This is a genomic window from Rhizobium sp. GCM10022189 (assembly GCF_042656325.1).
Classification (GTDB): Bacteria; Pseudomonadota; Alphaproteobacteria; order Rhizobiales; family Rhizobiaceae; genus Rhizobium.
The window spans coordinates 275,436-332,058 of the sequence record NZ_JBHSOR010000046.1 but is presented as its reverse complement, the minus strand read 5'-3'; the positions used below and the strand labels follow the sequence as shown (position 1 = coordinate 332,058).

Sequence of the window (56,623 nt, the reverse complement as noted above, 5' to 3'; positions counted from 1 at the left end):
CCGAATATCCGCAGATGATCGCGCGGCGCCGGCGGCGCGCCATGCACCGCCAGATTGGCGTTTACAGTGACGATTGCCCCGTCGTCCAGACGGCGCAGCACGACCGAAGCCACATCTTCTGCAACGATATCGTCATTGCTGCGTTCGAGCCGTGCGGCCACCACCTCCAGTTCGCCAAGCAGATAACGCAGCGTATCGAGATGATGGATCATCACCTCCATGACGAGCAGGCGCTGCTGCCTGCGAAAAAACGGCTGGCGGACGAGCGCCGGCCTGTTGCCCTCGGCATCGGCAATCATGCCGCTCGAGAAGAATTCGAACTGGACCTGCCTGATATCGCCGGCAATACCCTCCTCCAGCCAGGCCTTCAGCCGGCGGTAATAGGCGCGAAACCGCCAGTTCTCGTGCACCATCAGGCGGATCGCTTCCGGCAGCTCCGCAACGAGCGCCGCCGCCTGATCGTAGTCCGGTGCCAGCGGCTTCTGGCAGAGAATATCGAGACCCCTTTGCGCCGCCAGCCGGACCAGCTCGACGTGAACCTCACGCGGCGCGCAGATATCGACCGCATCGAGCGCTTCTTCCGCCAGCATCGCTTCTGCGCTCGCATAAGTCCTGGCAATGCCGAAGGCCCTGCTTCTGGCCGCGCGCGCCTGCGCGGCCGGATCGGCGATCGCCACGACCTCGGCGCGCGCCGACTGCTTCATCCAGGCAGGCAGGTGATATTCGCTGACCCAGCCGGCGCCGATAATTCCCACCCGCCTTCGTTTGATCTCTGCCATGACTGCTCCCGTCTCATTTTATCGATAATTTAAACGTCGCCAGTAGAAATGCCAATGCGTTTCAGCGACCAAAAAACGAAGATATGTCGAATTATCTTAGATTTTCTGCTGTTCACCCCTTCAAGTGCAGCGATAGGCAAGAGTGTCGACACATCTTCTTTATTGACAATCTTGCATATCCCACTAGGCTTGAGCTCAATTTAAGGGATAAGGGAGGAACAATGTCGAGCGGTCTTCGTCGCAAGCTGACGAGTTACGGCGATCAGGGTTTTTCCCTTTTCCTCAGAAAGGCCTTCATCAAGGCGATGGGCTATTCGGATGACGCCCTCGATCGGCCGATCGTGGGCATTGCCAATACCTATAGCGATTTCAATCCGTGCCACGGCAATGTTCCGCAGCTGATCGAAGCCGCCAAGCGCGGCGTCATGCTGGCCGGCGCCATGCCGATGGTCTTCCCGACCATGTCCATTCACGAGAGCTTTGCCTCGCCGACCTCGATGTACCTGCGCAATCTGATGGCGATGGAGACCGAGGAGATGATCCGCGCCCAGCCGATGGATGCCGTGATCCTGATCGGCGGCTGCGACAAGACATTGCCGGCACAGATCATGGCGGCGGCCAGCAGCGAGATCCCGGCGATCTTCCTGCCGACCGGGCCGATGGCCGTCGGCCATCACAAGGGCGAACGGCTGGGCGCCTGCACCGATTGCCGCCGTTTCTGGGGCCGCTTCCGCGCCGGCGAAATCGACGAGGCGGAAATTACCGACGTCAACAACAAGCTCGCAAGCTCGGTCGGCACCTGTACTGTCATGGGCACAGCCAGCACCATGGCCAACCTGACCGAGGTGATGGGGCTCTGCCTGCCGCGGGCAGGATCGGCACCTGCTGCCGAATCCGAGCGGGTGCGGCTTGCCGAAGAGACCGGCCGCGTCGCCGCCGGGCTCGCCGCCAAGGAAGATGCGCCGACCGTGCGCGATATCCTCACACCCGCCGCCATCCGCAACGGCCTCGTCGCGCTGCAGGCAATGGGCGGCTCGACCAATGCCGTCGTCCATCTTGCCGCCATTACCGGGCGGCTCGGCCTTCGCCTCGACATGGCCGAGCTCGACAGGCTCGGCAAGATCATCCCGCTGCTTGTCGATCTGCAGCCCTCCGGCCAGCACTATATGGAGCAGTTCCATGAGGCCGGCGGCGTGCAGGCGCTCCTGAAGGCGGTGCGCCACGAGATCGACGGCAGTCAGCGGACGATCTACGGCAAGACGATCGGCGAGGTGATCGACGCGGCTCCCGATGAGCCCGGCCAGACCATCATCCGCACCGTGGAAAAGCCGCTGAAGCCGATCGGCACAATTGCCGTCCTCCACGGCAATCTGGCGCCGCGCGGCGCCGTCATCAAGCAATCGGCGGCATCGAAGGATCTGCTGCAGCATGAAGGGCGAGCGGTGGTCTTCGATTCTGTCGAGGACATGGCCCTGCGGATCGATCGCGACGACCTCGACGTCAGCCCGGACGACGTTCTCGTGCTGCGCAATGCCGGCCCCAGGGGCGCGCCGGGCATGCCGGAAGCCGGCTATCTGCCGATCCCGCGCAAGCTTGCACGGCAGGGCGTGAAGGACATGGTGCGCATCTCTGATGCCCGCATGAGCGGCACCGCCTTCGGGACGATCGTGCTGCATATCGCCCCGGAAGCAGCGGCGGGCGGACCGCTGGCGATCGTCAGAACCGGAGACCGAATTCGCCTCGACGTCCGGGAAAGACGCATAGACCTTGCCATCGACCCGGCCGAATTCGACCGGCGTGTGGCCGAGCTTGGAAAAGTACCGGCCGCCGAGCCGGCACGCGGTTATGCCAAGCTCTATCATACGCGTGTGCTGCAGGCCGACGAAGGCGTCGATTTCGATTTCCTCCAGCATGAGGAGTTGGAAGGGAAATGAGCCTCGCGGACAATGAAGCGCCACTCTGCCTGCCGCGCCTGCCGCTGGCGCGTCTTCCCGCAAAGCCGCTGCCACAGGGCACGATCGATACGCATTTCCATGTCTTCCGGTCGGGCGCGCCGCTCAACACGCCCCGCAGCTATACGCCCCGGATCGCGACGACCGCTGACTGGATTGCCTTCGCCGACAGGCTCGGCATCGCCAGGGGCATCCTCGTGCAGCCGAGCGTCTACGGCCTTGACAACCGGGTTCTGATCGAGGCCCTGGCCGCCTTCCCGGAGCGCCTGCGCGGTATCGTCGTCATCGAACCCGAAACAGGCTCCGACGAGATCGCCCGGCTGGATCTGCTCGGCGTGCGCGGCGTTCGCATCAACACCCGCAACAAGGGCGGCTTGCCGCTGGCGGCCGCCGAGAGGCTTGCGGCAGCGATCCGCGATTTCGGCTGGTCGCTGCAGCTTCAGGTCAGCCCGGACCAGATCGACGATCTTGCCGGACGGCTGCCGTCTCTCGGCATCCGCTTCGTGATCGATCATCTGGGTTTCATACCGCTCGCCGACGGCGCATGGCGCCAGCACCTTCCGGCGCTGCAGCGGCTCGCCGATCATCCCGGCGGCTATATCAAGCTGACGGCTCCCTATCGGCTGACGCGTGAGCCCGGCTATGCCGGCTTTGCCGAAGTGGTGCGCGCGCTTGCGGCCAGCCATCCGGAAAAACTGCTCTGGGGCAGCGACTGGCCGCATACCGAGCTCTGGAACGACATGCCCGACGATGCCGACCTGATCGACGGCATGCAGGAGGCGATCGGCGAGGCCGCGCTTGCCCGCAGGATTTTTATCGAAAATGCCGAAACGCTGTTCTTCGGCCGCTGAGCGCGAAGGCGGCCGAAAAGATTGGCCAGCAATACCGGCAAAAGTAGCGAGATCATTGAATGCCACCTGTTTTGACGCTATATAGTGTCAATGATAGCGGCATGGAGATGGATCATGGGCCTGGCACAATATGCAGATGACGGGCTGTTCGCCCCCCGCAAGATCGCCGATGCCTTCCGCACGACCAGCGAGGAGATTGCCCGCACCGCCGGTCTCGGCAAGGATGCGATCCAGCGCAAGGACCGACTGCGCTCGGACAAGACGCAGCGGCGGCTGCGCGAGATGATCGAGGTCGTCAATAAGGTCGAACCCCGCTTCGGATCGGCGCTGATGGCCTATGCCTGGTATCGTTCCGAACCCCTGTCGGGCTTTTCCGGCCAGACGGCGATGCAGCTCGTTCGCGACGGGCGGGCGGAGGAAGTGCTCGACTATATCGATGCGATCGATGCCGGCGTCCACGCCTGATCCCGGCCGATGCGCTACGAAGGAAAGCTCTATCGCGCGCTGAACCCGATCTATGCCCGCCAGCCGCTCTCCGGCCGCGGCGCGGAGCTTTATGGCGGTCGCTTCAATCCCAAGGGAATGCCGGCGCTCTATACGTCGCTCTCGGTACTGACGGCGCTCAGGGAGGCCAATCAGGTCGGCAGCCTGCAGCCGACGACACTCGTCTCCTACGAGGCCGATATCGAACGCGTCTTCGACACGAGGGACGAGAGCGCCCTCCAGGCGCTCGGCATCGATGCCGCGGCACTTGCCTCACCAGGCTGGCGCGATGAAATGAGGGTCAAGGGCGAAGCGAGGACGCAGGCTTTTGCCCGACACCTCGCATCCGAAGGCTATCACGGGCTGCTGGTCAGGAGTTTCGCGCCCGCAGCGAGAGCCGAAGATATCAATCTTGTCCTGTGGCGGTGGGGCGACAAGGCGCCCTGCCGGCTGACCTTGATCGACGACGAGGGTAGACTGTCCTGACCGTGCAAGCCATCAGCGCCGGCCATCATTGCCGGCGCTGATAGTCTTTCGCATCTCAGGCGGCGCGTACCTTGTTCGGCCGTGCCCATTCCGGCAGCCAGTCGCCATGGCTGGCGAGCAGTTCGTCGACCAGCGACCAGATCTGGTCGAGATCGAGTTCGGCGGCCGTATGCGGGTCCATCATCGCGGCATGATAGATATGTTCGGGATTTTCCGTCATCAGTGCCTGGACCGTCAGTTCCTGGACATTGATGTTGGTGCGGATCAGCGCCGTCAGCTGCGGCGGCAGATCACCGATGAAGGTCGGCTGGATGCCGGAGGCATCGACGAGGCAAGGCACTTCTGCGGCGCAATTGGCCGGCAGTGAAGTGATGCAGCCATTGTTGCGCACATTGCCGTAGATGACCGAGGGTTCGCCGGTCCAGACCGAATTGATGATCGAGGACGCATATTCCTTCGACGGCTTGACTTCGATCGTGTCGGCAGACCGATAGGTCTCCGCCTGCCCCTTCCAGCGGGCGATCTGTTCGATGCAGCGCTTCGGATATTCATCGAGCGGAATGCCGAACTTCTCGATCAGGTCCTCGCGGCCTTCCTTGATGAAGTATGGCGTGTATTCGGCGAAATGCTCCGAGCTTTCGGTAACGAAATAGCCGAGACGCGTCAGCATCTCGTAGCGTACCTTGTTCGGGCAGCGCGGATTCCAGCCGGGCTTCGGCGCGCGGCCCTCGCGGTAGGCGCGCACCAGATCGGGATAAAGGTTCTTGTAGGAACCGTCCGGCTGGCGATGCTCGAACTTCAGGTAGAAGGCCATGTGGTTGATACCGGCCGAGCGGTAGCGGATCTCGTCATAGGGAATGTCGAGATCGTGGGCGAGTTCCATCGCCGTGCCCTGCACGGAATGGCAGAGGCCGACCTGTTTGATATCAGGGTATTTCTCGGCAATCGCCCAGGTATTGATCGCCATCGGGTTGACGTATTGCAGCATGATGGCGTTCGGGCAGACGGCGCGCATATCCTCGCAGATCTTCCAGAGATGCGGCACGGTTCTGAGGCCGCGCATGATGCCGCCGACGCCGAGCGTGTCGGCAATGGTCTGGCGCAGGCCGTATTTCTTCGGCACTTCGAAATCGGTGACAGTGCAGGGCTCGTAGCCGCCGATCTGGAAGGCGACGACGACGAAATCGGCGCCCGAGAGCGCCTTGCGCTGATCGGAATAGGTCTCCGCCTTCGCCTTCACGCCAAGCGTGGAAATCAGCTTGTTGACGACGATGGCGCTTTCTTCCAGCCGCTGCGGATTGATGTCCATGAGCGCGATCGTGGCCCCCGACAGCGCCGGACGCTGCAGGATATCGCCGACGATATTCTTCATGAAAACGGTGGAGCCAGCTCCGATGAACGCTATTCTGGGATTTGCCATATGAACCTCCGGCATTCTGAAATCAGGCTACCTCGAAAGCGGCTTTGACGAGCCGTTCGGTGTAGGGTGTCTTGGGATTGGAAAGGACTTCGTTGACAGGTCCCTCTTCCATGATCTTGCCGTGCTGCATGACGATGACACGGTGGCAGAGGGCACGCACGACTTTCAGGTCGTGCGAGATGAAAAGGTAGCTCAGACCCCGCTCGTCCTGCAGCTTGCGCAACAGCTCGATGATCTGCGCCTGGACGGAGAGATCGAGCGCCGAGGTCGGCTCGTCGAGCAGGATGAATTCCGGCTCCAGCGCAATCGCCCGGGCAATGGCGATGCGCTGGCGCTGGCCGCCGGAAAATTCATGCGGGAAGCGTGAGAGGATATTGCCGGGCATGCCGGCGGCGACCAGGGCCTCGCGCACGCGGTCGAGACGTTCTGCCCTGCTGGCGCCGAGCTTGTTGACGATGAGCCCTTCCTCGATGATCTGGCCGATCGTCATGCGCGGATTGAGCGAGGCGAAGGGATCCTGGAAGACGACCTGCATACGCGAGCGCAGAGACCGCATTTCCGCCCGCGACTTGCCGTGGATCGGCTGCCGGTCGAAATAGATCTCGCCATTGTCCGTATCGCTGAGCCTCAGCAGCGCCTGGCCGAAGGTGGTCTTGCCCGAACCGGATTCGCCGACGAGGCCGAGCGTCTCGTGCCGCCTCAGCGTCAGATTGAGGCTGTCGACGGCGACCAGCTCGCGCAGCTCCGGCTTGAAGAAACCGCCGTGGCGCATCATGAAGGAAACGCGCACACCGCGCGCATCGAGAATGATATCCGATCCCTCGGGCAGCGGATTGGCCTGGCCGCGCGGCTCGGATGCGAGCAGATGCTTGGTGTAGGGGTGCTGCGGATTGGCGAAAAGCTGTTCGGTCACATTGTGCTCGCGCATCTCGCCATGCTGCATCACGTAAACATAGTCGGAGAATTTGCGCACCACCGTCAGGTCATGGGTGATGAGGATCACCGCCATCCGCAATTCCTTCTGCAGGTTGCGGATGAGATTGAGGATCTGTGCCTGGACGGTGACGTCGAGCGCCGTCGTCGGTTCGTCGGCGATCAGCACATCGGGATCGTTGGCGAGCGCCATGGCGATCATGACGCGCTGGCGCTGGCCGCCGGAAAGCTGATGCGGGTATTGGCGCAACCGCGCCTCGGGATCGGGGATCTGCACCTGATTCAGCAGTTCCAGTGCCCGTGCCTCGGCCTGCCTGCGGCTCATCTTGCGATGAACCCGGATCGCCTCGACGATCTGGCTGCCGATCGTGTAGATCGGGTTCAGCGAGCTCATCGGCTCCTGGAAGATCATCGAGATGCGGTCGCCGCGCAGCCTGCGGCGGGCTTTCTCGGAAAATTTCAGGATATTGGCGCCATCATATTCGACGCTCGAGCGCGGCGAGATGACCGCGCGCTTGGAAAGCAGGCCCATGACGGTGCGCGCCGTCACGGATTTTCCGGAGCCGGACTCCCCGACAATGGCGATCGTTTCGCCGCGATAGAGCTGGAAGGAAATGTCCTTCACGGCTTCGACGGTGCCGTGCTCGACCTTGAAGTTCACGCCGATATTGCGCGCATCGATAACAGGGCTTTCCGTGCGGCCATCGTGATCGTGACGGACGGGCGGGGCGAAGGAACTGACGAGAGCGAGAGCCATCTTCATCACCTCAATAGGGATCGACCGCATCGCGCAGACCGTCGCCCAACGCATTGAAGGCGAAGACGGTGATCAGCACGAAGGCGACGGGAGCGAGAATCCAGGGGTAGGTTCCGATGACGGAATAGTTGGCCGTATCCTGCAGCATCAGCCCCCAGGAAATCAGCGGCGGCTTTACGGCAAAACCCAGGAAGCCAAGGAAGGATTCGAGCAGCACAACGCTTGGAATATGGATGGTGACGGCTACGATCACATGGCTCATCACATTCGGAAAGATGTGCTGGAAGATGATGCGCCGGTCGGTGGCACCGACCGCCATTGCCGCCCGCACATATTCGATACGCGCCAGCGCCAGCGTCTTGCCGCGCACCTCGCGCGACATCTGCGCCCAGCCGAGCGCGGACATGACGAAGATCACGAAGGCGAGGAAGACATTGGTCGGCGCCGTGATCGGGATCAGCGAGGTCAGCGCGAGATAGAGCGGCAGCTGCGGGAAGGCGAGCACCAGTTCGACGAAACGCTGCACCCAGATATCGAAAGTGCCGCCGTAATAGCCTGAGACCATGCCGACCATGGTGCCGACGACGGTGACGATGAAGACCACCGTCAGCGCGATCATCAAGGAGATGCGCGAGCCGATGATGGCACGCGAGAGCACATCACGGCCAAACTTGTCGGTGCCGAGGAAATGCACCGGCTGACCATCGGCCGAACCGAAGAAATGGCGATTGGCGGGGATGAGGCCGAGCAGATTGTAATCGGCACCCTTGACGAAGAAGCCGAGCAGGCGCGGATTGTCATAATCCAGGCCGACGATCGGCTGGAAGGTGACGGGATCAAGCTCTTCGGAATCGGCCAGCGCATAGACGCGCGGCCAGACGAGATTGCCTTCCTTGTCGTGGATGCTGACGAGCTGCGGCGGCGCGAAGCCGACATCGGTCGCCTTCGGGTCCATCGGCGCGAAGAAATCGGCAAAAAGCGCCATAATGATCAGGAGGCCGACGAGGATCAGGCCGATCATGCCGGTCCAGGAGCGCCGCAAACGGCGCCAGACCAGCGCCATGTAGCTCTCATTGCCGTGGCCGGCGTTCTTGACCGTTTCCTCATGCGGCGGTGGCGGCGTGGAAGAGTCGAAGGCAAACATATCAGGCTCCTCCATATTGACGGACCCGCGGATCGAGCATGGCAAGCAGCATGTCGGCGATGATATTGCCGACGATCAGCGTCGCCGAGAGCACCAGCATGAAGGTCGCGGTGACATAGACATCGCCGATCGCCATGGAGCCGACGATGGCCGGACCGACGGTCGGCAGGGTGAAGATGATTGCGGTCTCGATCTCGCCCGTCAGCATGTAGGGAAGCACGACACCCTGATACATGACGAGCGGATGCAGCGCGTTCGGCACGGCATGGCGCATGACGACCGCCCCGCCCGAAAGGCCCTTGGCGCGCGCCGTCTCGACATATTGAGCGTTCAGCGTATCCAGCAGATTGCCGCGCATCACCCGCATGTTATAGGCGAGCCCGCCGAAGGTGGCGATCGCGACCACCGGCCAGACATGGCTGACGAGATCCATGAATTTCGCCCAGGACCACGGCGCCCCGCCATATTGCGGCGAGAAGAAACTGCCGATCTCCGTGACGTTGAACTGGAAGACGAGCAGATAGACGATGATCAGCGCCATGAGGAAGCGCGGCACCGTCATGCCCAGAAACGAGATGCCGGATAGGAGGCTGTCGATCCAGCTATACTGGCGGGTGGCCGCCCAGATGCCGAAGGTAATGCCGAGAATGGATGCGAAGATGTGGCAGACCAGCGCCAGAGCCAGCGTGCGCGGCAGGCGCTCGCCGACCACATCGGCCACCGGCTTGTTGTAATACATGCTGTAGCCGAAATCGCCTTCGGTCACGATGCCCTTGACCCAGTTGACGTACTGGACAACGAGCGGCTTATCGAGGCCATGCTCGACACGGTAGGCCTCAGCCTGCGCATCGGCCTGGGCAAAGGAGGCTCCGCCCTGATTGATCAGCTGTGAACGGATATAGTCTGCATAATCTCCGGGCGGTGCCTGGATGATGGCAAAGGTTACTACGCTCAGGATGAAGAGGACGGGGATCGCCGAGGCGATGCGCATGAGCAGGAATCGTAGCATCGGACGGTTCGCTTCTCCTTGCCGTCAGCCGCTCGTCTCCAGCGCGGCCGGCTTGTTGGTTCTGACCGGCCGCGCGCATCACGCGCGGCCGGAATTTCTTCTTTCGGGAGGGAGCTAGTTAATCGGACCCTTGTCGCCGGGCTTGCCGGGCAACTGACCGGGGAAGAGTTCGTACTTGCCCTGCTTGTCTGCGGCCACCCACAGGCGTTCGCGGATGACGGAGTCTTCGGCCCAGTTGAACATCATGATCGGCGTGCCCTCAGGGATGTTCGAGAAGCGCTTGTTGATGATCAGCGCACCCGGATATTCCGTCAGGCCGACGGTGTCGACATGCTCCGTCGCCGTCTTCTGGTACTGTTTCATCAGCGCTACACGTTCGTCATTGTCCTGGCTGGCACGGAACTTGTTGACGATGTCGGCAAGTTCCTTCTCGTAGGGCATGAGATCGAGCTGGTCATCCTTGCCGGCGCGGTGATGCCAGCTGGTGCGCGGGCCGACCGCGGCAAGCTGCTCGGTATTCTGCACCACGGAGGCAAGTTCGGACGCATTGCGCTGGATCAGCCAGTCGAACTGGCCGGCATAATGCGCATTATCGCGCTTCGGACCGTCGAGGGCATTGATGATGACCTTGAGCCCAAGCTTTTCCATCTGGCCGACGACGCCTTCAGCCAGGCTCTTGTCGGTGGCGTAGCCGTTGTTGACGAGAAGCACGATCTCGACATCCTTGCCGCCTTCGGTTCCGGCCGGGAAGTTCACGAAGCCGTCGCCATCCGTATCCTTCAGGCCCACCTTGGCAAGCAGCGCCTTGGCACCCTTGAGATCGAAGGGATAATAGACGGTCGAGTTGCGATCGTAGAAGCTGGTGCCCGAAGACAGGCCGCCGGCATAGATCGCCGTGAACGGACCCTTGACGAGGGAATCGCCGATCGCCTTGCGGTCGATCGCCATGGTCACGGCCTTGCGGAAGTCCTCGTTGCGGTTGAGTTCGCGGATCGCCTGGCCGCGGGCGTCGGGATCACCCCAGCCGTTGGCCGAGAGGTTCATGCGCAGGTTATAGCCGATGAGACGCGGGCCGAAGGCAAGACGCGCCGGAGCGGTCTTTTCGGCGGCACGCTTCAGCGAGGCGACGAAATTTTCCGGCTGCTCGAGATTCGAGAAGTCGGCGGAGCCGGCAACGGCCTGCACGTCGCGGTCGGCCCAGGTCGAGAGCTTGTACTGCAGCTCGTTGAGGTAAGGCAGCTGGTTGCCCTTCTCGTCGACCTTCCAGTAATAGGGATTGCGGCGCATGACGATGATATCGTCAGGCCGGTATTCGACCGGCACCCAGGCGCCCATGACCGGCATGTTCATGAATTCCGGCGGGAAGGCGTTCTTGAACTGGTCGTAGGTGTTCTTCGAATATTTCGGATGCTGCGGCTTCAAAATATGCGAGGGACCCGGGCAGAAGTTCGGGTAGGCCATCGTATAGAGGTATTGCTTCGGGAAGGCTTCCTTGAAGGTCCATTCGACGGTGTAGTCGTCAATCTTCGTGAGCGTCGTGCCTTCACCGAAAGCTTCCGGCGATGCGCCGCCGCCAAGCGGCGACACGTTCGGATCGATAACCTCGTCTTCCCAATAGAACATGACGTCGTCGGCATTGAACGGCGCGCCGTCGGACCATTTGGCCCCTTCGATCAGATGCATGGTGAGCTTGTGGCCGTCCTGCGACCACTCCCAGCCCTTGGCGAGGTTCGGCAGCGGCTCGGTATCCTTGGCTTCCACCTGGAAGAGCGGCGCAGTGCGCGTCAGGCATTCGGAGAGGCCGATATCGATGCCGCCCCAGCCCTGCGTCTGGCCGGCGCCGTAATTCCAGCCTTCCGGCCGGCCGCCGATGACATGGCGCATCACGTCACCATAGACGCCGGTGCCGTCAGGCATGTTGCCGGTCTTGAAGACCAGCGGCTCCTTCGGCAGGCGATCCTTGACCGGCGGCAGCTTGCCGCTGTCGACGAAATTCTTCGTCACCCAGTCCGGCTCGTGATATTCCGGCAGCGCCTTGAACTCCAGGATGGAGTCGCGCGACACATATTTGATCTTGCCTTCCGCCGGGAATGCCGGCGGGGCCGGCGGCACCGTCGGCTCGGATGCGTGGGCATTCAGGGCCGCGACTGAAACGCCAAGCGCCAATCCCGCCAGGATGCCGATTTTACGGAAATTCGTCATCGTCTCTCCCTCTTGTTCCGGAGCGCTCGCACGCGTCTCCGCTTCTCCTCAAACATGATGACGGAAGCTCGAGTGCGACGGCCTTCCTCCCGAAGACCGCCGCAGCCTCCTTCACCTGATCTAGACGGCCTGCTTCAGCGCCGCCTTTTCGACGCGAAGCTCCTCAATGGAGCGGACATGGCGGCGTGCTGCCCCTTCCCACTCCCTCGTCTTCACCTTGGCGTTCGCCAGCCGCTCCTTCGCGGCCGGGACCGCATGCGCATATTGCGGCAGCCAGCGGGCCTGGGCGACGACCATCTCATCGACCATCTGCCACACCTCTTCCGGCGTCGAGACGGCTCCGACAAGCGGATCGTGCAACACGGCGAGCTTCAGGAGATCGATATCACCCGCGATAGCGGCATGAACCGACATGCGCTGGACATTGATCGACGAAATGCAGGTTGCCGCGCAGGCTTCCGGGATGGTGATGCCGGAGACCATGTTGATGCCGAAGCGATCGACGAAGCCGGGCGACTCGATGATCGCGTCCGACGGCAGGTTGGTGATGACGCCGGTATTCTTGACGTTGAAGTGACCGCGATAGACACGACCGGTCTCGAGCGCCTCAAGGATATGGCTTGCGTGTTCGTTGGAGCGCTTGGCCGGATCGATCGGCTTTTCGGCAGAGGCAAGGAATTGTGGGAATTCCGTTTCGAACCAGTTGCGGGTCTCGGTCGAGTGGCGCAGATAACCGCCGGTCTCGCCGTGGATCCAGTCGGACATATCGATCCAGCGGGTAATTTCCTCCGGCCGTTTGCGGTACCAGGGCAGGTATTCCGAGAGATGGCCGTTGCTTTCGGTCGAATAGACGCCGAAGCGCTTCAGGACGTCGATGCGCAGCTTCTCCTGCTGCGAATAGACCGGATGCGCCTCGAAGGCGGCAACCAGCTCGTCCTTGCCGATCTTGCGGCCGTTCAGGCGCAGATCGACGAACCAGGTCTGGTGGTTGATGCCGGAGCAGACATAGTCGAGTTCGCTCTGCGACCTGGCGCCGAGCACTTCGGCGATCTGTTCTGCACCGTGCTGGACGCCATGGCAGAGGCCGACCGTATCGACCTTGCCATATTCGATGGCGGCCCAGGTGTTCATCGCCATCGGGTTGGCATAGTTCAGGAACTTGGCCCCCGGTGCCGCCACCTCGCGGATATCCTTGCAGAAATCGAGGATGACCGGAATGTTGCGCTGGCCGTAGAGAATGCCGCCAGCGCAGATCGTATCGCCGACGCACTGGTCGATGCCGTATTTCAGGGGAATCCGGATATCGTCGGCATAGGCTTCCAGCCCACCGACGCGCACGCAGCTGATGACGTAGCGTGCGCCTTCGAGCGCCTTGCGCCGGTCCGTCGTTGCCGTCACCCTGGTCGGCAGCCTGTTTGCCTCGACGATCTTGTCGAGAATGGCCTTGATCATCTGAAGGTTATGTTCGCTGAGGTCGGTCAGCGCGAATTCGATATCCTTGAATTCCGGCACGCAGAGAATGTCCGTGAACAGCTTCTTGGTGAAGCCGACGCTGCCTGCCCCGATAATAGCGATTTTGAAACTCATATCCTTCACCTCGATCCGATCAAATGCTAGGGAGAAAGACAGCAAAGGAGGGCCGGGCGCCATGCTTGCGCATGTCGTCCAAAAATACCGGAAATGGTGCCTGTATTCCTCCCGGCCGTTCTTTCGACCGCGATCTCTTCCTCTTGTGAGAGGGGATTATGCGCATATTCGGCAGAGCGGCCAGAGAAGGATTATGCTTTCGAGGGTAATTTTGTGCTGCAGGATTTGATCGCCAACGGCCAGTCGATGAGGACGGTTTCGCTGCCGCGCGGCCGCCAGCGCCTGCACGCCATGCCGACAAGCGCCGGCTATGAGGTGCGCGAAGACGAAACCTATGACTGGGACGGCCGGAAGCGCGGCCAGACACCGTTCACGGTGCTGCAGCACACGATCAGCGGCACCGGCCGCTTGCGCTACCAGAACCGCAACTACAAGCTCCAGAGCGGCGATACGATGATGGTGCTCGTACCGCATAACCACCGCTACTGGCTGGAAAAGGGCGAGCGCTGGGAATATTTCTGGATCTCGATGAACGGCGAGGAGACGCTGCGCATCCACAAGATGGTGCTGGCGCTCGCCGGTCCGGTTCTGAAACTGCAGCAGTCGACCATCGATCATCTGGCCGATTGCAGCCTGCGCCTTGTCAAGGGCGCAAACACCCCCGGCTCGGCCTCGGCAATCGCCTATGAAGCCGCCATGGCGCTCTACGACGACATTTTCGGCTCACCCGCCTTCATGGCCGAGCAGAGCGCCATGCAGCCGGTGATCGACCATATCAACGCCAATCTGGAAAAACCGCTGCCGGTCAGCGAGCTTGCGGCGATCGTCGGCCTCAGCCGCGCCCATTTCTCCCGCAGCTTCGCCGAAAGCGAAGGCGTGCCGCCGGCCGAATATGTGCTGCAGCAACGCCTGCAGCGCGCCGCCAAGCTCCTGACCAAGGCGGATTTCCTGCCGGTCAAGGAAGTCTCGATCATGTGCGGCTTCGAGGATGCCAATTATTTCGCCAAGGTTTTTCGGCGGGTTTACGGCATCACGCCGACGGAGTTCCGGACGACGGGCATGTATGCGAGCATCGGCCGTAGCCGGTAGGAAATAAGTCCTGGCGAATTGGCTGGTCACTAACTTTCGTCAAGAAAATTAAACGACCTTAAATCCTTCGATGGAACTTTGAAATTTGCCGTTAAGCTCCACAACAACCCATAGTTTTGTATTCATCGGAGCACCAAGCCGCGGCCTGGCATATACCATCAAGAACTCATCCGTTATTGTTGTCTGATCAACGATATCTACATTGATTTCTGAAATTTTATTATTTCCGTTTTTATCACTCGATATGTATACATCTATCTTTTTCTTGCTAAAGCCGTGACCTACGATCTTAAAGCTCTTATTGGCGAAAAGCGGAGCCTCCACAGGGTCCGGGTCCAAAATAAGAATTTCAACGTCAGCTGCAGCTTTACCGTCGGACATGTTGGCCTCCCCAGTCTGGTCCTATGGGTCAATCACTATCGCCTGATCTGCGAGGTAAGAATCCGCCTGATCTCGACATCACGCCCCCGGAACGTGAAAAGGAGCCGCCCGAACGAGACATTCCACCGCTTGCTCTGGGATCAGCCGAGAGTTCAGCCGAGAGTAAAATTTGCTCAAAAGTTCCTGTTTCGGCATCGAGTCTCATCGAGAGGTCGGATTTGTCATAGATCCAGACCCTCATCTCCCGGGCAAGAGCTCCAATTTGGGAACCGAGGCCCGTTCGTGCACTTGAGCCCGGAGAACGAGACAAGGCGTCGTACCTGAGAGAACTCGGAGGGGGGCCATCGGGATCCGCGCCGGAGCCGTGAACGACGAAGATTGCTGGACGCGCCAGCTCTACGAAAACTCCCTCGAAAGAGAAGGCATAGATTCGCGCGAGCGTGGCCTCATCCGAACCTAGCTGACGCCGTAGAAACCTGTTCCTTCCCGTCCTGGGTATATCGAGGGACCCGTAGACGCTGCCTCTGATAATCAGATCGCTGAGTTCGCGCCCGAACAAGTATACAGCTGATACTCCGAGTAATGTTTCTTCGTCTGCCACGTCTGCCTCCATCTACTGATTATTGACCAATGCCTGATCTCGACAGCAAAACCTGCTCGCGATAGCTCATCCTCGGAAATTCCAGATAATCTATCGGCAGCAAGATCCGCCCGGAGTGAACATGGCTGCGGTGCTCGCCGCCTTTGAGGTGCCTGCCGGCATGCAATTCACCGATCGCCCTCTGACCGAAATTTCTGGCAATGATCCTGGCGAACCGGCCGCCGCTTTCCTCCCGATCGATTGCCAGCATCGCTTCGGCGACGTCGCCATAATCTAGAAAGTCGGGCGCGAGAGCCCAGAGGGTTTCTGCCAGATAGGTGCCGGCGATATCTCGTGCCTCAAGCAGCGCCTCGACGAATCCATCGGAGTTGCGGTCAAAAGCGCGGTCGAAAGCATCTTGCACGGACGCTTCGACAGAGGCATCGAACTCGGCAATATCCGCCAGATCTTCAACCGCCCGCGAAATCAGGCCGCGCGCCACCAGGCTCTCGTGGAAGATATCGACGATAATGTCGAACAGCGCGCCGGTAAGCGGTTGCGAGAGTTCGTGCTCGTCCTTCCAGCCATGAGCGAACTCTTCCATCGTCCTCTTGTTGTTTGCCGAGCGAATCTGGCGATGCGGCGAAAATTCCGAAAAGCGCGACAGGCGATTGGCGCGGTGAAGGTTGCCGCCTGTCTCCTCAAGAACATTGTCGATCACCGAGGGAAAATGCATGGCAGCGATCAGCGACACGCAGTCCGAAAATGCCTCCTGGAAGCCGAGATATTCCGGATATTCGGTTCCCGGCTCCGGCACGCCCAGGACGCTGAAGATGATCGCGTGCCCCACTTCATGGGCCACGACATCGAAATCCAGGCTGAAGGGAAGGATGCGCCCGTCCTTCTCGAACTGGCTGCCGACTTCGAGAAAACCATAGCCGTACTGGGCATTGTTCCACTGCGGCAGGATGGAGATTTCCAGACGGTCGTAATGATCGCGAAAATGCCAGGTGAGCGGCTGGCCGAGATAGCGCTCCCAGACATCCAGCGTGAACCGCACGCAGCCGAACACATGCGCGGCTTCGAAGCCGGGCGTGGAAGGCTGCAGATAGTCGAAATTGCCCCACGCGTCAGGAGCGGCCGGCTCGATAATCCTTCCCGTCCAGGGCGGCAGATACATATAGGGGGTTCCGAGAGGGCCGCGGTTCACACCGTAAGGATTGATCTTGCCGACCGGCTCCACGACGAACATGCGATCGTCGGCCGGACCAGCTTTCACGCTGCCCCGCGGCGACGACACTTCGACAATCTCGGGGCTTGACCGAGCATCTTCAAACGGAGGCTGCACAAAAAGTCTGAACCGGGTGCCCATCCGCTTCCCCCTCAATAGACTTTTCTGAATGCCAGTTTAAGTTGATCCTCGACGCTCGCGACATATTTAGCAAGTACTGAAATAGTACTAGTGGGCTGCCGCCGGCATGCGGGCGCTATTCGGACAGTTCAAGCAGTCTCGAATAGCGGGGATGATCGCGGATGGGATCGAGGTCGGAATCGTTCTTGAACCATAACCGCATCTCGATGCCGACTTGGGGCATCCAGACCTCGAGCAGGTCTATCGCCCGGTCGATTTCGCCGAGCAATGCATAGGTGCAGGCGGCATTGTACTGAATGTTGATGTCGTTGGGATCGGTCGCGAGCGCACGCGCCAACCAGTCCAGCGCCATGTCGCGGATACCGAGAAAAGCCAGCGCCGTCGCGCCGAGACATGCGACATTGGCATTTTCCGGATGCAGGTGCAGCTCTTCCTCCGCCTTTTTCAAGGCAATCCGAGCGTAGCTCCTGGCCTTGTCGATTTGCCCCAGCGAACGAAAGACGTTCACAAGCATGATCGGCGCACCATAATCGGCAGGCTTGATCTCCATCGCGCGCTGGAAATATGTCGCCGCCAGTTCGAACTGACCGTCGGTGACGCAGAATTCCGCATAGTATCTATTGGCCTCGTGGCAATTGGCATCGAGCGACAACGCCTGCACGAATGCTGAAACCGCCTCGGCGCGATTGCCGGCCACCGCCAGCGCAAACCCCTTGGCGGCATGGGCCTCGGCCAGATTGGCGTCGATAACAAGCGCCCTCGCCGCGTTGGCGAGAATATCCTCCACCGGAATTTCCGAGCCGAACTGGGACCGCAGGCGCGCGTCGCAAACCGCAATACCGGCATAGGCGCGGGCATAGTCCGGATCCAGTTCGATGGCCCTTGCGAAACTCTGCCTGGCCATCAGGTGGTTTGAGCGGGAGGCGATATGATAATATTCACGCCCCCTGAGGAAGTGCGTGTAGGCATCGACATTGCCTGTCGGCGCCTGCTCTATTGCCTTCTTTTCCTCCGGGAGCAGCTTGACCTTGAGTTGCTCGACGATCGCCTTCACGATCTCGTCCTGCATTTCGAAGATATCGGTGAGGTCGCGGTCGTAACGCGCGGCCCAGACATGGCCGTCGCTGGCCGCTTCGATCAATTCCGCATTGATCCTGACGTGATTGTCCACCTTGCGCACGCTGCCTTCCACGATATAGGCGACGCCGAGTTCGGCGGCGATGCGCTGCAGGTTCTCGCTGCGGCCCTTCCACGCGAAGACGGTGTTGCGGCTCAGCACGAACAGGCCCGAAACATTCGACAGATCGGTGATCAGGTCTTCGGTAATGCCGTCGCTGAAAAAATCCTGCTCGGGATCGTTGCTGATATTGGCGAATGGCAGGATGGCGACCGAAGGCTTGTTGACGGGTGCCTTTGTGTGACTACCCGTGACAGGCGGAGCCTCCTCTTTGGGGGCGACATTGCCCCAATCGGCAAAATAGACGTGAACCGGACGGGCAATGTTCTTGACGGTCACGGCGCCCTGGTCGGCGAAATCCAGATCGAGCTTGTTTGCAACTTCGTGGCGCACGGCTGCCGAACAGGCAATACCACCGGGCGCAGCAAGGGCCTGCAGCCGGACCGCGACATTGATGCCATCCCCGTGAAAATCATCCGCATCAAAGACGATGTCGCCCAGATTCAAGCCTATTCGGAACGCAAAATGCCTGTCCGCCGGGATTCCGGCATTGCGCTCCATCATGCCGCGCTGGATTTCGACCGCACAACGGGCAGCACTCAGCACGCTCCCGAACTCGACGAGAAAACCGTCGCCCATGACCTTGATTATATGTCCGCCATGGGTCGCAACAGCAGGATCGAAGAGCTCGCGTCGATGCTGGCGAAGGGCATTGAGCGTATCTTCCTCGTTCGCCTCCAGGAGACGGCTGTAGCCCACCACATCGGCGGCAAGAATAGCCGCCAAACGACGTTCAACAAGCTCTGCGCACATGCCCGTCTCCCCAACGCGCTGGTGGCAATACTTCTCAATTCTAGCAGCAAGAAAGTAATGTTGCCGAACGATCGGTTGACTTACAACAAAAATCTCCCTCTGCCGCCAAGGCGGCACCCGCCATCTTGCGGATTGCATCGTCTGGCTGAAAATTTTTCTTTGGGTACGCCTCACCCCAACATCTGCATCGAGCCCAGCCCCAGATTATCGTTCAGCAACGCGATCCCCATGCCGATCGCCACGATGGCGAGGCCGATCAGGAATAGGCGCCTGAGCGGTCGTATTTTTCAGCGATCAGGGAATCCCGCGCCGGCAGGTCTGCGAATACCTTCACCTGGAGGGTGATGCCGACGGTCAGAAACAGCATCGGCGCAATGTCGATGGCGCTCCAGTCATTGGGGTGGGAGACCCAGCGACCGATGACGTTCAGCGAGAAACCGAGAATGATCCCCGCCGCCGTCAGTGAGCCGTTGCGGAACGTTGCGTCGATCTTCTCCTCTGGATCGGGCTGCGGCATCTCGCTTCCCGGACGACGTTTCCATAAAGAAAGTCAGAAGCGACCGAGATCGGCAAGTCTTCTGCATTCCGGGCAAGCGCGGCATGAAACCAGGCACGGCGACGATCTAGGAGGGCGGCACCTCGGCCCACTGCGAAAATGTCGCCGCCTGGCCGAAGTCCTGTCCTTCCGCGTTCCGCAGCTGCCAGACTATGCCGTCTTCCATCCAGAATCGGCTCCCCGATTTCGTGACCCGGACGCCGCGATAGCCCGCCATGAAACCGTTTCGTGCCACCGCGTCGAGCAGAGCCTGACGCTCCGACCGCTCGCCGGGGCCGGCGGACAATCGGGATTGCAGCTTTACGAACTCGCTCCAGCTATAGCCGAAACGCCTCTGCGCGGCACAATTGGCATAGACGAAGACGGGATCGGCAGCCGTGTTGTGTGCAAGCACGACAAACGGGGCATCGCCATAGAGCCATTCAGGCCCCCGGTCCCTCGGCAGAAGGTCTCTGCCGACAAGACGCCGGAAGCTGCCGGTGAGAAGTTTGAAGAATTCGGGATCGTTCGGGTTCAACTGGCCGTTCAACTGCATCTCATGTCCTTCTTCGGCGCGCCACTCCGCGGGCCTTGTTCCCATCTAGTCGGGGGATATGGCACCGGTGCGGCAAAGAAGCTTTCCTGCTGAAACGGGAGGCAAGGGCGGGCAGCCCGATTGCGCCCGTTGCGACAATCGGGCTGCCGTCGTCCGTCAGAAATAGATCGACATGACCAGATCCTGGTCGAAATCGCCGAACCCCTTGCCGAAGAGGTTCATGCCGCCGGGATTGTCGGCGTTTTCGTCGATGCCGATACGGAAGCGGATCGAGTGATGGTCGGCGATACCGAGCGAGGCGATGGTCTGGGTCGAAACCATGGCGCCGTCGATCCACGTGCCGGTCTCGTCGATCGTCCAGGTCTTGAGCTTGCCGTATTGCGAGCCCGAGAGCTTCCACCAGGACGGCGAATACATGCCGCGGCGATCGCCGTAATCGCCGGGCGAGGTCCAGTGGCCCGCCTTGATGCCGTTGACCCATATCGAAATGTCGGAAGGCCAGTTGGCATTCGTGGCCGGCGTCTCGGAGCTCAGCTCGGCGGTGAATTCGACCTTGCGGATTTTCTTGCCCGTCACCTTGGCATTGTTCGGGAATTTGTACTCGACGTAACCGCGGGTAAACCAGAGCAATGCCGCCTGCATGCGCTGCGGATCGAGAAAGACCTCCTGCACGTCCAGCATGCCGATGACGTTGTTGACCGAACAGAGGCCGCAGGGTGCTTCCACGTCGAACTCGGTGAAGAGGCCGATCGGCATGCTGACGGTCACGACGTCCTCGCTAGCCTTGGTGCCGTTGGTATCGAAGCGGATGAGGATTTCGTCGTAGATGCTGGAGCAGACCTTCTGATTTCCCTTGGTCGCCTTCATCGTCTGCGTCTGGATGAGGCCCGCCTGCTCGAGCGATTTCAGGTTGGTTGCCGTCGTCGATTGCGGCAAGCGCATCTGCGCCGCGATGTCGTTGACATTCAGCGGCCCCTTCTGGCGCAGCAGGTTGAGGATTTCGATACGCGTCGGGGAACCGAGTGCCTGGACGACATCAACGTCCCTCATCGGATCGACGGTCAGAAGTTTCGTCTCCATACCTTGATACTGGTTCTCCAGTCTTTCTTGTTGGTTTCCGCTGATATCACGGCGTCATGTCCCATGTCGCCGCTCTTTTTCGGGGGCGCCGGCCCGCGCCTCGGGAGAGCTGTCGCGGACCGGCAGGGCCTTCTCACCTCGGCCCGGAAGCAAATCTTTCATGCGCCTATCCCTTGATGCCCGATGACAGCATCAGGGCCTGCGTTACCCGCTTCTGGAACAAGAGGTAGGCGACGGCGACCGGCATCGCGGCAAGGATCGCAACCGCCATATCGCGCGCATATTTGACGCCGAATGCGTCTCTCGTCTGGGTGATGCCGACGGTGATCGTCATCATGTCGTCGGAGTTGGTGACGAGGAACGGCCAGAGGAAGGCGTTCCAGGCCATGATGTAGGTGATGATCGCAAGCGCGGTGGTAATGCCCCAGTTCAGCGGCAGATAGAGCTTGAACAGGATCTGGAATTCGCCGCAGCCGTCCAGCTTGGCAGCTTCGCGCAGCTCCTTCGGCACGGAATCGAAGAACTGCTTGTAGACGATGACGACGACCGGGACGATCAGCTGCGGCAGGACGATGCCGCCCCAGGTATTGATCAGGTTCAGCTTGTGCATCAGCACGAATTGCGAAATGACCAGCGCCTGCGACGGCACCATGAAGCTTGCCAGGATGATGCCGTAGAGAAGCCTGCGGCCGGGAAAGACGATCTGCGACAGTGCGTAGGCGCACATGACACTGATGAGGATGACGACAACAGTGACCGTCACCGACGTCACGATCGAGTTCAGGTACCAGGTCGACAGCTTCGTCTCGAAAAGCGCGTAATAATAGGCCGAGAAGTTGAGGACGTCGGGAATAAGCGTGGTCTTGTTGACCACATCCTGTTCCGGCTTGATGGATGTGACGATCGCCCAGTAGATCGGGAAAGCCCAGGTGCAGGCGATCACCAGCGTCAGGATAAGAAGCAGCGCGTTGCCGATTGTCTTGCCGGGCATCTCAGCGCTCCCTCACGCGCAGAAGCTGGTACTGCAGCACGGAAACGACGACGATGATCAGGAACAGGATCACCGCGACCGCGGAGCCGAGACCGCCGTGGTTCGAGCGGAAAGCCTCACGATAGACGAGCTGCAGGAGCACATAGGTGGAATTGAAGGGTCCGCCCTCGGTCAGAAGATAGACCTGGTCGAAGATCTTGAGCTGCAGGATGAGCTGCAACGTCAGCACCAGCGCCGTCACCGGCCAGATCAGCGGCCAGGTGATGCGCTTGAAACATTGCCAGCGCGTCGCGCCGTCGAGCATCGCCGCCTCGTAATAGTCGTTTGGAATGTTGCGCAGGCCGGCAATGAAGAGCAGCAGGTTGAAACCGTTGGTCCACCAGACAGTCACGAGCGCCACCATCGGCATGGCCCAGACCGGATCGCGAAAGACGCTGACGCGCGCGCCGGTGAAGGCTTCGATGATGAATTGCGCGATCCCGAATTGCTGGTCGAGAACCCATTTCCAGATCTGCGTGACGACGGAAACGGGAAGGATGTAAGGAATGAAGAAGAGCACGAGAACCAGGCTCTGCATCCAGCCTTTCAGGCGCACGACCATCAGCGCAAGGCCAAGGCCGATCAGCGTGTTCGGGAGGACCGTCAGCACGACGAAATAGCCGGTGTTCCAGACCGAAGTGTAGAAGAGCTTCTGGTGGAAGAGCCTCACATAATTGTCGAAGCCCACCCATTGGCCTTCGCCGACAAGCGGGGCGTCGGTAAAGCTCAAGGCGAACATCTTGTAGACCGGATAGGCAAAGACGGTCGCATAGGCGATCAGGAACGGTGCGATCATGACGATCGCCGTCAGCGTCTTGCGTCGCTTTTCAGTGTTGACCACAGATCATCTCCCTGGACGAAGGACTGGCCGGAGGCGGGCTCCGGCCAGCGACTTCCTACTTCTGGCTTTCCAGCTCTTCGCGCATCTGGTCGATCGCATCTTCCGGATCGAGCTGACCGTTCAGTGCCGGAACGACGAAGTTCTGCGTTGCTTCGTAGATCGGGCCGGCAACACCCGCGAGCTTGGAGACCGGGTCGAAGACGGCGGTATCGGCAAGCTTCGCATAGGTGGCGTTCGGCTGCATCTCCTTGAACTCCTTGCTGTCCGTCACCGGCTTGTAGGCCGGGATGTGCCCGGCGCTTGCCCAGGAGATGCTGTGCTCGTTCATCCAGGCAATGATCTGCAGCACCGCCTTCAGCTTTTCAGGGGTGATGGGCTTGCTGTCGCTGTTCGGGACGGCGAAGGAATGCGAATCCGCCCAGGTGGCCTGCGTGCCCATCAGGTTCGGGATTTCGATGGCGCCCCATTCGAAGCCAAGCTCGCCCTTCTTTGCGAGGTCGGTCATCGTCGGCACTTCCCAGACGCCGTTGATATGCATCGCGGCCTTGCCCGAGGTGAAGAGCGCGATCGAGGCTTCATAGGAAATCAGTTTCGGCGAATAGCCCGAGGAAACCCAGTTCGCCATGGTCTTCAGCGCCTTCACGCCGGCATCGCCCGGCAGGATCTGGTCGCCGTCGATGAACTTGGCGCCCTGCTGGGAAAGCAGCGTGTAGAAGACGCGCCACATGGAGCCGCCTTCATCCGTATGCAGCGACAGCGGATATTCGACCTTGCCGGTCGCCTTGATCTTGTCGAGGGCGGCATTGAAATTGTCGAGACCGTCGAGGCCTTTCGGCAGGCCGTCGTCGCCAAGCAGGCCGGCTTCCTTCAGGATGGTCTTGTTATAATAAAGAACGATCGAGTGCACGTCGAAGGGAATGCCGTAAACCTTGTTGTCGAAGGTCGCCTGTTTCCAGGCCGCATCGACATAGTTTTCCTTCTTGATGCCGGCGGCCGCCAGCTCCTCGTCCGTGAAAGGACGCAGGATGCCCGTCGGCACGGCCAGCGGATAGCGCGACATGTGATAGGTCATGATATCGGGCTGCTGACCGACGGCGGCTGACGTCTGCACCTTGGTGTAGAAAGGCACACCCCATTCAAGCGTCGTGGCATTGATCTTGATGTCGGGATGGGTGTCGTTGAATTCCTTGATGAGGGCCTTCATGCGCACGCCGTCGCCGCCGCTGAGGAAATCCCACCAGGTAATGTCTGTCTGCGCGAATGCGGCGGCCGAGGGCAGCAAGGCAATGGCCGCCGAGACGGCAAGTTTTAAGATCTTTCTCACGTTTGTTCCTCCTCTAAGGCATAGGTTGAAATCACCCCGCTGCACGGGGCCGCTTCTGTCGCCAGCCTCCTCCAAAGGCTTGCGACCACGTCTCCTGCATTGCGTTCCGGTTTCCGGGGCGAACTTCCGGATTCCGGTCAATCAGCTGAGCCTTCTGCCTTCGGCATCGAAAGCCAGCATCTCAGGCACTCTCAGCGAGAGGCTGATCTTCTCCTTCGGCTGGGGCCTGCTTTCGCGGCACTCGACCGTCATTTCCGCATTGGTCGCGGTCAGCACGTGAAGATATCCGGTGCCGCCAAGCTCCTCGGTAAACTCGGCAGTGACAGGCAGCACCAGGCCTCCGTTGCCAGAACCAAGCCCGATATGTTCGGGCCTGACGCCGATATTGATGGCTGCGCCCTCGGCAACAGGCGTGCGCGTCGGCAGATCGAAAACCTGGCCCGGCGCGTCATCGAGCTCGATCCGTGCCGAACCCTGGCCGGCAACGATGACCTTGCCCTTCAGGAAGTTCATGCCCGGCGAGCCGATGAAGCCGGCAACGAACATGTTCTGCGGATTTCGATAGAGTTCCAGAGGTGCGCCGACCTGCTGGACGATGCCCTGCTTCAGCACGACGATCTTGTCGGCAAGCGTCATCGCCTCGACCTGGTCATGGGTGACGTAGACCATCGTCGCGCCGATCTGCCGGTGCAGGCGGGCGATCTCCATGCGCATTTTCACACGCAGCTCGGCATCCAGATTGGAGAGCGGCTCGTCGAACAGGAAAACCCGCGGCTCGCGCACGATGGCGCGGCCGATCGCCACGCGCTGGCGCTGGCCGCCGGAGAGCTGGCTCGGCTTGTGCTGGAGATAGTCGGTCAGGCGAAGGATATCGGCCGCCGCCTTCACCTTCTCCTGGATCTCCGCCTTCGGGCGCTTGGCGATCGAAAGGCTGAAAGCCATGTTTTCGAAAACGGAAAGATGCGGGTAGAGCGCATAGGACTGGAAGACCATGGCAACGCCGCGCTTCGACGCTTCCCTGTGCGTGACATCCTCGTTCTCGATGCTGATCTGCCCGCCGCTCGTTTCCTCGAGCCCTGCAATCATCCTCAGCAGGGTCGATTTTCCGCAGCCGGAAGGGCCGACGAAAACGGCAAACTCGCCCTGCTCGATCTCGATATCGACGCCGTGGATGACCGCAAACGACCCGAACGACTTCCTGACATCTTTCAGCTTGATTCCAGACATGTATCCTCCCGATAGGCAGGCCAGACGGGGCAGCCTCCTCCGCTGCCCCGATGGCAATCGGCTTACGCCGAAGCGACGGACAGCAGGACGAAATGATAGGATTTCGCCGGCAGCGATCCGGTGAGCCTGCCGTCGTCGGCAATCTGGAGGCCGGATCCTGCCTTCGGCACGATGCGGTTCTGGTCCTCGACGGAGTTGCGCGCCTTCAGGTCCTCTCCCGCCATCGTATGGTGCTGGAGGATCTTGGCGCCCTTGAAGCCCTGCAGGGCGACATCGAGATCGATCGCCTCGTCGAGGCTGCGGTTGATCGCAAAGAGCGCGATGCTCTTGCCGTCCTCCTGCAGCACGGCCGAAAGATCGAGATAGGGAACGTCCTGCGCCACATCGCAATCATAGGTCGGCCCGGCGGCCGAAACCGCAAGCGCGGTGCCGCGGCCGTATTTTGATGCGAACTGCAGCGGATAGTAGATCGACTGGCGCCAGGCCGGTCCGCCCGCCTTGGTCAGGATCGGGGCGATGACGTTGACGAGCTGTGCCATGCAGGCGATCTTGACGCGGTCGGAGCGGCGGATGAAGACGTTGATCAGCGAGGCGACGAAGATCGCGTCCTCGAGATTGTAGAGTTCTTCGAGCAGCGGCGGCGCTTCCGGCCAGTCCCAGTTCTTGTAGCGCTGGTCGTCTTCCTTGCGGTCGTGATACCAGACGTTCCATTCGTCGAAGCAGATCTTGACGTCGCGCTTGGAGCGCTTCTTCGCCTTGATATAGTCGATGACGCCGCCGATCGTGACGATATAGCGGTCGAGTTCCATCGCCTTGGCATAGTAGTTCAGCGTGTCGTTTTCCTCGTTGCCGAAATATTTGTGCAGCGAGATGTAATCGACGCTGTCGTAGCTCGCATCGAGAACCTGCGCCTCCCACTCGGGATAGGTCTTCATCTTGTCGTTGGACGAACCGCAGACGACGGTCTCGAGCGTCTTGTCGAAATATTTGAAAGCCTTGCTCACCTCGTTGGCAAGCAGGCCATATTCGGTTGCGGTCTTGTGGCCGACCTGCCAGGGACCGTCCATCTCGTTGCCGAGGCACCAGATACGAACATTGTGCGGGTCCTTGTAGCCATGCTTGGCGCGCAGGTCGCTCCAGTAGGTACCAGCAGGATGATTGCAATATTCAAGGAAATTGCGGGCGTCGTTGAGGCCGCGCGAACCGAGGTTCATTGCCAGCATCATCTCGGTCTTGGCGAGCTTCGACCAGTCGGCGAATTCGTTGACGCCCATCTGGTTGGTCTCGCGGGTCCGCCAGGCCAGGTCGAGACGCGTGGGGCGCTGGTCGCGCGGGCCGATGCCATCCTCCCAATGATAGGCCGACACGAAGTTGCCGCCGGGATAACGCACGATCGGCATGTCCAGATCGCGCACCATATCAAGAACATCGGTACGGAAACCGTTCTTATCAGCTTTTTCGTGACCCGGCTCATAAATGCCGGTGTAAACGGCACGCCCCATATGCTCCAGGAAGGAGCCATAGACACGCTTGTCGACGGTCGAGATCGTAAATTCCCTGTTGAGGGTCGCTTTAGCCCGCATGGATGTTCCTCGTTTATTGAATTTGATTTTCGGGCACGCTAATCTGTTCGATTTTATTAATCAAGTATTTTGTTTCATATCAAAAAATCAGTTTTAGTATGACGTCGGAAACTCGAAACCCCATGAAAAATCAGGCATCCCGGTCGCGGTTTCCCGTCACGGCCCGGCCATAAAGCCCAGATTAACCAACCCATCTCCGGCGCGGGAACCAAACTCCGCCCTGCCGCGTTGTGGCGCTCGCACAGGAGGAGGAAACCAGATGCCAAACGAACAATGGAGCGAGCCGGTCGAAATCGAATTCGACAACGCCGGATCCCGGACCGTCAAAGGCCCGTTCGACGCCCTCATCTATCTCCACGACATGTGGCCGCGGCGCACGGGCGCGAAATTCGTCAAGGCAAGCAACGCCTGCAAGGGCGCGATCGAAGGACGCGTCAGCCTGGAAGCGGCAAGGGAGGATTTTCTGGCGGCAGCGGCAGAAGTGAATGTGAGCCGGCATTGAGGCCCAAAAGGGCAGACGCCCGGGCAGCGTCCAGCCAGGTTTTTCGGAGGCAAACGCCATGCGCGTCTTATTGATATCACTCCTGTCCCTGGCGGCGGTAACGGTTGCGACCGGCCCAGCCGTGTCTGCCGACATGATCCAAGGCTATGAACGGCCGGCTGCCGTCAAACATCGGTCGAGGCCGGTTGTCCGCGCCCACTATGCCGAGCGCCGGCGTCTCGACTGCAGCGATATGATTGTCGAATATCGCTATATTCCGCGCACGGAAACCGTGACCGTGTGCTACCGCGCAAAGCGATAGACGTTTTTCGGACTGCCCTGAGATCCGAGCCGGCAGGAGGCGGCTTTCAGACCTGCCGCAATACGCGCGCCAGGGCCTGAAGCTGCTTGAACCCGTCATAGCGCTTTGCATGAAGATCGGCGACCGCTCCTTCTGCGGGCAGGTATGTCCGCTCGGCGGCGGAGAGCTTCGTCATTGCCGCGCGCATGTCCGAAAACAGTCCTCCGGCGACGGCGCCGAGAATGGCGGCGCCGAGCAGGACCGGCTCCTCGGCCTTCGTTGCGATCACCGCTTTTCCGCTCGCATCCGCAAGCATCTGGCGGACGAAATCATGCTGGCCGGCGCCGCCGCTGATGACGATGTTCTCGATCGTGACGCCGGCCTCCGCCTGCGTGTCGATGATCTGCCGGAGCCCATAGCCGATGCCGGAGAGACCTGCGACATAGAGCGAGACCAGGCTGTCGATATCTCGCTCCATGTCGAGACCGGCGATGACGGCCCGGGCATGGGGATCGGCAAAGGGTGCGCGGTTTCCAAGGAATTCCGGAACGACATGCGGGCCGGCCACGAGCTTGACGGCATCCGAAGAATGCGCCGCTTTTTGTGCGGCCATGTCGGCCAGAAGGACAGGCAGCGGAACGCCGTTGCGCTTCGACAAGTCCTTTGCCTCTGCAGCGGCCGGATGGAAAGACAGCAGCTGATCGATGGCGGCACCTGCCGCACTTTGCCCCCCCTCGTTCAGCCACATGCCCGGCACCATGGCCGAATAATAGGGACCCCAGACGCCCGGCACGAAAGCCGGCTGCGATGTCGATGTCATCGTGCAGGAGGAGGTGCCGAAAACATAGCCGAGATTGGCTTCGGGGCCGGCCCCGATGCCAACTGTTCCGATGCCGCCGGCATGGGCATCGATCAGGCCGGCCGCAACCGCCGTTCCGGGATCGAGGCCGAGTTCGCCGGCAGCCGCGGATGTGAGGCCGCGGCCGAGCGCGCTGCCGGGTTCGACGATCGCCTGCCCGATGCGGGCAAAACCTTCGTCTGCCAGCCTGCCGAGGCCGATCCGGTGAAAGTAGCTGGCGTCCCAGCGCTTCTCGTGGGCGAGATAGGTCCACTTGCAGGTTACGGTGCAGACGGAGCGCGACAGGTCGCCGGTCGCCCGCCAGGTCAGGAAGTCCGCAAGATCGAAGAATTGCCAGGCGGCATCGAAGACCTGCGGTCGGTTTTCCTTCAGCCAGAGCAGCTTCGGCGTTTCCATCTCGGGCGAGATACGCCCCCCGACATAGCGCAGCACGTCATGCCCGAGCGCGTTGATGCGCTCCGCCTGCGGGACGGCGCGATGGTCCATCCAGACGATGATATCCCGGTTCGGATCTTCCGAAGGGCCGACCGGCAGCGGCCTGCCACCTTCGCCGAGCACGACGAGCGAGCAGGTGGCATCAAAACCCAGACCGGCGACCGAGGCCGGATCGATGCCGCTTGCGGCAACGACCTCGCGGACGGCGGCGCAGACTGCCGCCCAGATTTCGCTGCTCGACTGCTCGACGATCGAGCCCGCCTCGTGAAACAGCGTGATATCCCGCTTGGCCGATGCCAGCATCCGGCCATCGAGATCGAACAGGCCCGCGCGGGCGCTGCCGGTCCCGACATCGACGCCGATGACATGTTTGGCACCCGCTTGTGGCGCGTGTGAAGTGTCGCTCATGGTCTCTCGATTCAAATCGGCAGTTTCAGGTTCTAGCGCATGTCCGTCTTCTTCAAATGACAGGCACGCTCTATCTCTTTGTTTTCACGCAATTGCACAGGCAAGACCGCTTCACGCTCCTGCCGGAATTGCTCTAGAGCAATCCGCAACCGGCCCTGTCAACCTCAGAGGTCGACGCTGTTCGGCAGGATCACAAGATCGCGGACGGTGACATTGCGCGGCCGCGACAGCATGAAGAGCACGGCATCGGCCACTTCCTTCGGCTGCATCAGGCTGCCATTGGCAAGCGCCTCTTCCATCTTGGCCTTCGGCCAGTCATCGAGGAGCGCGGTGACAACCGGCCCCGGAAGCACGGCGCCGACACGCACGCCATGCTGCGCAACCTGACGGCGGGTAGAATGGACGAAGGCCTGAACGGCAAATTTCGAGGCCGTATAGATCGGCTCCCAGACCACCGGCACGACGCCGGCAATCGAACTCGTAAACAGGATATCGCCGGACTTTTGCGCGATCATGTGCGGCAGCACCGCATGGACCGAGCGGAAGGCCGCATTGATGTTGAGGTTCAGCATGCGGTCCCAGGCATCCGGATCACCTTCGGCGACCGGGCCGCCGATATAGGCGCCCGCATTGGCGTGGAAAATATCGAGCCGGCCGGCCAGCTCCAGGATGCGCGGCAGCATGCCGGAGACTTGCGGGCCGTCGAGAAGATCGACGACGAGCGGCAGGGCGCCATCGCCGATTTCCTTGCAGAGCGCCTCGAGCTTGTCCTTGGCACGGTCGACGAGCACGACGGTTGCGCCTTCGGCATGAAGCGTACGGGCGCATTCCAGGCCGATGCCCGACGCCGCACCGGTAATGGCGGCAACCTTGCCCTTCATGAGATCAGTCATGCGAATACTCCTTGAGAATGGGTAATCAGGCGCGGCCGTGGCTGACACGGGACCGGCGGGCAAGCGAATCGACGATGACGGCGATCGCAAGCACGGCGCCTGTGATCATGTAGCGAAGCGACGAGCTGAGGTTGAGAAGCGTCAGCCCGTTGGAAATCGCCTGGATGACGATGATGCCGAGCAGAGCGGAATAGGCGCTGCCGCGGCCGCCGAACAGGCTGGTGCCGCCGATGACCGCCGCCGCAATGGCGTTCAGGTTCACGTCGCCCGTGCCGGCCTGCTGGCTGGAGGAGGCAAGCCGCGAAGCCGAAAGAATGCCGCCGATCGTGGCAAGCGTCGAGCAGAGCACGAAGGCGCTCAAATAGATGCGGCGCACATTGATGCCGGCGCGGCGCGCAGCCTCGCGATTGCCGCCGACGGCAAACATCGAGCGGCCCCATTTGGTGCGGGTCAGCGCATAGTTCAGGACAACGGCGATGGCGACGAAGAGGCCGAACATCCACGGCACGCCGCGGCCGAGATTGAGATAATAGACGGCAAATTCCAGCGCCGCGGTAAGGACGATGGCCTTGACCGCCAGGGCACCGACCGGTGGCGAGGACAGGTTCGAGGCCTGTCGCCGGCCGCGCTTGCGCATTTCGTTGACGACGAGGATCAGGCCCGGAAGCAGCGCCAGCAGGTAGGACAGCCAATCAGGCATGACGAGGATCTGGCCGAAACGGACGAGCGGCGATGCATAGGGCAGATTGATGCTGCCTGTCGGCCCGAGAATATAGAGCTGCATGCCGAGCAGCGCGAGCAGGCCGGCAAGCGTGGCGACGAAACTCGGCATGCCGAGCCTGTTATACAGGACCGCATAGAGCGAGCCGACGATTATGCCGGCAACGATCGCAACCAGGATCGCGAGCGGGATCGGCCAGCCCATATTGACCCAGAGCACGCCGAGAATGGCGGAGGAAAGACCGCTCATCGAGCCGACCGAAAGGTCGATTTCACCCAGCATCAGCACGCAGACGATGCCGAGCGAGATGACGCCGACGGTGGCGCAGTCGAACAGCAGGTTGACGAGGTTGTTGGGGGCCAGAAACACCGGATTGAGCAGCGAAAAGACCGTGGAAATAACGATCAGGCCGACGAAAACCGGCAGCATGCCGAGATCGCCCGAGCGCACGCGGTCGAAGAAGGCCTTGACCATGCCCGTAACGTTGTCGTCGTGGCGCACGCGCTCGTCGCTGCGGTCGAGGGCCGCCGGCTGGGGGATCGTCTCTGACATCTTCTGGCTCATGCGGGCCTCCCGCTGGTTTCATGTGCGGCACCCGTCTTGCGCTCGATCCGCCGGGAGACGGCGTTTTCGGTGGCGCCGGTAATGGCGGCGACGAGGTCCTGGTTGGAAGAATCGGGCGTGAAGACGCCGTTGTTGCGCCCGAGGCGCAGCACGACGATACGGTCGGCAACGGCGCGCACGTCTTCCATATTGTGGCTGATGATGATGACGCCGAGGCCGCGTTCGCGCACGCGCTCGATCAGGTTCAGCACTTCCGCGGTCTGGGCCACGCCGAGGGCCGCGGTCGGCTCGTCGAGCATGATGATCTTCGGATCGAGCAGCAGCGAGCGGGCAATGGCGACGGTCTGGCGCTGGCCGCCCGAAAGCGATGCGATCGGCTCGCGCACCGAGGGGATGCGGGCGGCGAGCTCTCTCAAAAGCGTCCAGGCGCGCACTTCCATGGCAACCTCGTCGAGGCTCCAGGGAGAAAGTTCATGGCCGAGGAAAAGGTTGGCGACGACATCGAGATTTTCGCAGAGCGCGAGATCCTGGAAGACGGTGGCAATGCCGAGTTCCAGCGCCTTGCCGGGACTGTCGAGCGTGACGGTCTGGCCGCAGAATTCGATCGTTCCGGACGAGGGCTGATGCACGCCGGCCAGAACCTTGATCAGCGTCGACTTGCCGGCGCCGTTGTCGCCGACCAGCGCCACGACTTCACCGGCCTTCACCTCGAGTTCGATATCGGTCAGCGCCGAAACCGCGCCGAAATTCTTGGAAATATTGCTCAACCGGAGGATCGTCTGACCCTTCTCCGGCATATCCTTCACATCCCTGCTCATGGGGCAGTCCTTCTTGCCATGGGGACATCCGGCCGCCACAGGTGCGGCCGGAGTTCACTCAAGCGCGTTTAGTTGGTGATGCCAAGCTTCTTGCAGCCTTCGGCATATTCGCCGGTGCAGATCTGCTCGGGCGTCTGGATCTTCTTGTCGAAGATTTCGGCCTTGATGTTCTCGGCGGTCACGACGGCGGGGACGAAGAGCTGCGACGGCGTATTGTAGAGCGTCGTCTTGGCTTCCGGCTTTTCACCCTTGATCATCTGCACGGCCACGTTGGCGGCGGCGGCCGCGACGATTTCGGACGGTTTCGAAATCGTGTTGTACTGGTCGCCGGAGATGATCAGCTGAAGGGCGGCGATCGTCGCGTCATTGCCGGTAACCGGCGGAACCGGCTTCACGCCGGCGGCCTTGAAGGCGGCGATCGCGCCGCCGGCCGTGCCGTCATTGGCGGCGACAACGCCCTTGATGTCGGCGCCGAAACGGGTGATCTGGCCGGCAGCCCATTCCTGCGCCTTCGGCGGCGCCCATTCCGGCGTGTCGTATTCGGCAAGCGTCTTGTAGGCGGATTCCTTCAGGCCGCGATGGATGCCGTCGCGGATCAGGCCCGCGGCCGCATCGGTCGGCGAGCCGTTGATCTCCAGCACGCCGGCGCCGTCAGCCACACCGGCGGCCTTCAGATGCTCGACCAGCGACTTGGCGATCGCATAGCCGATGCCTTCATTGTCGAAGGAGACGTAATAGTCGGCCGGCTTGTCCGGGATCGGGCGGTCATAGGCGATGACCTTCACGTCCTGGGACTGGGCGATTTCGACGAGGCCGGCCGCAGCCGCGGAATCGACGGGATCGAGAACGACGACCTTGGCGCCCTGGGCGATCACCGAGTTGAACTGCTGCTGCTGCAGCGAGGCATCGGCGTTGGCGTTCTGGTAGATCACCGTGCACTTCGGGCACAGCTTTTCCATCTCGGCCTTGAAGCCGGGGAAATCGTGCTGCTCATAGCGGGTGGATGCCTGGTCGGGCATCAGGAAAGCGACGGTCGCAGCTTCCTGAGCCGAGGCGGCACCGGCAAGACCCATGAAAACGGTCGCCGACGCCATAAGCAAATTGCGATAATTCATTTTCTCCTCCTTGGTGTGATTGAAACACAGGCCCAGGCATTGCCGAAAGCCGCTACGGTTCACCCGCTCGCCGCCACCCTCGCCGCCATGGAAACGACGAGCAAGGCGCCCCTGCGAAAGCACAGCCTCTCCGCAGCCTCTTGGAAATACCTCCCTGCACCGGCTTTGCCAGTCGGCTTGTATCATCGATTGCGCAAGCTTGCTCAATCGATGAAGCAAGAATTGCCACTTCTGCCGTTTGATGTCAAGTTACCCCAAACGGAGAAGGGCATTTTGAATCAGGTGAAGCAGACGAAGCGGACGACGATCTACGATCTGGCGGAGCTTGCCGGCACGTCGGCGAGTGCGGTCAGCGCCGTGCTCAACGGCAACTGGAAGAAGCGCAGGATCAGTGCCCAGCTTGCCGAAAAGATCATGCGGATCGCCGGGGAACAGGGTTATGCGCTGAATATGCAGGCGAGCCTGCTGCGGCGCGAAAAGTCCCACATTATCGGCATGATCGTGCCGAAATACGACAACCGCTATTTCGGCTCGATCGTCGAAACCTTCGAAGACATGGCGCGTGCGCGCGGCCTTTTCCCGATCATCACCTGCACGCGCCGCGACCCCGAACTGGAGGTGGAGGCGGCCCGCACCATGCTCTCCTATCAGGTCGAATGCCTGATCGCGACGGGCGCGACCGATCCTGACCGGATCACCGAAATGTGCGCGGCGGCCGGTGTTCGCAGCCTCAATCTCGACCTGCCGGGCGCACTTGCGCCCTCTGTCATCTCCGACAATTTTGCCGGCGCGCGGGAACTGACGCGCCGCATCCTGAAAAACAGCGAGCAGAGGCTCGGCAGGATGGAACCGCTGCTCTTCATCGGCGGGCGCGGCAGCGACCACAACACGGCCGAACGTATCCGCGGTTTTCGCGCGGCCCATGCCGACCTCGGCGTCTCCGTGCACGAAGAGAATATCCTTGCCTGCGGCTATGCGCCGGAAAAGGCCGAAAAGGCGCTGGACGAACGCGCCCTTGGCGGCAATGCCCTGCCCAAGGGCATGTTCGTCAATTCGACGATCTCGCTCGAAGGCGTCATGCGCTGGATTCGCCGCTCCGGCCATCTGGACGACCGCAGCCTGGTGCTCGGCTGCTTCGACTGGGACCCGTTCGTCACCCTGCTCGGCAACGGCATCGAAATGGTGCGCCAGGATGTGCCGGGCATGCTCAACAAGGTCTTCGAACTCATCGAATCCGGAGCGAACAAGCCCGTGCTCATCCAGGTGCCGCCGCTCATTCCGCAAACGCAGGAGGCGTAGGCGCCTTATGCTCGTCGGGAGCGGCCATTCTTCATCGTTTGAGCGTAAGCGCCGACTTTCGCAATACCCCTGTTTTAGGGATGTTGACGCCGGGAAAATCGCTTTCTATGGGAAACCGTCGACCCAGTGCGGCGGCAACAACAGGCGTCCGGCCATACGAGGTGGCCGGGCGCTTTTTTCATTGAGAAATCAAGCCTATTTCACCGCTTCGGGGGTGAAGCGGGCATAGAGCGCGTGGCGATTGCCGGGATAGACGAAGCGCACATGCGTGACCGGGCCTGATTTGTTCCAGGTGCGTCGTTCGACGACGAGGCAGGCGGTGGCTGCCGGGATGGAAAGCATGGCCCCCTCATCCTCCTCGACGCCGATCGCGAAGATCTTGTGCTCGGCAGCACTCCAGGGAACCTGGCTTAACAGCCATGGGCCGGGCGCCGTCTCCTCGAAGCCCTCGTCGGCCGCCTCCGGGACGGTCTGGAGATTGATCAGGCGCTTTTCCAGGCAGAAGGGCTGCGATCCGGCATAGTGGGTGCAGACGATCTCGATCAGGCTGGAATTTTGCTGCAGGTCCAGCATCTGCCGATCCTGCGCCTGCGCCTTCCTGCGAACGCGCTTTGCGACCTTGTAGGAATAGGCGAGGTTGAGGGACTGGACCTCAGCCTTGATATCGTGGATCTCGAGCACCGCGGATTGTGCCTGCGGCTGGATGACGAAGCTACCGGATTTCTTCCGCCGCTCGATGAGCCCGGCCTTGACCAGCTGGGTCAGCGCCTTGTTCACCGTCATGCGCGAGCAGTCGTACTGCTTCGTCAGCTCCACTTCGAACGGGATGCGATAGCCCGGCGGCCATTCGCCCGACACGATACGGCCCTCGATATCGCTGAGGATACGCTGGTGTAAGGTCGTTTCCTTGGGTTCACTCATCATCACGCTCCGGCTCTTCTTCCGCTGTAACGCCTGGGAAGCGCGGAGGAAAGGCCGTCATGCCGCCAGCAACTCGCTCATGGCGGCGATGAAGCGCCGGTCGATCCGCTCACGCCGCAGATGGCGGCCGTTTTCAACCTGCTTGCGGCCAAGCGCCCAGACGCTATCGACCGCCACACCGCCGGCAAAGACCCAGTGATCGATAAGCCGGTCCTCGGAGAGATAGGGAACGGCACTCCTGTCGAGCGAGAGGATGTCGGCATAGTTGCCCGCCACAAGGCCGGATGGCGCCTTCAGCGCCGCGCCGCCGCCGGCAAGCGCGTGATCGAAGAGGGCTTGGCCGGTGGAACCACCGGTGGTGGCGATGACGTTGCGGGCGCGCAGCGCCAGACGCTCGGAATATTCGAGCTGGCGCAGCTCCTCGGAAATCGAGATCAGGATATTGGAATCGGAACCGATGCCGTAACGCCCGCCTTCCGACAGGAAGAGCGGCGCGGAAAACGTGCCGTCGCCGAGATTGGCTTCGGTGATCGGGCAGAGGCCGGCGATGGCACCGCTCCTCGCCGCCAGGCGCGTTTCGTCCTCGGTCATATGGGTGGCGTGGATAAGGCACCAGCGCTCGTCGACCGGCGCGTGGTCGAGCAGCCATTGCACGGGCCTTGCGCCGGACCAGGAGAGGCAATCCTCGACTTCCTTGACCTGTTCGGCGACATGGATGTGGATCGGGCGATCGCCGGCAAGCTCGATGGCGAGGGACAATTCCTCCGGCGTGACGGCCCGCAGGCTATGCGGCGCGAGCCCGAGTTCGGCACCCGCGAGCCGGCCTGTCACCTGCCGGCAGCCTTCCCAGAGGTCAGCAAATCGGTCGGTGGAATTGATGAAGCGGCGCTGTCCTTCGATGGGTGCTGCCCCGCCGAAGCCGGAATGGGCGTAGAGCACCGGCAGCAGCGTCAATCCGATGCCGGCTTCCGCGCTGGCTGCGCCAATGCGCTCGGCCATTTCGGCGATATTGGCATAGGGGCTGCCGTCCTTGTCGTGATGCAGATAGTGGAACTCGCCGACGCGGCAAAAGCCGGCTTCCAGCATTTCCATATAGAGCTTGGCGGCCACCGCCTCCACATGGTCCGGCGTCATCGAGAGCGCAAACTTGTACATGACGGTACGCCAGCTCCAGAAACTGTCACTGGCCGGCCCGCGGACTTCGGCAAGCCCCGCCATCGCCCGCTGAAAGGCGTGGCTGTGAAGGTTCGGCATGGCCGGCAGCAGGACGGCATGGCGCTCGTCGTGAGCGTCGGGCGCAACATCCGTTTCGATTGAGGCAATGCGCCCGCCTGCGAGCGTCAGACGCACATTCCTGCGCCAGCCTTCGGCCAGCAAGGCAGCCGCCGCATGAAGTCTCGTCATGATTGCTCCCCTTCTTTCTTTGTTGGCCGCTCCGCTTGTCTTTGTACGAAAGGCCATAAATTTCCACTTGTCACCCTTTCGATTATGTATATACATATTTGCCCGTAAGGAAAGGCGTAAAGCTGATGAGTGGGAACAAATTTTCCGGAGCGGGCCGCGATTCCAGCCCCCGTACGCTGTGGCGCAATGCGCGCCTTGCGACCTTGCGGCAGGATCTGCCGGGCCTTGGCATAGTCGAAAAAGGCGCCATCGTTTGCGAAGGCGGGCGCATCCTCTTTGCCGGGCTGGAAGGCGAGTTGCCCTCCTGGCTGATCGAGACGGCCGAGATTGCCGATCTCGAGGGCCGGTGGTTGACGCCGGGCCTCGTCGATTGCCATACGCATATCGTCTACGGCGGCAACCGCGCCCGCGAATTCGAGATGCGCCTGGAAGGTGCCACCTATGAAGAGATCGCACGCGCCGGCGGCGGCATCGTCTCGTCCGTGAAGGCGACCAACGCGCTGTCCGTCGAGGGCCTTGTCGAGGCCGCGCTGCCGCGGCTCGATACGCTGATCTCGGAAGGTGTCACCACGATCGAGGTCAAGTCCGGCTATGGTCTCAATATCGAGGCGGAACTGAAGATGCTGCGCGCTGCCCGAGCGCTCGCGGAGCGCCGTCCGGTGCGTGTCATCACCTCCTATCTTGCAGCCCATGCAACGCCTGTCGAATACAGGGGGCGCAACCAGGATTATATTTCCGACGTCGTCCTGCCCGGACTGGAGCGGGCACGGGCGGAAGGCCTGGTCGATGCCGTCGACGGCTTCTGCGAAGGCATCGCCTTCTCGGTCAACGAGATTGCGCGGGTTTTCGACAAGGCCCGTTCGCTCGGCCTTCCCGTCAAGCTCCATGCTGAACAGCTCTCCAATCTCGGCGGCGCGAAACTCGCAGCCTCCTATGGCGCGCTTTCGGCGGATCATCTGGAATATCTGGACGAGGAAGGAGCAGGCGCAATGGCTGCGGCCGGCACCGTTGCCGTCCTGCTTCCGGGCGCCTTTTACGCCATCAACGAAAAACAGAAGCCGCCGGTCCAGGCGCTGCGAAAGGCCGGCGTGCCCATCGCGATCGCCACCGACTGCAATCCCGGCACGTCGCCGCTGACCTCGCTGCTGCTCACCATGAACATGTCGGCCACGCTCTTCGGGCTGACTGTGGAAGAGTGCATTGCCGGGGCAACCCGGGAGGGCGCCCGTGCGCTCGGGCTGCTGACGGAGACCGGCACGATCGAGGCTGGAAAGTCCGCCGATCTGGCGATCTGGAATATCGAGAGCCCGGCCGAGCTCGTCTATCGCATCGGCTTCAACCCGCTTCATTCCCATGTCTTCAAGGGCGAGAGGATCGACCGATGACCATCACCCTCCATCCGGGTTCCGTTTCCCTTCAGGATCTCGCCGCCATCTACTGGACCGGCGTCCCGGCAAGGCTCGATCCGTCCTTCGACGCCGGCATCGTCAAGGCGGCCAATCGCATCGCCGAAATCGCCGCCGGAAATGCGCCGGTTTACGGCATCAATACCGGCTTCGGCAAACTCGCCTCGATCAAGATCGACAGCGCCGATGTGGCGACGCTGCAGCGCAACCTCATTCTGTCGCATTGCTGCGGCGTCGGAGAGCCGCTGCCGGAAAATGTCGTGCGTCTCATCATGGCGCTGAAGCTCGTCTCGCTCGGGCGCGGTGCTTCGGGGGTACGCCTTGAGCTGGTGCGGCTGATCGAAGCGATGATGGCGCGCGGCGTCATTCCGGTCATTCCGGAAAAAGGCTCGGTCGGCGCTTCCGGCGACCTTGCGCCGCTTGCCCATATGACGGCGGTGATGATGGGCCATGGCGAAGCCTTCTTCGGCGGCGAAAGGCTGCATGGCGCCACCGCCCTTGTGAAAGCCGGGCTGCATCCCGTCGTGCTGGCCGCCAAGGAAGGCCTGGCGCTCATCAACGGCACGCAGACGTCGACCGCGCTGGCGCTCGCCGGCCTCTTCCGCGCCCACCGGGCGGCGCAATCGGCGCTGATAACAGGCGCCATGTCCACCGATGCCGCCATGGGCTCGTCTGCCCCGTTCCATCCCGATATCCACACGCTGCGCGGCCATCGCGGCCAGATCGACACGGCAGCGTCCCTTCGCGCCCTGCTCGAAAATTCGCCGATCCGCCAGAGCCATATCGAAGGCGACGAGCGCGTGCAGGACCCCTATTGCATCCGCTGCCAGCCGCAGGTCGACGGCGCCTGCCTCGATCTGCTGCGCTCGGTTGCCCGCACGCTGGAGATCGAAGCCAATGCGGTGACCGACAATCCGCTGGTGCTGTCGGACAATTCGGTCGTGTCAGGCGGCAATTTCCACGCCGAGCCCGTCGCCTTCGCTGCCGACCAGATCGCGCTTGCCGTCTGCGAGATCGGGGCAATTGCCCAGCGCCGCATCGCGCTTCTGGTCGATCCCGCGCTGTCCTACGGATTGCCGGCCTTCCTTGCCAAGAAGCCGGGGCTGAATTCCGGCCTGATGATCGCCGAAGTCACGTCCGCGGCGCTGATGAGCGAAAACAAGCAGATGTCGCACCCGGCCTCCGTCGATTCGACACCCACCTCGGCCAACCAGGAAGATCATGTCTCCATGGCTTGCCATGGCGCGCGCCGGCTTCTGCCGATGACCGACAATCTCTTCGCCATCATCGGCATCGAGGCCCTGACGGCCGCTCAGGGCGTCGAACTTCGCGCTCCGCTTGCAACCAGCCCCGAGCTTCGGAAGGCGATCGCCGCCATCCGCGCCGCCGTGCCGGCGCTGGAGGAAGACCGCTACATGGCAAACGACCTGAAGGCCGCCGCCATGCTGGTTGCCGGCGGCACCCTTAACGCATCCGTTTCAAGCGGCATCCTGCCGGCTCTGGAGGTCTGACATGTCCGTTTTCGAGGTCAAGCAAGGCACGTCCCCCGTCATCCTCGGCTTTCCGCATACCGGGACCGATGTTCCCGCCGATATCTGGGAGCGCCTTGACGAAAACGGCAGGCTGCTTGCCGATACCGACTGGCACATCCACCGTCTCTATGACGGCCTGCTCGGCAATCCGACCACCGTACGCGCCACCTTCCACCGCTATGTGATCGACGCCAATCGCGATCCTTCCGGTGTGAGCCTCTATCCCGGCCAGAACACGACTGGGCTGATCCCGCAGACGGATTTCGACGGCAAGGCGATCTGGAAAAAAGGCGCGGAGCCGACCGAAGCCGATATCGCCAAGCGGCTCAGCGAATACCATGCGCCCTACCACGCCGCTCTCGCCGCCGAGATCGAGCGGGTGAAGGCCATTCACGGGGTCGCGGTGCTTTACGACTGCCACTCGATCCGCTCGCACATTCCCTTCCTCTTCGAAGGCAAGCTGCCGGATTTCAACATCGGCACGGATATGGGCAAAACCTGCGATCCGGCCATCGAACAGGCAACCGTCGCCATCGCCGCGGCCGCGACGGGTTATGACAGCATCCTCAACGGCCGCTTCAAGGGCGGCTGGACGACACGCCATTACGGCCGGCCGGAAACCGGTGTGCATGCCATCCAGATGGAGCTTGCCCAATCCACGCATCTCGCCGCCGAGGCCCCGCCCTTCGCCTATGACGAAGAGGAAGCCGACAATCTGCGCATTCATCTCAAATCCATCCTGACGCGGATCGAAGAGATCGCGCTCGGTCTGAAACGCTAAACAAGGGAACATCATCATGACCGTAAATCCGCGCCACAATATCCGCGACGTCCGTTCGCCCCGCGGCGATCAGCTGAACGCCAAGAGCTGGATGACCGAAGCGCCGCTGCGCATGCTCATGAACAACCTCGACCCCGACGTCGCCGAAAACCCGCATGAGCTCGTCGTCTATGGCGGCATCGGTCGCGCCGCCCGCACCTGGGACGATTTCGACCGCATCGCCGCCACGCTGAAGACGCTGAACGAGGACGAGACGCTGCTCGTCCAGTCCGGCAAGCCGGTCGGCGTGTTCCGCACCCACAAGGATGCGCCGCGCGTGCTGATCGCCAATTCCAATCTCGTGCCGCACTGGGCGACCTGGGATCATTTCAACGAGCTCGACAAGAAGGGCCTTGCGATGTACGGCCAGATGACGGCCGGCTCGTGGATCTATATCGGCACGCAGGGCATCGTGCAGGGCACCTACGAGACCTTCGTCGAGGCCGGGCGCCAGCATTACAACGGCAACCTCAAGGGCAAGTGGATCCTCACCGGCGGCCTCGGCGGCATGGGCGGCGCCCAGCCGCTCGCAGCAGTCATGGCCGGCGCCTGCTGCCTCGCCGTCGAATGCGACGAGACGCGCATCGATTTCCGCCTGCGCACCCGCTATGTGGACGAAAAGGCCCATACGCTGGACGAGGCGCTGGAAAAGATCGAGCGCTGGACCAGGGCCGGTGAGGCGAAGTCGGTCGGCCTCGTCGGCAATGCGGCCGAAATCTTCCCGGAACTGGTGCGTCGCATGAAGGCCGGCGGTCCGCGCCCCGATATCGTCACCGACCAGACCTCGGCCCATGATCCGCGCAACGGCTACCTGCCGGTCGGCTGGACTGTCGCCGAAGCCAAGGCCAAGCGCGAAAGCGATCCGAAGGCGGTCGAGGCCGCCGCCCGTGCCTCGATGAAGGCGCATGTCGAAGCCATGGTCGCCTTCTGGGATGCCGGTGTGCCGACGCTCGACTACGGCAACAATATCCGCCAGGTCGCCAAGGACGAGGGCCTGGAAAATGCCTTCGCCTTCCCCGGCTTCGTGCCGGCCTATATCCGCCCGCTCTTCTGCCGCGGCATCGGCCCGTTCCGCTGGGCAGCGCTTTCGGGCGATCCCGAAGATATCTACAAGACCGATGCCAAGGTGAAGGAGCTTTTGCCCGACAACAAGCATCTGCACAACTGGCTCGACATGGCCAGGGAGCGCATCGCCTTCCAGGGCCTGCCGGCCCGCATCTGCTGGGTCGGCCTCGGCGACCGCCACCGCCTTGGCCTTGCCTTCAACGAGATGGTCCGGAATGGTGAGCTGAAAGCGCCTGTCGTCATCGGCCGCGACCACCTCGATTCCGGCTCCGTCGCCTCGCCGAACCGCGAGACGGAAGCGATGAAGGACGGTTCGGACGCCGTTTCCGACTGGCCGCTGCTGAACGCGCTGCTCAACACCGCCTCGGGCGCCACCTGGGTGTCGCTGCATCACGGCGGCGGTGTCGGCATGGGCTTCTCGCAGCATTCCGGCATGGTCATCTGCGCCGACGGGACCGACGATGCGGCCCGCCGCCTGGAGCGCGTACTCTGGAACGACCCGGCGACCGGCGTCATGCGCCATGCCGATGCCGGCTACGACATCGCGATCGATTGCGCCAAGGACAAGGGCCTGCGCCTGCCCGGCATTCTCGGAAACTGAGCCATGAAGATCCTGCGCGCCGCCGATCACAAGCGCATGCCGTGGAAGAACGGCGGCGGCGAAACGGTGGAAATCGCCATTTCGCCTGCAGGTGTCGGCCTTGCCGATTTCGATTGGCGGGTCAGCATGGCAACCGTCGCCTCCGACGGGCCTTTCTCCGTCTTTCCCGGAATCGACCGCACGCTGTCGATCCTGGAGGGCAAAGGCATGCGGCTCTTCATCGATGGGCACAGGCCGGTGCCGCTCACGCAGGAAAGCGAACCGCTTTTCTTTCCGGCGGATGTCCCCGTTGCCGCTGAACTCGACGACGGCGCGATCACCGACCTCAATGTCATGACAAGGCGGAGTGCGCTGCGACACAGCGTGCTCCGCCTTGTCGTGAATTCGCGACAGGAACTGTCCCTGGCAGGCGGGCAATCCCTTCTGCTTTGTCATCGCGGGCATCTCGAACTTGACCTTGGCGATGACAAAATTGCTCTTGGTGCCGGCGACGCGGCGCTGCTTGCCGAGCCCTCCGGCAGGACCCTGGAACTGCACGGCAACGCCCTTGTCTTCGTGATCACGATCACGGCAATCTGACGGCGGGCTATCGCGCCAGGGGCCATGATAATGTCTAGACAAAACGAAGTGACCATGCCTTAAATGCATTTAATGGGCACCTGGATCGAGTGCTCAAAATAAGAGCAGGGAACTTCGGATCATGAAAAAAACTGGGATTATCGCCACCGCCTTTGCCGCCTTCCTCGCAGCAACGGCGGCTCATGCCGCAGACACGAAAGTTGCCATCGGCATTTCCGGCTGGACCGGCTTCGCGCCGCTGACGCTCGCCAAGGAAGCCGGCATCTTCAAGAAGCACGGGCTGGATGTGACCATCACCAAGGTGCCGCAGGCAAGCCGGCATCTGGCGCTTGCCTCCGGTGACATCCAATGCGCCGCAACCACGGTTGAAACCTGGATCGTCTGGAATGCAGCCGGTGTCGCCACCACGCAGATCTTCCAGCTCGATGTTTCCCACGGCGCCGACGGCATTGCCGCCAAGCCCGGCATCGAAAAAATTGCCGATCTCAAGGGCAAATCGGTCGCCGCGTCGGCACCCGGCACATCTCCCTACTTCCTGCTTGCCTTCATCCTCGCCAAGAACGGCCTCAGCATGAAGGACGTGAAGGTCGTCAATATGGAGCCGGGTCCGGCAGCGCAGGCCTTGCTGGCCGGCCAGAATGATGCGGCCGTGACCTACGAACCCTATCTTTCCAGCGTTCGAAACGCGCCGGACAAGGGCAAGATCATCGCCACGACGCTCGACTATCCCGCCGTCATGGACACGTTCGGCTGCACCACAGCCTTCCTGAAGGACAATCCGGAAGCCGCCAAGGCGCTCGCCGCCAGCTATTATGACGCGCTCGAGATGATCAAGACCGACAAGGACAAGTCCTTCGAAATCATGGGCAAGGATGTGAAGCAATCCGGCAAGGAATTTGGTGAATCGGCCGCCTACCTCGAATGGCAGGACAAGGCAGCCGCCCAGAATTTCTTCAAGACCACCTTCAAGAGCTTCAATGAAGAAGCGGCCGATCTTTTGCTGCAGGCTGGCGTCATCAAGGCAAAGCCTGATCTTTCCACGCTCGCCGACCCTTCCTTCATTCAATAATCCGCACAGATGTCAGGGAGCGCCGGCACAGGCGCTCCCTGTTTTTCAGCAGGGCTCCGCATGCGTCCACTTCAACCCATCGGCTCAGGCAGCCGGCTGCTTTTCGGCCTGCTGTTCTTCATTCTCTTTTTTATCGCGTGGGGCTACGCGACGCTCGGCGGCTATGTCTCGAAGACCTTCCTTGCCGATCCGATCACCATGGTGCAGGACGGCTATGACCTGCTCGTCAACCAGGGTTTCCTTTTCGATATCGGCATGACGGTGTGGCGCGTCGTCGGCGGCTTTATCCTCTCGGCGCTGGTCGCCGTTCCGCTCGGCATCCTCATGGGCGCCTACAAGCCGGTCGAGGCATTGCTCGAACCCTTCGTCTCCTTCGCCCGCTATCTGCCGGCTTCCGCCTTCGTGCCGCTGCTGATCCTGTGGGCCGGCATCGGCGAGACGCAGAAGCTGCTCGTGATTTTCATCGGTGCGGTGTTCCAGATCATTCTCATGGTCGCCGTTGCCGTTTCCGGCACGCGCCGCGATCTCGTCGAGGCCGCCTATACGCTCGGCGCCGGGGATAGCGGCGTCGTGCGACGCGTGCTCATTCCGGCAAATGCACCCGACATCGCCGAAATCCTCCGCCTCGTGCTCGGATGGGCATGGACCTATGTCATCGTCGCCGAACTGATCGGCGCTTCCTCCGGCATCGGCTACATGATCATCAACAGCCAGGCGCTGCTTGCCACCGGGCAGATCATTTTCGGCATCATCGTCATCGGCCTGATCGGGCTCATTTCCGACTTCGCCTTCAAATGGCTGAACCGCTGGCTGTTTGCCTGGAGGCTGGCATGAGCGAACTTGTCATCACGGGCGTCAGCCGCACCTTCCCCGGCGTGCGAGGCGGACAGCCGACGCTTGCCCTGCAGCCGACAGACCTCGATATCGCCAGGAACGACTTCGTGACCGTGCTCGGCCCCTCGGGCTGCGGAAAATCGACGCTGCTGCGCATCGTCGCCGGCCTCGATTTCCCCTCCACCGGCACGGTCACGCTCGACGGACGCGAGGTGAAGGGACCGGGGGCCGACCGCGGCATGGTTTTCCAGTCCTACACGCTTTTTCCCTGGCTGACCGTGCGCGACAACATCGCCTTCGGACTGCGCGAAAAAGGCATGGCAGAGGCCGAAAAAAACGAGATCGTCGCAAGCTATGTCGCCAAGGTCGGCTTGCGCGGCTTCGAAAACCATTGGCCCAAGCAGCTGTCCGGCGGCATGCAGCAAAGGACCGCGATTGCCCGCGCGCTTGCCAACAATCCGAAAATCCTGCTGCTCGACGAACCCTTCGGCGCGCTCGACAACCAGACGCGCGGCCTCATGCAGGAATTGCTGCTCGGCATCTGGGAGCGTGAACAGAAGACCGTGATCTTCGTGACGCATGACATCGAGGAAGCCATCTTCATGGCATCGCGCGTCGTGACGATGACGGCGCGTCCCGGGCGGATCAAATCGATCACGCCGGTCAATCTTCCCCATCCGCGCCACTATACCATCAAGGCGAGCCCGGAATTTTCAGCGCTGCGGCTGAAACTGACGGAGGATATTCGCAGCGAAGCGATCGCGGCGGCCGCGCACGAATAGACAGGAAGCAGATACTTCCATATACAACTAGCCTATTCCTCAAAGATCTTGCCGCTGCGCGTTTCCAGCCTGTAGCGGTTTCCGGGATAGACGAGACGGGCAATGGAGACGACCTGACGGGCCGACCAGGTGCGGCGGCGGATGGCAAGGCACGGCTCGTTCTGCAGGATTGTCAGGAGCTTGCATTCCCAGGCCCGCGGCGTCACCGCTTCGACGATATGTTCCGAGCCGCTCAAAGGGGCGGCGGCCGTCAGATAGGCATTGGGCGTCAGCGTCGAAAAGTCCTGAACGAGGTAGTCGGGCGCCGCCGCCGGATTGACGAAACGATCCTCGATCTGGACAGGCACACCGTTTTCACTATGGACGATCAACGAGTGGAAGACCGGGGCGCCGATCGAAAGCTCCAGCGCATCGGCAATCTCCGGAGAGGCCGTCTCCTCGGCCAGGACGATGACCGTCGCCTCGTGAACATGGCCCCGCTCGGCAATCTCGTCGGCGATGTTGCGCACCTCGAAAAGTGCGGAATGCCCCTTGGGCTCCGCCACGAAGGAGCCGACGCCCTGGATGCGGACGAGCTCGCCTTCGTTCGCCAGTTCCCGCAGCGCCCGGTTGGCCGTCATCTTGCTGACGCCGAGCTCCGTCACCAGCTCGTTTTCGGAAGGGACACGGTGGCGCGGCGGCCATTCGCCGCTGCGGATCCGGTCGAGAATGACCTGCTTGACGCTGGCATAGAGGGGCGCGCCGTCATTCTCCGCGAGCTCGCGTTTCATCTCGTTGGAACGCTTCATTGCCTATTCCCTTTGCACGAGCGGAATCTGCTCCTAAATTCGACTTTCCTCTTGCATATCACAAAATATCTCATATGGTACCCTATACAACCTGCCGATCTGAAAATTGAACGACGGATCATGGCGGGCAAGCCGGCGAAGATCGGCACTCATTCCGCAAGGTCTGTCCAATCTCAGAGGAGATCATATCAATGAAGCTCAGCACTGCTCTTCTTTCCTGCGCGATGACGGCAGCCGCCTTTGCGGCCCCTGCCTCCGCCAAGGACTGGACGAAGGCGACCATCACGCTCGAAGGCGCCTACGCTCCCTGGAACCTCACCAATGCCGACGGCACTCTCGGCGGCTTCGAACCGGAACTCGCCAAGGTTCTGTGCGAACGCGCCAAGATCGAATGCACGCTGGTCGCTTCCGACTGGGACGGCATGATCCCGGCGCTGAATGCCGGCAAGTTCGACGTCATCATGGATGCGCTGTCGATCACCGACGAGCGCAAGCAGGTCATCGACTTCACCATTCCCTATGCCGCAACGCCGGCAGCCTTCGCAACCGCCAAGGACAGCCCGCTCGCCAATGCCGCCGGCACCGGTGCGACGATCAAGATGACCCCCGGCCAGACCGGCGTGAAGGAAATCGAAGCCCTGAAGGAAGCCTTCAAGGGCAAGACGATCGGCATCCAGGCGGCCACCGTCTATGCCAAATTCGTCTATGACAATTTCGGCAGCATCGCCGAGATCCGCGAATACAAGACGGGTGCCGACCGCGACCTCGACCTGCAGAACGGCCGTATCGATCTCGGCTTCGACGATGCCGTCTATTTCAACAACGCCTTCGAGGCCGCCAATGGCGCGCTGACCTTCACCGGCCCTGAAATCGCCGGCTCGATCTGGGGTGAAGGCGAAGGCCTCGGCATCCGCAAGGCCGATACGGACCTGCGCGACAAGTTCAGCGAAGCCATCAAGTCCGCGCTTGCCGACGGCACCGTCAAGAACCTCTCCATGAAGTGGTTCAAGGTCGACGTCAGCCCGCAAAACTGAGCTTTCAACAGAAGCCGCATTCCGTGGTCTCCGCTTTGTGATCGGAGACCGCGTGCTATTCTGACCGCCCCGTCATCACGACGAAGACAGCGCTGGGAAGGCCCATGGCGACACTCGACCTGATTGGATTCGGCTCAACCGGGTGGGGAGCATTCCTCCTCCTCGGCGCCTTGCTGACGCTCTGCGTGACAGCCACCGCATTGGCGATCGGCGCCGTACTCGGCGCGATCATCGCGGCGGCGAAGCTCTCGAGCAATTTTGTGCTCGCCACGATCGGCCATATCTACACGACGGTCTTCCGCGGCGTGCCGGAACTCCTGATCATCTACCTGATCTATTTCGGCGGCTCCTCGGCGGTCACCGCCATCGGCCAGTCCATGGGTTACGAGGGCTTTCTCGGCCTGCCCTCCTTTGCCGCCGGCGCGCTTGCCGTCGGCATCATTTCCGGCGCCTATCAGGCGGAAGTCTATCGCGGCGCCTATCTCGCCATCTCCAAAGGTGAGCTTGAGGCCGCCTCCGCAATCGGCATGCATCGCGGCCTGAGATTTCGGCGCATCGTCATTCCGCAGGTCCTGCGCCTTGCCATTCCCGGCCTCGGCAATGTCTGGCAACTGAGCTTGAAGGATTCGGCGCTGGTTTCGGTCACCGGTCTCGCCGAACTCATGCGCTCGAGCCAGGTCGCGGCCGGCTCGACCCGGCAGTATTTCCTCTTCTATATCGTCGGCGGCGCCCTCTACCTGATCCTCACCAGCCTGTCGGACCGCGTCTTCAACGGCGCCGAACGCAAGGCCAACCGCAGCATGCCGGCGTCGGCCATGGGCCAGGCATAGGGGAGAGCCGGATGGATATCGCTTTCCTTTCCAGCACCATGGTCACGCTTCTGAAAGCCGTGCCGACGACGCTGATCCTGTTCTTCCTGTCGATCTTCTTCGGCGGCCTGCTGGCGCTCGTCATCGTCTCCATGCGCGTCAGCGGCAATCCGATCCTGTCGGGCTTTGCCAAGGGTTACATTTTCGTCTTCCGCGGCTCGCCGCTCCTGATCCAGATGTTCCTGGTCTTTTACGGGCTCGGCCAATTCGGCGTCATTCGCTATTCCTTCCTCTGGCCGTTCCTGCGCGAGCCGATGGTCTGCGCCGTCCTTTCGCTGGCGCTCTGCACCGCCGGTTATTCCGCCGAAATCTTCCGCGGCGGCATTCGCGCCGTTTCGCCGAAGGAAATCGAGGCGGCGCGCGCGATCGGCATGTCCGGCTTCCTGATGGTGCGCCGTATCCTGGCGCCGATCGCCTTCCGGCACGCGTTGCCGGCCTATTCGACCGAGATCGTGCTGATGATGAAATCGACGGCACTCGCCAGCCTCGTCACCGTCTGGGAAGTGACGGGGGTGGCGCAGCGGCTGATCTCGCAGACCTACCGCACGATGGAAGTCTTCCTCTGTGCCGCCATCATCTACCTCGTTTTGAATTTCATCATCCTGCAGGCCATGTCCCTTCTGGAATATTGGCTGTCCCGTCATCGCCGCGCCATTCCGCCGGCCTTGAAGGCGTAAACCCGACTGAACGTGATTGGAGCTTCCATGCCCGGCGTAACCCGACTTTCGGTCCGCAATATCCGCAAGAGCTTCGGCACCCATGAAGTGCTGCGCGGCATCTCGCTCGATGCCGAGGACGGCGACGTGATTTCGCTGCTCGGTGCCTCCGGCTCCGGCAAATCCACCTTCCTGCGCTGCATCAACCTGCTGGAGATCGCAACCGACGGCGAGATCTGGGTCGATGGCGAACATATCGAGATGATCCACAGGAACGGCAAGACGAAGCCGGCGAGCCAGAAGCAGGTCGATCATATCCGTTCCGAACTCGGCATGGTCTTCCAGTCCTTCAATCTCTGGTCCCATATGACGATCCTGCAGAATGTCATCGAAGGACCGGTGCATGTCTTGAAGCGACCGCGGGCCGAATGCATCGCCGAGGCCGAAGCGCTGCTCGAAAAGGTCGGCATCGCCGACAAGCGCCACGCCTATCCCGCACATCTTTCCGGCGGCCAGCAGCAGCGGGCGGCGATTGCCCGATCGCTTGCCATGAAACCGAAGGTCATGCTCTTCGACGAGCCGACTTCGGCGCTCGATCCGGAATTGGTCGGCGAAGTGCTGCGCGTCATGCGCGCGCTTGCCGAAGAAGGCATGACCATGCTCGTCGTCACCCATGAAATGAGCTTTGCCCGCAACGTCTCCAACCGCGTCGTCTTCATGCGCGAAGGGCTGGTCGAAAGCAGCGGCACGCCGGAGGAGATGTTCGGGGGCGGCGCTTCGCCGGCCTTCCGCCAGTTCATCGGCCATTTCGGAAACGGGCAATGACCATCACGATCGAGACTGTGCTTGGCTGGCGCGATGTCGCCGATGTGGCCGAGGGCAAGATTTTGGCACTGTCGCAGGCAGCCTGGGATCGTGTTGCCAACGCAAGCCGCATCGTCGAGCGGATCGTCGAAACCGGCGTCAGGGCCTATGGCATCAATACCGGCGTCGGCGCGCTTTCCGATACCGTGGTCGACAGGGCCTCGCAAAGCAGGCTGTCGCGCAACATCATCCTCAGCCACGCCTGCGGCGTCGGTGAATTGCTGGCGCCGCGCGAAGTGCGCGCCATCATCGCCGCACAGATCGCCAATTTTGCGCATGGGCATTCCGGCGTGCGCCCCGAGATCGTCCGCCACCTCGCCGCGTTCCTCGAAAAGGACTGCATTCCCGACGTTCCCTCCAAGGGCTCGGCCGGCTATCTCACCCACAATGCCCATAGCGCGCTGGTTCTGATCGGTGAGGGCAGCGCCCGCGTTAGGGGCAGAAGCATGAGCGGCCTGGATGCACTCACCGCGATAGGGCTTGAGCCGCTGGTGCTCGGCGCCAAGGAGGGCCTGAGCCTCGTCAACGGCACGGCATGTGCGACCGGGCTCGCAAGCGTGGCGCTTGCCCGCGCCGAGCGGCTGCTCGATTGGGCCGATGCGATCGCCGCACTCACGCTTGAGGCCGCCGGCTGCCAGATGGCGGCCTTCGATGAGGCCGTTCTGGCGCTGCGCCCTTCCAGGGGCATTGCGCGCGTCGGCGCGTCCCTGCGCGCCCGGCTTGCCGGCAGCGGGCTGATAGCGGCAGCATTCGGCAAGCGGACACAGGATGCGCTCAGCCTGCGCTCCGTCCCGCATGCGCATGGCGCGGCACGCGATGTCTTCGATGCTTCCGCGCTTGTCGTCGACCAGGAACTTGCCTCCGTCACCGACAATCCGGCCGTATCCGGCTCGCCGGAGAAGCCGGTCGTCTCCTCGGAAGCCCATGCGGTGGCCCCGGCGCTTGCCCAGGCCGCCGACAGCCTGGCAACGGCGCTCGCGCAGATTTCCGCCATGAGCGAACGGCGCACGGACCGCCTCGTCAACCCCTTGGTCAGCGGCCTGCCCCCCTTTCTGGCAAGCGATGCCGGCAGCAATTCCGGCTTCATGATCGCCCAATATACGGCAGCAGCGCTTGCCAACGAGAACCGGCGGCTTGCCGCACCGGCTTCCACCGATGGCGGCATCACATCCGGCCTGCAGGAGGATTTCCTCGCGCATCCGACCGCGGCCGCCAACAAGCTTCTCGTATTGATCGACAATGCCGAATATATCCTGGCGATCGAATTGATGGCGGCTGCGCAAGCACATGAATTTGTTGGTGACACCGCTCGAAGAGCGGCAGGCACGGATGCGATACACAAGACTGTGCGCGCCGTCGTTTCCCCCTATGCCGACGACAGGCCGCTTTCGCGCGATGTCGAGGCTCTGCGCGGACTGATCCGCACAGCTTCGGCGCCGGCAATTCCCTGATGAGGAGATTTTCATGACCGCCCGCTTCGACGTTGCCGTTATCGGCCTCGGCGCCATGGGGAGCGCTGCGATTGCCTTTCTCGCGGCGCGCGGCGTCAAGGCGATCGGGTTCGATGCCTATTTTCCGGCCCATGCCTTGAGCTCTTCGCATGGCGACAGCCGCCTCATCCGGCTCGGTTATTTCGAGGATCCCGCCTATGTGCCGCTGCTCAAGCGCGCCTATCAGAACTGGCGGTCGCTGGAGGCGCGCCTGCGCACCGATATTTTGACGATAACCGGCGTCCTGCAGATCGGCGCCCCGGACGGCAAGGTCGTCGGCGGCACGCGAGCCTCCTGCGAACTGCACGGACTGGCCCATGAGGCGCTGGACAAGGCGGAAATGGCCCGCCGATTTCCGGCCTTTCAGCTCGACGATCATGAGATCGGCCTGCTTGACCCGCAGGGCGGTTATCTTCGTCCCGAAGCCGCCGTCATGGGCTACCTGAAGCTCGCGGCAGAAGATGGCGCGGTCCTGCATTTCGGTGAGAAGGTCACGGCAATCGAACCCGACGATGCCGGTGTGACGATCGTCTCCGGAACCGGGCGGTATCGGGCGGGAAAGATCGTGGTGGCGACCGGATCATGGATTGCCGAACTCGTGCCCCAACTCGCCCAGGCAGCAGTGCCGATCCGTCAGGTGGTCGCCTGGTACCAGCCGCAGGATGGCTTTGCCACCCAGCCGCAGCGCATGCCCTGCTTCCTGCGGGACGAAGGGGCCGACGGTTCCTATTTCGGCTTTCCGGCCATCGGCGTCGATGGCGTGAAGATCGGCAAACATGCGCATTTCCGTGAGCCGATCGATCCCAACCAGCCGAACCCGCCGGTCAACGATGCCGACAATGCGCTGCTCGACAGCTTCATCAGGAAGCGGGTTCCCGGTGCAGCCGGTCTTCGCGTGAAGGCAACGACCTGCCGTTATACGATGCTGCCGAGCGAGGACTTTCTTCTCGACCACATGCCGGGCGAAAGGAACGTTGTCGTCGCGTCGCCCTGCTCCGGTCACGGTTTCAAGTTCACGAGCGTCGTCGGCGAAATCCTCGCGGATCTTGCCCTTCACGGGCAGACCGACCTGCCCATCGACGCTTTTTCCTTCGCCAGGATCTGAAAGCCCGCTCCGGCGAGCCGTCACGCGCGGGCGACGATCATGTCAATTCGGGACAGCCCGGATCTGCGTCCTGCCGGCAATTTCCTGTTTCTCGCGGATGAGATTCAGGAAGGCACGCTCATCGAGGTTTTCGGCATCAAGCCCTTCCCAGTCGAGCGCGGTCTGCATGAGCGCCATATCCATCAGGCGCACCAGATCCATAAGCTCCAATGACGATGCACTCTCTCTCGCCGCAGAAATGAGACGGAAAAGCCGCAGGAATCCCACCGGCTCATTGCTGTCATTCATATCAGAAATTCCATCGGCCATCGCCTTGTTTTACCCCCACGCCTGGCGAAAGTTTCGCGATCGCGCAGGCCTTCCTGCGCCGGTCGCGAAACGGAAAGTTGAATCGGATCTTGCCCGCCACGAAACGCTAACACACCCTATGAGTTGCGTAAACGATCCGATTAGATCGATTTAAACCGCAAAAATTCTAGCTATTTGTTGAAGAACAAAAAAGAAGAAGAAACATTCTATCGGTAGTATTTTTGGGTGGAGGGCGACTACAATCGACGCTTGAAACGGTCGGGCCGCGACCAGCAGCACCGCTTGCTGTCATCCGTCAGCAATTGCCCGTAATCGCCGATCGAGTATATTGTTGAGCCTCCACTAATACGCGAGGCGGTCGTGAACAAACCTTTCCCTCCTCTTCCATTCGGCAGCGAACGGGCCGACCTGGACAAATCGCCACTTGAAATCAGGGGATTGCTTTCGCGACCGATCTGGCGCGAGCTCAGGACCTTTCTGGCGGTTGCCAAAAGTCCTTCCTTTGCCCAGGCCGCCGAACTGCTCGGCACGAGCGCACCGACCGTCAGCCGCGATGTGAAGCGTCTTCAGGACCAGATCGGTTCGCAGCTCGTCATCTCGACCTTTTCCGGCGTCACGCTGACGGAGACAGGACGCAAACTCGCCATCCAGGTGGCGGAACTCGATTTCCAGCTGTTTGCCCTTTCCAACGACCTGAAGGACGAGATGGAGGCCGTCACCGGGCGTGTGGCCGTCAGCGTAACCTCCGGTCTTGCCGTCGCCATTGTCGCTCCTGCCGTGCCGCGGCTGAACGACAGCTATCCGCGCCTCAATCTCGACATCCGCGAGCAGGTGTCTCTCGTCAATTTCGAGAAGAACCAGGCCGACCTGATGATTTCGCTCTCGCCGATTTCGAGGGCGGATGTCGATTGCCTCGAGATCGGCACCCTTCATCTCATTCCGATCGCCAGCCGCGATTACCTGAAGAAATCCGGCGTGCCGCAGCGGCAGTTCATTTCCCAGCATGTCTATGTCCAATGCAATTATTACGACTCCGACCGGGAGATCTGGAACGGCTGGCGCGGTCTCGTGCAGGCCGGCCACCAGACCCACAATTGTGAAAATTCGCTTGCCTATTTTGCCCTCGTGCGCAACGGCGCCGGCGTCGGGCTGCTCGGCAATTATGTGCTTGCCGATCCCGAACTCGTGCCGCTCGATCTCGGCGTCCACGTCGCCCTGCCGATCTACCTGATCTCGTTCGCCAATCGCCGGCAGTCGAGGCCGGTGGCCGCCGTCTATGACTGGATCGTCGATATTTTCAGGACCAATCCGTCCTTCGCCAGCAGATTGACCTTCCCCTCCGGGCGACACGAACAGGAAGAGAGCCTGCGCAAGATGCTGGAAACTATCGCCCCTCCGCCGCCCTCACAATTTGGCTGAGCTCTTCCGAGATCGAAAGATAGGCGTTTGCGACATCCTCCAGAAAGCCGGCAAGTTCGGCCGGCTGCACTGTCGGATCGTTGATGAGACGACGCACCATTTCGGTATGCAGTCTGGTGCGCGTGAGAATTTCCTCCTGCAGCGCAGCCGTCGCGGACATGTCGCCCGCCTTGTCGATACCTGCCATCGTTACACTGTCTCGAACGAACTCGGGGCGTCCCATTGACCTTCGACCCGCAATAGCAGGGCGCTGCTGCTTTCCATGGTGATCGGATCGGAGGATGCCGGGATCGTGCCGACGACGGTCAGGTACGGCTCCGGATGGCCGGCAATTTCCACCGGCGGGCTGTCGACGATCTCCAGATCGAACAGGATGGTCCACAGGCGCGCCAGCCGCTGCTCGGCCTGGGTCAGAACCTTCGTATAACCTTTGCGCGCCACGTGATCGAAGGTCATCTGAATGCAACGCTTAACCGTAAAAGGGTGTCGGTACTTTTCGCGGAAGCAGGTTCGTTCATATTTGGCAAAGTCGGCGAACCAGCGGATGCGAAGGGAACCAACCGGCTCTTCGCCATCATAAAAGACGAAATGCGTGGCCTGGTGGTCATTCCCGTCGAAGATAAAGGAGGGCGAGATACCGTGTTCATGGACAAAGCAGATGCTTCGCAAGATCATTGCATCCCGGACGTGATCCGGCGTGGTTGCTACCTGGCATCGAAGATTGGGATATTTGTTCACCATCGGTCGGCCCCCTTGTCTGCACAACCCACTTCAACCCCAGAACGCGCGCTGCGCGAAGGACGAAGATTTCAGGGGGGATTTCAAAAATGACGGACCCTGCCGATCCGATGGCAACCATCATCGCTCTGTGCGCGGAAGGGGCACGCCGATTTGGCGACGATCCGCGGGCCATTGCGAGTTTCGTCGAACATGAAATCTCGTTGATGTCCGAGACAGAACGGCGCCAGCTCAAAGAACAACTGACGCTTCTGACCGATGGAGGTGGATATCAGAAGCCGATCATGTAAAGACAGGTCGCAAGACTTTGCGGTTTACTGACGTGTTCTTAAGGAGAGGCATGAAGGACCAGGAACTGAATTTGGCAATCGGCCAGAGACTACGCTCCGTGCGCGCCGCCCGCGGCATCACCCAGAGCGAACTGGCCGGGCATATCGGCGTCGCTTTTCAGCAGATCCAGAAATACGAGAATGGCACGAACCGCCTGTCCGTTGCGGTCATGCTGCGCTTGTGCAGCTACATGAAGGTGGACGCCGGCTGGTTCGTCAACGGTATCGAGATCGAAGCGGGGACGGGCGGCGAGGACGAGGCGGCCTATCTTGCCGCAGAAATCGGGCGGATATCCGATGAGAAGATCCGGCGCAATCTGACGATGCTCATTCACTCCCTGACCGTCACCAACCTGGCCAATTGACAGGGCTCGCCGTCAACCGCCTGCCGACTGTCGTGGAAAACAGATCGCAAGATCGGGCGCAAGGGAAGCGAGCGGCATTCTTCTTTCGGCAGCGCTCCGATGAAAGATCACGCAACGACCGTCGTCCGCTGGCGGAGAGCGACATATTCGATGACGGCCGTCACAAGCAGGCTTGCCGTCGCGCCGAGAGCGACAATGTCGTTGGAGACAAAGGGCACGAGGCCCGCGATCGCGGCAAGCATCGCCAGCCCGGCGACATGGGAAAGCGGCAGATGCCGCGCCGCCGCCAGCTTCACCCATATGTTGCCCGCCAGGAACAGGGCCGGCCCGCCAAGGATTGCCGAGGCGTATTTGAAGCTCGCCTCCTCCCTTGCATGCGACAACGCAAACTCCTCGCCGACCGCCGCCATGATGATGCCTGCGACGATCGGCAGATGCCCGTAGGTGAAGAGGTTATGAGCTACGGCTTCCGGTTCCGTGGCATCTTCGGCTGCCTCTGCTGCCTCGGCCTGGCCATAGTGGAAATAGATCCACCACATGCAGCCGGTGCTGAGAAAGG

Annotated in this window: 54 protein-coding genes and 1 pseudogene (2 of these 55 only partly in view); 24 read left to right on the top strand and 31 right to left on the bottom strand. The window is 61.5% G+C overall.

All coding sequences use genetic code 11. The features are described 5' to 3' along the window. Positions 1–779 carry the 5' portion of a Gfo/Idh/MocA family protein gene (locus ACFPWW_RS19765; protein WP_112571164.1) on the bottom strand. 247 nt of this gene lie to the left of the window's left edge, so only the first 779 of its 1,026 coding nucleotides appear in the window; its start codon is at positions 777–779; its stop codon lies off the left edge, out of view. Between the two features lie 221 nt (positions 780–1,000). Here ACFPWW_RS19765 and ACFPWW_RS19760 point away from each other — a divergent pair, with 221 nt between their 5' ends. The 4 genes from ACFPWW_RS19760 (at position 1,001) to ACFPWW_RS19745 (ending at position 4,551) form a co-directional block, all read left to right on the top strand. Then, positions 1,001–2,713 carry an IlvD/Edd family dehydratase gene (locus ACFPWW_RS19760; RefSeq protein WP_377313015.1) on the top strand — a complete coding sequence of 571 codons (1,713 nt, stop codon included), beginning with the start codon at positions 1,001–1,003 and terminating at the stop codon, positions 2,711–2,713. Next, positions 2,710–3,582, top strand: a complete 873-nt coding sequence (locus ACFPWW_RS19755) for an amidohydrolase family protein (RefSeq protein ID WP_377313014.1) — start codon at positions 2,710–2,712, stop codon at positions 3,580–3,582. The genes ACFPWW_RS19760 and ACFPWW_RS19755 overlap by 4 nt, the downstream gene beginning before the upstream one ends. 114 nt (positions 3,583–3,696) lie before the next feature. Further along, positions 3,697–4,047, top strand: a complete 351-nt coding sequence (locus tag ACFPWW_RS19750; protein WP_112703047.1) for an MbcA/ParS/Xre antitoxin family protein — start codon at positions 3,697–3,699, stop codon at positions 4,045–4,047. Positions 4,048–4,056: 9 nt separating this feature from the next. Beyond that, complete coding sequence (locus tag ACFPWW_RS19745; protein ID WP_377313013.1) at positions 4,057–4,551, top strand: RES family NAD+ phosphorylase; 495 nt, start codon at positions 4,057–4,059, stop codon at positions 4,549–4,551. A 55-nt stretch (positions 4,552–4,606) separates the two neighbouring features. Here the strand turns inward: ACFPWW_RS19745 and ACFPWW_RS19740 are convergent, their stop codons facing one another. The 6 genes from ACFPWW_RS19740 to ACFPWW_RS19715 form a co-directional block, all read right to left on the bottom strand. Beyond that, positions 4,607–5,971: an alpha-glucosidase/alpha-galactosidase gene (locus tag ACFPWW_RS19740; RefSeq protein WP_112571172.1), complete on the bottom strand. Its 1,365-nt coding sequence runs from the start codon at positions 5,969–5,971 to the stop codon at positions 4,607–4,609. Between the two features lie 22 nt (positions 5,972–5,993). After that, positions 5,994–7,661, bottom strand: a complete 1,668-nt coding sequence (locus ACFPWW_RS19735; protein ID WP_377313012.1) for an ABC transporter ATP-binding protein — start codon at positions 7,659–7,661, stop codon at positions 5,994–5,996. 10 nt (positions 7,662–7,671) lie between these two features. Then, the gene (locus ACFPWW_RS19730) at positions 7,672–8,805 is read right to left on the bottom strand and encodes an ABC transporter permease (protein ID WP_377313011.1); all 1,134 of its coding nucleotides are present in this window, start codon (positions 8,803–8,805) and stop codon (positions 7,672–7,674) included. 1 nt (position 8,806) lies between these two features. After that, a complete protein-coding gene (locus tag ACFPWW_RS19725; protein ID WP_112571174.1) occupies positions 8,807–9,814 on the bottom strand; it encodes an ABC transporter permease in 1,008 nt (335 codons plus the stop codon). Between the two features lie 114 nt (positions 9,815–9,928). After that, positions 9,929–12,016: an ABC transporter substrate-binding protein gene (locus tag ACFPWW_RS19720; protein ID WP_377313010.1), complete on the bottom strand. Its 2,088-nt coding sequence runs from the start codon at positions 12,014–12,016 to the stop codon at positions 9,929–9,931. 120 nt (positions 12,017–12,136) lie between these two features. Continuing rightward, a complete protein-coding gene (locus tag ACFPWW_RS19715) occupies positions 12,137–13,603 on the bottom strand; it encodes an alpha-glucosidase/alpha-galactosidase (RefSeq protein ID WP_112571176.1) in 1,467 nt (488 codons plus the stop codon). A 213-nt stretch (positions 13,604–13,816) separates the two neighbouring features. On the opposite strand from ACFPWW_RS19715, the gene ACFPWW_RS19710 reads away from it, so the two are divergent. Continuing rightward, the gene (locus tag ACFPWW_RS19710) at positions 13,817–14,692 is read left to right on the top strand and encodes an AraC family transcriptional regulator (RefSeq protein ID WP_112571177.1); all 876 of its coding nucleotides are present in this window, start codon (positions 13,817–13,819) and stop codon (positions 14,690–14,692) included. Positions 14,693–14,740: 48 nt separating this feature from the next. Here the strand turns inward: ACFPWW_RS19710 and ACFPWW_RS19705 are convergent, their stop codons facing one another. The 12 genes and pseudogenes from ACFPWW_RS19705 to ACFPWW_RS19650 all read right to left on the bottom strand — a co-directional run bounded on the left by ACFPWW_RS19705 (position 14,741) and on the right by ACFPWW_RS19650 (position 27,191). Then, positions 14,741–15,073 carry a hypothetical protein gene (locus ACFPWW_RS19705; protein ID WP_377313009.1) on the bottom strand — a complete coding sequence of 111 codons (333 nt, stop codon included), beginning with the start codon at positions 15,071–15,073 and terminating at the stop codon, positions 14,741–14,743. 28 nt (positions 15,074–15,101) lie between these two features. Then, a complete protein-coding gene (locus tag ACFPWW_RS19700) occupies positions 15,102–15,686 on the bottom strand; it encodes a hypothetical protein (protein WP_377313008.1) in 585 nt (194 codons plus the stop codon). 7 nt (positions 15,687–15,693) lie between these two features. Continuing rightward, positions 15,694–17,025 carry a hypothetical protein gene (locus tag ACFPWW_RS19695; protein ID WP_112756360.1) on the bottom strand — a complete coding sequence of 444 codons (1,332 nt, stop codon included), beginning with the start codon at positions 17,023–17,025 and terminating at the stop codon, positions 15,694–15,696. Between the two features lie 115 nt (positions 17,026–17,140). Further along, positions 17,141–19,015 (bottom strand): TPR end-of-group domain-containing protein, encoded by a 1,875-nt coding sequence (locus tag ACFPWW_RS19690; protein ID WP_112756362.1) that lies wholly within the window; start codon positions 19,013–19,015, stop codon positions 17,141–17,143. A gap of 170 nt (positions 19,016–19,185) precedes the next feature. Next, positions 19,186–19,532: pseudogene (locus tag ACFPWW_RS19685) on the bottom strand (hypothetical protein). Between the two features lie 106 nt (positions 19,533–19,638). Further along, entirely contained in the window at positions 19,639–20,106 is a 468-nt protein-coding gene (locus ACFPWW_RS19680) for an MEKHLA domain-containing protein (RefSeq protein WP_377313007.1), read from the bottom strand. Between the two features lie 156 nt (positions 20,107–20,262). Further along, on the bottom strand, positions 20,263–21,186 hold the full coding sequence (locus ACFPWW_RS19675) for an ArsR/SmtB family transcription factor (RefSeq protein WP_112571184.1): 924 nt from the start codon (positions 21,184–21,186) through the stop codon (positions 20,263–20,265). 166 nt (positions 21,187–21,352) lie between these two features. Beyond that, positions 21,353–22,177 carry a carbohydrate ABC transporter permease gene (locus ACFPWW_RS19670; protein WP_112571185.1) on the bottom strand — a complete coding sequence of 275 codons (825 nt, stop codon included), beginning with the start codon at positions 22,175–22,177 and terminating at the stop codon, positions 21,353–21,355. 1 nt (position 22,178) lies between these two features. Next, entirely contained in the window at positions 22,179–23,012 is an 834-nt protein-coding gene (locus ACFPWW_RS19665) for a carbohydrate ABC transporter permease (RefSeq protein ID WP_377313043.1), read from the bottom strand. A gap of 100 nt (positions 23,013–23,112) precedes the next feature. Then, entirely contained in the window at positions 23,113–24,381 is a 1,269-nt protein-coding gene (locus tag ACFPWW_RS19660; RefSeq protein WP_112703039.1) for an ABC transporter substrate-binding protein, read from the bottom strand. 141 nt (positions 24,382–24,522) lie between these two features. After that, positions 24,523–25,608, bottom strand: coding sequence for an ABC transporter ATP-binding protein (locus ACFPWW_RS19655; protein WP_112571187.1), 1,086 nt, complete (start codon positions 25,606–25,608; stop codon positions 24,523–24,525). 62 nt (positions 25,609–25,670) lie between these two features. Beyond that, entirely contained in the window at positions 25,671–27,191 is a 1,521-nt protein-coding gene (locus ACFPWW_RS19650) for an alpha-N-arabinofuranosidase (RefSeq protein WP_377313006.1), read from the bottom strand. Positions 27,192–27,450: 259 nt separating this feature from the next. On the opposite strand from ACFPWW_RS19650, the gene ACFPWW_RS19645 reads away from it, so the two are divergent. Further along, a complete protein-coding gene (locus tag ACFPWW_RS19645) occupies positions 27,451–27,693 on the top strand; it encodes a DUF982 domain-containing protein (RefSeq protein WP_112571189.1) in 243 nt (80 codons plus the stop codon). 347 nt (positions 27,694–28,040) lie between these two features. On the opposite strand, the gene ACFPWW_RS19640 is transcribed toward ACFPWW_RS19645, so the two are convergent. The 5 genes from ACFPWW_RS19640 to ACFPWW_RS19620 all read right to left on the bottom strand — a co-directional run bounded on the left by ACFPWW_RS19640 (position 28,041) and on the right by ACFPWW_RS19620 (position 33,786). Then, entirely contained in the window at positions 28,041–29,675 is a 1,635-nt protein-coding gene (locus ACFPWW_RS19640; protein ID WP_377313005.1) for an FGGY-family carbohydrate kinase, read from the bottom strand. A 164-nt stretch (positions 29,676–29,839) separates the two neighbouring features. Continuing rightward, positions 29,840–30,568, bottom strand: coding sequence for an SDR family oxidoreductase (locus ACFPWW_RS19635; RefSeq protein WP_377313004.1), 729 nt, complete (start codon positions 30,566–30,568; stop codon positions 29,840–29,842). A gap of 25 nt (positions 30,569–30,593) precedes the next feature. Continuing rightward, complete coding sequence (locus tag ACFPWW_RS19630) at positions 30,594–31,853, bottom strand: sugar ABC transporter permease (RefSeq protein ID WP_112703034.1); 1,260 nt, start codon at positions 31,851–31,853, stop codon at positions 30,594–30,596. Then, positions 31,850–32,671 carry an ATP-binding cassette domain-containing protein gene (locus tag ACFPWW_RS19625; protein ID WP_377313003.1) on the bottom strand — a complete coding sequence of 274 codons (822 nt, stop codon included), beginning with the start codon at positions 32,669–32,671 and terminating at the stop codon, positions 31,850–31,852. The genes ACFPWW_RS19630 and ACFPWW_RS19625 overlap by 4 nt, the downstream gene beginning before the upstream one ends. A 68-nt stretch (positions 32,672–32,739) precedes the next feature. Beyond that, the gene (locus tag ACFPWW_RS19620) at positions 32,740–33,786 is read right to left on the bottom strand and encodes a sugar ABC transporter substrate-binding protein (RefSeq protein ID WP_112571194.1); all 1,047 of its coding nucleotides are present in this window, start codon (positions 33,784–33,786) and stop codon (positions 32,740–32,742) included. Between the two features lie 273 nt (positions 33,787–34,059). On the opposite strand from ACFPWW_RS19620, the gene ACFPWW_RS19615 reads away from it, so the two are divergent. Next, positions 34,060–35,085, top strand: a complete 1,026-nt coding sequence (locus ACFPWW_RS19615; protein ID WP_112753140.1) for a substrate-binding domain-containing protein — start codon at positions 34,060–34,062, stop codon at positions 35,083–35,085. A gap of 195 nt (positions 35,086–35,280) precedes the next feature. Here the strand turns inward: ACFPWW_RS19615 and hutC (ACFPWW_RS19610) are convergent, their stop codons facing one another. After that, on the bottom strand, positions 35,281–36,006 hold the full coding sequence (gene hutC, locus ACFPWW_RS19610; RefSeq protein ID WP_377313042.1) for a histidine utilization repressor: 726 nt from the start codon (positions 36,004–36,006) through the stop codon (positions 35,281–35,283). Between the two features lie 57 nt (positions 36,007–36,063). Continuing rightward, positions 36,064–37,410: a formimidoylglutamate deiminase gene (locus ACFPWW_RS19605; protein ID WP_377313002.1), complete on the bottom strand. Its 1,347-nt coding sequence runs from the start codon at positions 37,408–37,410 to the stop codon at positions 36,064–36,066. 125 nt (positions 37,411–37,535) lie between these two features. On the opposite strand from ACFPWW_RS19605, the gene hutI reads away from it, so the two are divergent. The 8 genes from hutI to ACFPWW_RS19565 all read left to right on the top strand — a co-directional run bounded on the left by hutI (position 37,536) and on the right by ACFPWW_RS19565 (position 46,098). Beyond that, complete coding sequence (hutI, locus tag ACFPWW_RS19600) at positions 37,536–38,795, top strand: imidazolonepropionase (protein ID WP_377313001.1); 1,260 nt, start codon at positions 37,536–37,538, stop codon at positions 38,793–38,795. After that, positions 38,792–40,327 carry a histidine ammonia-lyase gene (hutH, locus tag ACFPWW_RS19595; protein WP_112703030.1) on the top strand — a complete coding sequence of 512 codons (1,536 nt, stop codon included), beginning with the start codon at positions 38,792–38,794 and terminating at the stop codon, positions 40,325–40,327. The genes hutI and hutH overlap by 4 nt, the downstream gene beginning before the upstream one ends. Before the next feature lies 1 nt (position 40,328). Then, a complete protein-coding gene (gene hutG / locus ACFPWW_RS19590) occupies positions 40,329–41,129 on the top strand; it encodes an N-formylglutamate deformylase (RefSeq protein ID WP_112571200.1) in 801 nt (266 codons plus the stop codon). A gap of 16 nt (positions 41,130–41,145) precedes the next feature. Then, a complete protein-coding gene (gene hutU, locus ACFPWW_RS19585; protein WP_112571201.1) occupies positions 41,146–42,834 on the top strand; it encodes a urocanate hydratase in 1,689 nt (562 codons plus the stop codon). Positions 42,835–42,837: 3 nt separating this feature from the next. Further along, positions 42,838–43,413 carry a HutD family protein gene (locus ACFPWW_RS19580; RefSeq protein ID WP_377313000.1) on the top strand — a complete coding sequence of 192 codons (576 nt, stop codon included), beginning with the start codon at positions 42,838–42,840 and terminating at the stop codon, positions 43,411–43,413. A gap of 121 nt (positions 43,414–43,534) precedes the next feature. Beyond that, positions 43,535–44,482 carry an ABC transporter substrate-binding protein gene (locus ACFPWW_RS19575; protein ID WP_377312999.1) on the top strand — a complete coding sequence of 316 codons (948 nt, stop codon included), beginning with the start codon at positions 43,535–43,537 and terminating at the stop codon, positions 44,480–44,482. A 60-nt stretch (positions 44,483–44,542) separates the two neighbouring features. Beyond that, positions 44,543–45,316, top strand: a complete 774-nt coding sequence (locus ACFPWW_RS19570; protein WP_112571206.1) for an ABC transporter permease — start codon at positions 44,543–44,545, stop codon at positions 45,314–45,316. After that, on the top strand, positions 45,313–46,098 hold the full coding sequence (locus ACFPWW_RS19565; RefSeq protein WP_377312998.1) for an ABC transporter ATP-binding protein: 786 nt from the start codon (positions 45,313–45,315) through the stop codon (positions 46,096–46,098). Before ACFPWW_RS19570 ends, ACFPWW_RS19565 begins: the two co-directional genes overlap by 4 nt. Before the next feature lie 32 nt (positions 46,099–46,130). On the opposite strand, the gene hutC (ACFPWW_RS19560) is transcribed toward ACFPWW_RS19565, so the two are convergent. After that, on the bottom strand, positions 46,131–46,886 hold the full coding sequence (gene hutC / locus ACFPWW_RS19560; protein ID WP_112571210.1) for a histidine utilization repressor: 756 nt from the start codon (positions 46,884–46,886) through the stop codon (positions 46,131–46,133). 191 nt (positions 46,887–47,077) lie between these two features. Between hutC (ACFPWW_RS19560) and ACFPWW_RS19555 the strand changes: the two genes are divergently transcribed. The 6 genes from ACFPWW_RS19555 (at position 47,078) to solA (ending at position 52,904) form a co-directional block, all read left to right on the top strand. After that, positions 47,078–47,920, top strand: coding sequence for a transporter substrate-binding domain-containing protein (locus ACFPWW_RS19555; RefSeq protein WP_112571212.1), 843 nt, complete (start codon positions 47,078–47,080; stop codon positions 47,918–47,920). A gap of 104 nt (positions 47,921–48,024) precedes the next feature. Beyond that, positions 48,025–48,750: an ABC transporter permease gene (locus ACFPWW_RS19550; RefSeq protein WP_377312997.1), complete on the top strand. Its 726-nt coding sequence runs from the start codon at positions 48,025–48,027 to the stop codon at positions 48,748–48,750. Between the two features lie 11 nt (positions 48,751–48,761). After that, the gene (locus tag ACFPWW_RS19545; RefSeq protein WP_112542068.1) at positions 48,762–49,466 is read left to right on the top strand and encodes an ABC transporter permease; all 705 of its coding nucleotides are present in this window, start codon (positions 48,762–48,764) and stop codon (positions 49,464–49,466) included. Positions 49,467–49,493: 27 nt separating this feature from the next. After that, positions 49,494–50,270 (top strand): ABC transporter ATP-binding protein, encoded by a 777-nt coding sequence (locus ACFPWW_RS19540; RefSeq protein WP_112571216.1) that lies wholly within the window; start codon positions 49,494–49,496, stop codon positions 50,268–50,270. Beyond that, positions 50,267–51,760 (top strand): HAL/PAL/TAL family ammonia-lyase, encoded by a 1,494-nt coding sequence (locus ACFPWW_RS19535; protein ID WP_377312996.1) that lies wholly within the window; start codon positions 50,267–50,269, stop codon positions 51,758–51,760. Before ACFPWW_RS19540 ends, ACFPWW_RS19535 begins: the two co-directional genes overlap by 4 nt. A 13-nt stretch (positions 51,761–51,773) precedes the next feature. Beyond that, the gene (gene solA / locus ACFPWW_RS19530; protein WP_377312995.1) at positions 51,774–52,904 is read left to right on the top strand and encodes an N-methyl-L-tryptophan oxidase; all 1,131 of its coding nucleotides are present in this window, start codon (positions 51,774–51,776) and stop codon (positions 52,902–52,904) included. 42 nt (positions 52,905–52,946) lie between these two features. Here the strand turns inward: solA and ACFPWW_RS19525 are convergent, their stop codons facing one another. Further along, the gene (locus ACFPWW_RS19525) at positions 52,947–53,192 is read right to left on the bottom strand and encodes a hypothetical protein (protein ID WP_377312994.1); all 246 of its coding nucleotides are present in this window, start codon (positions 53,190–53,192) and stop codon (positions 52,947–52,949) included. A gap of 381 nt (positions 53,193–53,573) precedes the next feature. Here ACFPWW_RS19525 and ACFPWW_RS19520 point away from each other — a divergent pair, with 381 nt between their 5' ends. Continuing rightward, entirely contained in the window at positions 53,574–54,632 is a 1,059-nt protein-coding gene (locus ACFPWW_RS19520; RefSeq protein ID WP_112571224.1) for a LysR family transcriptional regulator, read from the top strand. Here ACFPWW_RS19520 and ACFPWW_RS19515 read toward each other — a convergent pair. Both ACFPWW_RS19515 and ACFPWW_RS19510 read right to left on the bottom strand, forming a co-directional pair. Further along, positions 54,598–54,819, bottom strand: coding sequence for a hypothetical protein (locus tag ACFPWW_RS19515; RefSeq protein WP_112571226.1), 222 nt, complete (start codon positions 54,817–54,819; stop codon positions 54,598–54,600). The genes ACFPWW_RS19520 and ACFPWW_RS19515 overlap by 35 nt on opposite strands. Positions 54,820–54,821: 2 nt before the next feature. Continuing rightward, positions 54,822–55,373, bottom strand: a complete 552-nt coding sequence (locus ACFPWW_RS19510; RefSeq protein WP_377312993.1) for a hypothetical protein — start codon at positions 55,371–55,373, stop codon at positions 54,822–54,824. Positions 55,374–55,459: 86 nt separating this feature from the next. Between ACFPWW_RS19510 and ACFPWW_RS19505 the strand changes: the two genes are divergently transcribed. After that, positions 55,460–55,660, top strand: coding sequence for a hypothetical protein (locus tag ACFPWW_RS19505; RefSeq protein WP_112571230.1), 201 nt, complete (start codon positions 55,460–55,462; stop codon positions 55,658–55,660). 50 nt (positions 55,661–55,710) lie between these two features. Further along, positions 55,711–56,064, top strand: a complete 354-nt coding sequence (locus ACFPWW_RS19500) for a helix-turn-helix domain-containing protein (RefSeq protein ID WP_112571232.1) — start codon at positions 55,711–55,713, stop codon at positions 56,062–56,064. Between the two features lie 107 nt (positions 56,065–56,171). Here ACFPWW_RS19500 and ACFPWW_RS19495 read toward each other — a convergent pair whose 3' ends face one another. Then, positions 56,172–56,623, bottom strand: partial view of a low temperature requirement protein A gene (locus ACFPWW_RS19495; RefSeq protein WP_377312992.1) — the 3' portion only. Its footprint extends 733 nt past the window's final position; 452 of the gene's 1,185 nt are visible here — the last part of the coding sequence; its start codon lies off the right edge, out of view; its stop codon occupies positions 56,172–56,174.

Coding starts and splice junctions, on each gene's coding strand:
- ACFPWW_RS19670 (WP_112571185.1), bottom strand. CDS start 22,177: ATGCCCGGCAAGACAATCGGCAACGCGCTGCTTCTTATCCTGACGCTG.
- ACFPWW_RS19575 (WP_377312999.1), top strand. CDS start 43,535: ATGAAAAAAACTGGGATTATCGCCACCGCCTTTGCCGCCTTCCTCGCA.
- ACFPWW_RS19695 (WP_112756360.1), bottom strand. CDS start 17,025: ATGGGCACCCGGTTCAGACTTTTTGTGCAGCCTCCGTTTGAAGATGCT.
- ACFPWW_RS19650 (WP_377313006.1), bottom strand. CDS start 27,191: ATGCGGGCTAAAGCGACCCTCAACAGGGAATTTACGATCTCGACCGTC.
- ACFPWW_RS19555 (WP_112571212.1), top strand. CDS start 47,078: ATGAAGCTCAGCACTGCTCTTCTTTCCTGCGCGATGACGGCAGCCGCC.
- ACFPWW_RS19500 (WP_112571232.1), top strand. CDS start 55,711: ATGAAGGACCAGGAACTGAATTTGGCAATCGGCCAGAGACTACGCTCC.
- hutG (WP_112571200.1), top strand. CDS start 40,329: ATGTCCGTTTTCGAGGTCAAGCAAGGCACGTCCCCCGTCATCCTCGGC.
- ACFPWW_RS19510 (WP_377312993.1), bottom strand. CDS start 55,373: ATGGTGAACAAATATCCCAATCTTCGATGCCAGGTAGCAACCACGCCG.
- ACFPWW_RS19680 (WP_377313007.1), bottom strand. CDS start 20,106: ATGCAGTTGAACGGCCAGTTGAACCCGAACGATCCCGAATTCTTCAAA.
- ACFPWW_RS19640 (WP_377313005.1), bottom strand. CDS start 29,675: ATGAGCGACACTTCACACGCGCCACAAGCGGGTGCCAAACATGTCATC.
- ACFPWW_RS19665 (WP_377313043.1), bottom strand. CDS start 23,012: ATGATCGCACCGTTCCTGATCGCCTATGCGACCGTCTTTGCCTATCCG.
- ACFPWW_RS19655 (WP_112571187.1), bottom strand. CDS start 25,608: ATGTCTGGAATCAAGCTGAAAGATGTCAGGAAGTCGTTCGGGTCGTTT.
- ACFPWW_RS19755 (WP_377313014.1), top strand. CDS start 2,710: ATGAGCCTCGCGGACAATGAAGCGCCACTCTGCCTGCCGCGCCTGCCG.
- ACFPWW_RS19725 (WP_112571174.1), bottom strand. CDS start 9,814: ATGCTACGATTCCTGCTCATGCGCATCGCCTCGGCGATCCCCGTCCTC.
- ACFPWW_RS19715 (WP_112571176.1), bottom strand. CDS start 13,603: ATGAGTTTCAAAATCGCTATTATCGGGGCAGGCAGCGTCGGCTTCACC.
- ACFPWW_RS19550 (WP_377312997.1), top strand. CDS start 48,025: ATGGCGACACTCGACCTGATTGGATTCGGCTCAACCGGGTGGGGAGCA.
- ACFPWW_RS19505 (WP_112571230.1), top strand. CDS start 55,460: ATGACGGACCCTGCCGATCCGATGGCAACCATCATCGCTCTGTGCGCG.
- ACFPWW_RS19675 (WP_112571184.1), bottom strand. CDS start 21,186: ATGGAGACGAAACTTCTGACCGTCGATCCGATGAGGGACGTTGATGTC.
- ACFPWW_RS19540 (WP_112571216.1), top strand. CDS start 49,494: ATGCCCGGCGTAACCCGACTTTCGGTCCGCAATATCCGCAAGAGCTTC.
- hutC (WP_377313042.1), bottom strand. CDS start 36,006: ATGAGTGAACCCAAGGAAACGACCTTACACCAGCGTATCCTCAGCGAT.
- ACFPWW_RS19545 (WP_112542068.1), top strand. CDS start 48,762: ATGGATATCGCTTTCCTTTCCAGCACCATGGTCACGCTTCTGAAAGCC.
- ACFPWW_RS19735 (WP_377313012.1), bottom strand. CDS start 7,661: ATGGCTCTCGCTCTCGTCAGTTCCTTCGCCCCGCCCGTCCGTCACGAT.
- ACFPWW_RS19645 (WP_112571189.1), top strand. CDS start 27,451: ATGCCAAACGAACAATGGAGCGAGCCGGTCGAAATCGAATTCGACAAC.
- ACFPWW_RS19565 (WP_377312998.1), top strand. CDS start 45,313: ATGAGCGAACTTGTCATCACGGGCGTCAGCCGCACCTTCCCCGGCGTG.
- hutH (WP_112703030.1), top strand. CDS start 38,792: ATGACCATCACCCTCCATCCGGGTTCCGTTTCCCTTCAGGATCTCGCC.
- ACFPWW_RS19515 (WP_112571226.1), bottom strand. CDS start 54,819: ATGGCAGGTATCGACAAGGCGGGCGACATGTCCGCGACGGCTGCGCTG.
- ACFPWW_RS19745 (WP_377313013.1), top strand. CDS start 4,057: ATGCGCTACGAAGGAAAGCTCTATCGCGCGCTGAACCCGATCTATGCC.
- ACFPWW_RS19630 (WP_112703034.1), bottom strand. CDS start 31,853: ATGAGCCAGAAGATGTCAGAGACGATCCCCCAGCCGGCGGCCCTCGAC.
- ACFPWW_RS19700 (WP_377313008.1), bottom strand. CDS start 15,686: ATGGAGGCAGACGTGGCAGACGAAGAAACATTACTCGGAGTATCAGCT.
- ACFPWW_RS19705 (WP_377313009.1), bottom strand. CDS start 15,073: ATGTCCGACGGTAAAGCTGCAGCTGACGTTGAAATTCTTATTTTGGAC.
- ACFPWW_RS19570 (WP_112571206.1), top strand. CDS start 44,543: ATGCGTCCACTTCAACCCATCGGCTCAGGCAGCCGGCTGCTTTTCGGC.
- solA (WP_377312995.1), top strand. CDS start 51,774: ATGACCGCCCGCTTCGACGTTGCCGTTATCGGCCTCGGCGCCATGGGG.
- ACFPWW_RS19535 (WP_377312996.1), top strand. CDS start 50,267: ATGACCATCACGATCGAGACTGTGCTTGGCTGGCGCGATGTCGCCGAT.
- ACFPWW_RS19620 (WP_112571194.1), bottom strand. CDS start 33,786: ATGAATTATCGCAATTTGCTTATGGCGTCGGCGACCGTTTTCATGGGT.
- ACFPWW_RS19605 (WP_377313002.1), bottom strand. CDS start 37,410: ATGACGAGACTTCATGCGGCGGCTGCCTTGCTGGCCGAAGGCTGGCGC.
- ACFPWW_RS19690 (WP_112756362.1), bottom strand. CDS start 19,015: ATGTGCGCAGAGCTTGTTGAACGTCGTTTGGCGGCTATTCTTGCCGCC.
- ACFPWW_RS19580 (WP_377313000.1), top strand. CDS start 42,838: ATGAAGATCCTGCGCGCCGCCGATCACAAGCGCATGCCGTGGAAGAAC.
- ACFPWW_RS19525 (WP_377312994.1), bottom strand. CDS start 53,192: ATGAATGACAGCAATGAGCCGGTGGGATTCCTGCGGCTTTTCCGTCTC.
- ACFPWW_RS19730 (WP_377313011.1), bottom strand. CDS start 8,805: ATGTTTGCCTTCGACTCTTCCACGCCGCCACCGCCGCATGAGGAAACG.
- ACFPWW_RS19635 (WP_377313004.1), bottom strand. CDS start 30,568: ATGACTGATCTCATGAAGGGCAAGGTTGCCGCCATTACCGGTGCGGCG.
- ACFPWW_RS19625 (WP_377313003.1), bottom strand. CDS start 32,671: ATGAGCAGGGATGTGAAGGATATGCCGGAGAAGGGTCAGACGATCCTC.
- hutI (WP_377313001.1), top strand. CDS start 37,536: ATGAGTGGGAACAAATTTTCCGGAGCGGGCCGCGATTCCAGCCCCCGT.
- ACFPWW_RS19750 (WP_112703047.1), top strand. CDS start 3,697: ATGGGCCTGGCACAATATGCAGATGACGGGCTGTTCGCCCCCCGCAAG.
- hutC (WP_112571210.1), bottom strand. CDS start 46,886: ATGAAGCGTTCCAACGAGATGAAACGCGAGCTCGCGGAGAATGACGGC.
- hutU (WP_112571201.1), top strand. CDS start 41,146: ATGACCGTAAATCCGCGCCACAATATCCGCGACGTCCGTTCGCCCCGC.
- ACFPWW_RS19740 (WP_112571172.1), bottom strand. CDS start 5,971: ATGGCAAATCCCAGAATAGCGTTCATCGGAGCTGGCTCCACCGTTTTC.
- ACFPWW_RS19720 (WP_377313010.1), bottom strand. CDS start 12,016: ATGACGAATTTCCGTAAAATCGGCATCCTGGCGGGATTGGCGCTTGGC.
- ACFPWW_RS19760 (WP_377313015.1), top strand. CDS start 1,001: ATGTCGAGCGGTCTTCGTCGCAAGCTGACGAGTTACGGCGATCAGGGT.